This window comes from Clostridium neuense, from assembly GCF_045310695.1.
Lineage (GTDB): Bacteria > Bacillota > Clostridia > Clostridiales > Clostridiaceae > Clostridium_S > Clostridium_S neuense.
Map to the genome: position 1 here is coordinate 115,343 of NZ_JBJIAA010000010.1, position 57,671 is coordinate 173,013.

General features: G+C 32.6%; 67 protein-coding genes, 1 tRNA gene, 1 other RNA gene and 2 pseudogenes (2 of these 71 running past the window's edge). 62 read left to right on the forward strand and 9 right to left on the reverse strand.

What is annotated here, in order from left to right; translation table 11 throughout:
* The 42 genes and pseudogenes from ACJDT4_RS13185 to ACJDT4_RS13390 all read left to right on the forward strand — a co-directional run.
* Nucleotides 1–45, forward strand: partial view of a hypothetical protein gene (locus ACJDT4_RS13185; RefSeq protein WP_231015578.1) — the 3' end only. It extends 99 nt beyond the left edge of the window; the window shows 45 of its 144 coding nt (coding positions 100–144); the start codon falls outside the window, past its left edge; it ends in the stop codon at nt 43–45.
* On the forward strand, nt 42–266 hold the full coding sequence (locus tag ACJDT4_RS13190) for a hypothetical protein (protein WP_231015579.1): 225 nt from the start codon (nt 42–44) through the stop codon (nt 264–266). The genes ACJDT4_RS13185 and ACJDT4_RS13190 overlap by 4 nt, the downstream gene beginning before the upstream one ends.
* Complete coding sequence (locus ACJDT4_RS13195) at nt 247–417, forward strand: hypothetical protein (protein ID WP_231015580.1); 171 nt, start codon at nt 247–249, stop codon at nt 415–417. The genes ACJDT4_RS13190 and ACJDT4_RS13195 overlap by 20 nt, the downstream gene beginning before the upstream one ends.
* A 12-nt stretch (nt 418–429) precedes the next feature.
* Complete coding sequence (locus ACJDT4_RS13200) at nt 430–615, forward strand: hypothetical protein (RefSeq protein WP_406788037.1); 186 nt, start codon at nt 430–432, stop codon at nt 613–615.
* Between the two features lie 3 nt (nt 616–618).
* Nucleotides 619–897, forward strand: a complete 279-nt coding sequence (locus tag ACJDT4_RS13205) for a hypothetical protein (protein WP_406788038.1) — start codon at nt 619–621, stop codon at nt 895–897.
* Between the two features lie 92 nt (nt 898–989).
* Entirely contained in the window at nt 990–1,235 is a 246-nt protein-coding gene (locus tag ACJDT4_RS13210) for a hypothetical protein (RefSeq protein ID WP_406788039.1), read from the forward strand.
* Nucleotides 1,228–1,857, forward strand: coding sequence for an ERF family protein (locus ACJDT4_RS13215; protein ID WP_406788040.1), 630 nt, complete (start codon nt 1,228–1,230; stop codon nt 1,855–1,857). Before ACJDT4_RS13210 ends, ACJDT4_RS13215 begins: the two co-directional genes overlap by 8 nt.
* A gap of 10 nt (nt 1,858–1,867) precedes the next feature.
* The gene (locus tag ACJDT4_RS13220; protein WP_406788041.1) at nt 1,868–2,071 is read left to right on the forward strand and encodes a hypothetical protein; all 204 of its coding nucleotides are present in this window, start codon (nt 1,868–1,870) and stop codon (nt 2,069–2,071) included.
* Entirely contained in the window at nt 2,071–2,970 is a 900-nt protein-coding gene (locus ACJDT4_RS13225) for a DUF1351 domain-containing protein (protein ID WP_406788042.1), read from the forward strand. Before ACJDT4_RS13220 ends, ACJDT4_RS13225 begins: the two co-directional genes overlap by 1 nt.
* Nucleotides 2,970–3,413, forward strand: a complete 444-nt coding sequence (locus tag ACJDT4_RS13230) for an HD domain-containing protein (RefSeq protein ID WP_406788043.1) — start codon at nt 2,970–2,972, stop codon at nt 3,411–3,413. The genes ACJDT4_RS13225 and ACJDT4_RS13230 overlap by 1 nt, the downstream gene beginning before the upstream one ends.
* Before the next feature lie 3 nt (nt 3,414–3,416).
* Entirely contained in the window at nt 3,417–3,581 is a 165-nt protein-coding gene (locus ACJDT4_RS13235; RefSeq protein ID WP_406788044.1) for a hypothetical protein, read from the forward strand.
* A 5-nt stretch (nt 3,582–3,586) separates the two neighbouring features.
* Nucleotides 3,587–4,018: a hypothetical protein gene (locus ACJDT4_RS13240; protein WP_406788045.1), complete on the forward strand. Its 432-nt coding sequence runs from the start codon at nt 3,587–3,589 to the stop codon at nt 4,016–4,018.
* Nucleotides 4,015–4,444 (forward strand): annotated as a pseudogene (locus ACJDT4_RS13245) (single-stranded DNA-binding protein). Before ACJDT4_RS13240 ends, ACJDT4_RS13245 begins: the two are co-directional and overlap by 4 nt.
* A gap of 31 nt (nt 4,445–4,475) precedes the next feature.
* The gene (locus tag ACJDT4_RS13250; protein WP_406788046.1) at nt 4,476–4,688 is read left to right on the forward strand and encodes a hypothetical protein; all 213 of its coding nucleotides are present in this window, start codon (nt 4,476–4,478) and stop codon (nt 4,686–4,688) included.
* 14 nt (nt 4,689–4,702) lie between these two features.
* Nucleotides 4,703–4,858, forward strand: a complete 156-nt coding sequence (locus ACJDT4_RS13255) for a hypothetical protein (RefSeq protein ID WP_406788047.1) — start codon at nt 4,703–4,705, stop codon at nt 4,856–4,858.
* Nucleotides 4,859–4,872: 14 nt separating this feature from the next.
* Nucleotides 4,873–5,457, forward strand: coding sequence for an ERCC4 domain-containing protein (locus ACJDT4_RS13260; RefSeq protein WP_406788048.1), 585 nt, complete (start codon nt 4,873–4,875; stop codon nt 5,455–5,457).
* A gap of 24 nt (nt 5,458–5,481) precedes the next feature.
* Nucleotides 5,482–5,679, forward strand: a complete 198-nt coding sequence (locus tag ACJDT4_RS13265; protein WP_406788049.1) for a hypothetical protein — start codon at nt 5,482–5,484, stop codon at nt 5,677–5,679.
* 39 nt (nt 5,680–5,718) lie between these two features.
* Nucleotides 5,719–8,280 (forward strand): CHC2 zinc finger domain-containing protein, encoded by a 2,562-nt coding sequence (locus tag ACJDT4_RS13270; protein WP_406788050.1) that lies wholly within the window; start codon nt 5,719–5,721, stop codon nt 8,278–8,280.
* A 291-nt stretch (nt 8,281–8,571) separates the two neighbouring features.
* A complete protein-coding gene (locus tag ACJDT4_RS13275; protein ID WP_406788051.1) occupies nt 8,572–8,967 on the forward strand; it encodes a hypothetical protein in 396 nt (131 codons plus the stop codon).
* A gap of 577 nt (nt 8,968–9,544) precedes the next feature.
* The gene (locus tag ACJDT4_RS13280) at nt 9,545–9,985 is read left to right on the forward strand and encodes a hypothetical protein (RefSeq protein ID WP_406788052.1); all 441 of its coding nucleotides are present in this window, start codon (nt 9,545–9,547) and stop codon (nt 9,983–9,985) included.
* Between the two features lie 169 nt (nt 9,986–10,154).
* The gene (locus tag ACJDT4_RS13285; protein WP_406788053.1) at nt 10,155–10,568 is read left to right on the forward strand and encodes a helix-turn-helix domain-containing protein; all 414 of its coding nucleotides are present in this window, start codon (nt 10,155–10,157) and stop codon (nt 10,566–10,568) included.
* 282 nt (nt 10,569–10,850) lie between these two features.
* The gene (locus tag ACJDT4_RS13290) at nt 10,851–12,590 is read left to right on the forward strand and encodes a hypothetical protein (RefSeq protein ID WP_406788054.1); all 1,740 of its coding nucleotides are present in this window, start codon (nt 10,851–10,853) and stop codon (nt 12,588–12,590) included.
* Between the two features lie 12 nt (nt 12,591–12,602).
* Complete coding sequence (locus tag ACJDT4_RS13295; RefSeq protein WP_406788055.1) at nt 12,603–14,036, forward strand: phage portal protein; 1,434 nt, start codon at nt 12,603–12,605, stop codon at nt 14,034–14,036.
* Nucleotides 13,999–14,901 (forward strand): minor capsid protein, encoded by a 903-nt coding sequence (locus ACJDT4_RS13300; protein WP_406788056.1) that lies wholly within the window; start codon nt 13,999–14,001, stop codon nt 14,899–14,901. The genes ACJDT4_RS13295 and ACJDT4_RS13300 overlap by 38 nt, the downstream gene beginning before the upstream one ends.
* Before the next feature lie 227 nt (nt 14,902–15,128).
* Nucleotides 15,129–15,731, forward strand: coding sequence for a DUF4355 domain-containing protein (locus tag ACJDT4_RS13305; RefSeq protein WP_406788057.1), 603 nt, complete (start codon nt 15,129–15,131; stop codon nt 15,729–15,731).
* Nucleotides 15,732–15,753: 22 nt separating this feature from the next.
* Nucleotides 15,754–16,677 carry a hypothetical protein gene (locus tag ACJDT4_RS13310; protein ID WP_406788058.1) on the forward strand — a complete coding sequence of 308 codons (924 nt, stop codon included), beginning with the start codon at nt 15,754–15,756 and terminating at the stop codon, nt 16,675–16,677.
* Complete coding sequence (locus ACJDT4_RS13315; RefSeq protein WP_406788059.1) at nt 16,677–16,916, forward strand: Rho termination factor N-terminal domain-containing protein; 240 nt, start codon at nt 16,677–16,679, stop codon at nt 16,914–16,916. Before ACJDT4_RS13310 ends, ACJDT4_RS13315 begins: the two co-directional genes overlap by 1 nt.
* A gap of 31 nt (nt 16,917–16,947) precedes the next feature.
* The gene (locus ACJDT4_RS13320) at nt 16,948–17,259 is read left to right on the forward strand and encodes a phage head-tail connector protein (protein ID WP_406788060.1); all 312 of its coding nucleotides are present in this window, start codon (nt 16,948–16,950) and stop codon (nt 17,257–17,259) included.
* A 4-nt stretch (nt 17,260–17,263) separates the two neighbouring features.
* A complete protein-coding gene (locus ACJDT4_RS13325) occupies nt 17,264–17,587 on the forward strand; it encodes a hypothetical protein (protein WP_406788061.1) in 324 nt (107 codons plus the stop codon).
* Entirely contained in the window at nt 17,571–17,909 is a 339-nt protein-coding gene (locus ACJDT4_RS13330) for an HK97-gp10 family putative phage morphogenesis protein (protein WP_406788062.1), read from the forward strand. The genes ACJDT4_RS13325 and ACJDT4_RS13330 overlap by 17 nt, the downstream gene beginning before the upstream one ends.
* Nucleotides 17,910–18,006: 97 nt before the next feature.
* Nucleotides 18,007–18,300 (forward strand): hypothetical protein, encoded by a 294-nt coding sequence (locus ACJDT4_RS13335; protein WP_406788063.1) that lies wholly within the window; start codon nt 18,007–18,009, stop codon nt 18,298–18,300.
* Between the two features lie 5 nt (nt 18,301–18,305).
* Nucleotides 18,306–19,184 carry a SwmB domain-containing protein gene (locus ACJDT4_RS13340; protein ID WP_406788064.1) on the forward strand — a complete coding sequence of 293 codons (879 nt, stop codon included), beginning with the start codon at nt 18,306–18,308 and terminating at the stop codon, nt 19,182–19,184.
* A 45-nt stretch (nt 19,185–19,229) separates the two neighbouring features.
* Complete coding sequence (locus ACJDT4_RS13345) at nt 19,230–19,565, forward strand: hypothetical protein (protein WP_406788065.1); 336 nt, start codon at nt 19,230–19,232, stop codon at nt 19,563–19,565.
* An 86-nt stretch (nt 19,566–19,651) separates the two neighbouring features.
* Complete coding sequence (locus ACJDT4_RS13350; RefSeq protein ID WP_406788066.1) at nt 19,652–19,879, forward strand: hypothetical protein; 228 nt, start codon at nt 19,652–19,654, stop codon at nt 19,877–19,879.
* Nucleotides 19,876–22,488: a phage tail protein gene (locus ACJDT4_RS13355; protein ID WP_406788067.1), complete on the forward strand. Its 2,613-nt coding sequence runs from the start codon at nt 19,876–19,878 to the stop codon at nt 22,486–22,488. The genes ACJDT4_RS13350 and ACJDT4_RS13355 overlap by 4 nt, the downstream gene beginning before the upstream one ends.
* A gap of 3 nt (nt 22,489–22,491) precedes the next feature.
* Nucleotides 22,492–23,196, forward strand: coding sequence for a distal tail protein Dit (locus ACJDT4_RS13360; RefSeq protein ID WP_406788068.1), 705 nt, complete (start codon nt 22,492–22,494; stop codon nt 23,194–23,196).
* On the forward strand, nt 23,196–24,818 hold the full coding sequence (locus ACJDT4_RS13365) for a phage tail spike protein (RefSeq protein WP_406788069.1): 1,623 nt from the start codon (nt 23,196–23,198) through the stop codon (nt 24,816–24,818). Before ACJDT4_RS13360 ends, ACJDT4_RS13365 begins: the two co-directional genes overlap by 1 nt.
* A gap of 17 nt (nt 24,819–24,835) precedes the next feature.
* Nucleotides 24,836–26,560 (forward strand): glycosyl hydrolase family 28-related protein, encoded by a 1,725-nt coding sequence (locus ACJDT4_RS13370; protein ID WP_406788070.1) that lies wholly within the window; start codon nt 24,836–24,838, stop codon nt 26,558–26,560.
* A 93-nt stretch (nt 26,561–26,653) separates the two neighbouring features.
* Complete coding sequence (locus ACJDT4_RS13375) at nt 26,654–26,923, forward strand: hypothetical protein (RefSeq protein WP_406788071.1); 270 nt, start codon at nt 26,654–26,656, stop codon at nt 26,921–26,923.
* Between the two features lie 4 nt (nt 26,924–26,927).
* Entirely contained in the window at nt 26,928–27,932 is a 1,005-nt protein-coding gene (locus tag ACJDT4_RS13380) for a GH25 family lysozyme (RefSeq protein ID WP_406788072.1), read from the forward strand.
* 53 nt (nt 27,933–27,985) lie between these two features.
* Nucleotides 27,986–28,567: a hypothetical protein gene (locus ACJDT4_RS13385; RefSeq protein WP_406788073.1), complete on the forward strand. Its 582-nt coding sequence runs from the start codon at nt 27,986–27,988 to the stop codon at nt 28,565–28,567.
* A 163-nt stretch (nt 28,568–28,730) separates the two neighbouring features.
* A complete protein-coding gene (locus tag ACJDT4_RS13390) occupies nt 28,731–29,204 on the forward strand; it encodes a hypothetical protein (protein ID WP_406788074.1) in 474 nt (157 codons plus the stop codon).
* 6 nt (nt 29,205–29,210) lie between these two features.
* Here the strand turns inward: ACJDT4_RS13390 and ACJDT4_RS13395 are convergent, their stop codons facing one another.
* Both ACJDT4_RS13395 and ACJDT4_RS13400 read right to left on the reverse strand, forming a co-directional pair.
* Nucleotides 29,211–29,366: a hypothetical protein gene (locus tag ACJDT4_RS13395; RefSeq protein ID WP_406788075.1), complete on the reverse strand. Its 156-nt coding sequence runs from the start codon at nt 29,364–29,366 to the stop codon at nt 29,211–29,213.
* Nucleotides 29,367–29,437: 71 nt separating this feature from the next.
* The gene (locus ACJDT4_RS13400; RefSeq protein WP_406788076.1) at nt 29,438–29,698 is read right to left on the reverse strand and encodes a helix-turn-helix domain-containing protein; all 261 of its coding nucleotides are present in this window, start codon (nt 29,696–29,698) and stop codon (nt 29,438–29,440) included.
* Nucleotides 29,699–29,962: 264 nt separating this feature from the next.
* Between ACJDT4_RS13400 and ACJDT4_RS13405 the strand changes: the two genes are divergently transcribed.
* The 3 genes from ACJDT4_RS13405 (at nt 29,963) to ACJDT4_RS13415 (ending at nt 31,590) form a co-directional block, all read left to right on the forward strand.
* Entirely contained in the window at nt 29,963–30,199 is a 237-nt protein-coding gene (locus tag ACJDT4_RS13405; protein ID WP_406788077.1) for a helix-turn-helix domain-containing protein, read from the forward strand.
* Nucleotides 30,200–30,454: 255 nt separating this feature from the next.
* Nucleotides 30,455–31,027, forward strand: coding sequence for a chromate transporter (locus ACJDT4_RS13410; RefSeq protein WP_406788078.1), 573 nt, complete (start codon nt 30,455–30,457; stop codon nt 31,025–31,027).
* Entirely contained in the window at nt 31,024–31,590 is a 567-nt protein-coding gene (locus ACJDT4_RS13415; protein ID WP_406788079.1) for a chromate transporter, read from the forward strand. The genes ACJDT4_RS13410 and ACJDT4_RS13415 overlap by 4 nt, the downstream gene beginning before the upstream one ends.
* A 256-nt stretch (nt 31,591–31,846) precedes the next feature.
* On the opposite strand, the gene ACJDT4_RS13420 is transcribed toward ACJDT4_RS13415, so the two are convergent.
* From ACJDT4_RS13420 to ACJDT4_RS13430, 3 genes and pseudogenes are all read right to left on the reverse strand, one after another.
* Entirely contained in the window at nt 31,847–32,215 is a 369-nt protein-coding gene (locus tag ACJDT4_RS13420; RefSeq protein ID WP_406788080.1) for a hypothetical protein, read from the reverse strand.
* A 26-nt stretch (nt 32,216–32,241) separates the two neighbouring features.
* Nucleotides 32,242–32,702 (reverse strand): annotated as a pseudogene (locus ACJDT4_RS13425) (MFS transporter).
* A gap of 264 nt (nt 32,703–32,966) precedes the next feature.
* Nucleotides 32,967–34,334: an MATE family efflux transporter gene (locus ACJDT4_RS13430; RefSeq protein WP_406788081.1), complete on the reverse strand. Its 1,368-nt coding sequence runs from the start codon at nt 34,332–34,334 to the stop codon at nt 32,967–32,969.
* 211 nt (nt 34,335–34,545) lie between these two features.
* Between ACJDT4_RS13430 and ACJDT4_RS13435 the strand changes: the two genes are divergently transcribed.
* Together ACJDT4_RS13435 and ACJDT4_RS13440 are read left to right on the forward strand one after the other, a co-directional pair.
* Nucleotides 34,546–35,166, forward strand: coding sequence for a TetR/AcrR family transcriptional regulator (locus ACJDT4_RS13435; protein ID WP_406788082.1), 621 nt, complete (start codon nt 34,546–34,548; stop codon nt 35,164–35,166).
* Between the two features lie 296 nt (nt 35,167–35,462).
* A complete protein-coding gene (locus ACJDT4_RS13440; protein WP_406788083.1) occupies nt 35,463–35,939 on the forward strand; it encodes a DUF6790 family protein in 477 nt (158 codons plus the stop codon).
* A 319-nt stretch (nt 35,940–36,258) separates the two neighbouring features.
* On the opposite strand, the gene ACJDT4_RS13445 is transcribed toward ACJDT4_RS13440, so the two are convergent.
* The gene (locus ACJDT4_RS13445; RefSeq protein WP_406788084.1) at nt 36,259–37,656 is read right to left on the reverse strand and encodes an MATE family efflux transporter; all 1,398 of its coding nucleotides are present in this window, start codon (nt 37,654–37,656) and stop codon (nt 36,259–36,261) included.
* Nucleotides 37,657–37,894: 238 nt separating this feature from the next.
* A complete protein-coding gene (locus tag ACJDT4_RS13450) occupies nt 37,895–38,236 on the reverse strand; it encodes a MarR family winged helix-turn-helix transcriptional regulator (RefSeq protein WP_406788085.1) in 342 nt (113 codons plus the stop codon).
* Between the two features lie 306 nt (nt 38,237–38,542).
* Here ACJDT4_RS13450 and ACJDT4_RS13455 point away from each other — a divergent pair, with 306 nt between their 5' ends.
* The 3 genes from ACJDT4_RS13455 to ACJDT4_RS13465 all read left to right on the forward strand — a co-directional run bounded on the left by ACJDT4_RS13455 (nt 38,543) and on the right by ACJDT4_RS13465 (nt 40,368).
* On the forward strand, nt 38,543–38,965 hold the full coding sequence (locus ACJDT4_RS13455; protein WP_406788086.1) for a helix-turn-helix domain-containing protein: 423 nt from the start codon (nt 38,543–38,545) through the stop codon (nt 38,963–38,965).
* A gap of 1 nt (nt 38,966) precedes the next feature.
* The gene (locus tag ACJDT4_RS13460) at nt 38,967–39,827 is read left to right on the forward strand and encodes an EamA family transporter (protein ID WP_406788087.1); all 861 of its coding nucleotides are present in this window, start codon (nt 38,967–38,969) and stop codon (nt 39,825–39,827) included.
* 163 nt (nt 39,828–39,990) lie between these two features.
* Nucleotides 39,991–40,368 (forward strand): CBS domain-containing protein, encoded by a 378-nt coding sequence (locus tag ACJDT4_RS13465; RefSeq protein ID WP_406788088.1) that lies wholly within the window; start codon nt 39,991–39,993, stop codon nt 40,366–40,368.
* A 173-nt stretch (nt 40,369–40,541) separates the two neighbouring features.
* Here ACJDT4_RS13465 and ACJDT4_RS13470 read toward each other — a convergent pair whose 3' ends face one another.
* Complete coding sequence (locus tag ACJDT4_RS13470) at nt 40,542–41,228, reverse strand: TIGR00266 family protein (protein ID WP_406788089.1); 687 nt, start codon at nt 41,226–41,228, stop codon at nt 40,542–40,544.
* Nucleotides 41,229–41,740: 512 nt separating this feature from the next.
* On the opposite strand from ACJDT4_RS13470, the gene ACJDT4_RS13475 reads away from it, so the two are divergent.
* The 7 genes from ACJDT4_RS13475 to ACJDT4_RS13505 all read left to right on the forward strand — a co-directional run bounded on the left by ACJDT4_RS13475 (nt 41,741) and on the right by ACJDT4_RS13505 (nt 46,035).
* A tRNA-Ser gene (locus tag ACJDT4_RS13475) sits at nt 41,741–41,830 on the forward strand.
* A gap of 11 nt (nt 41,831–41,841) precedes the next feature.
* Nucleotides 41,842–42,108: signal recognition particle sRNA large type (gene ffs / locus ACJDT4_RS13480), an RNA gene on the forward strand.
* 271 nt (nt 42,109–42,379) lie between these two features.
* On the forward strand, nt 42,380–44,017 hold the full coding sequence (dnaX, locus tag ACJDT4_RS13485) for a DNA polymerase III subunit gamma/tau (protein ID WP_406788090.1): 1,638 nt from the start codon (nt 42,380–42,382) through the stop codon (nt 44,015–44,017).
* Nucleotides 44,018–44,088: 71 nt separating this feature from the next.
* Entirely contained in the window at nt 44,089–44,430 is a 342-nt protein-coding gene (locus ACJDT4_RS13490) for a YbaB/EbfC family nucleoid-associated protein (RefSeq protein WP_406788091.1), read from the forward strand.
* Between the two features lie 86 nt (nt 44,431–44,516).
* Nucleotides 44,517–45,113 carry a recombination mediator RecR gene (gene recR, locus ACJDT4_RS13495; protein ID WP_406788092.1) on the forward strand — a complete coding sequence of 199 codons (597 nt, stop codon included), beginning with the start codon at nt 44,517–44,519 and terminating at the stop codon, nt 45,111–45,113.
* Between the two features lie 72 nt (nt 45,114–45,185).
* Nucleotides 45,186–45,449, forward strand: coding sequence for a DUF2508 family protein (locus ACJDT4_RS13500; protein WP_406788093.1), 264 nt, complete (start codon nt 45,186–45,188; stop codon nt 45,447–45,449).
* Between the two features lie 331 nt (nt 45,450–45,780).
* Complete coding sequence (locus tag ACJDT4_RS13505) at nt 45,781–46,035, forward strand: pro-sigmaK processing inhibitor BofA family protein (RefSeq protein WP_406788094.1); 255 nt, start codon at nt 45,781–45,783, stop codon at nt 46,033–46,035.
* A 115-nt stretch (nt 46,036–46,150) separates the two neighbouring features.
* Here the strand turns inward: ACJDT4_RS13505 and ACJDT4_RS13510 are convergent, their stop codons facing one another.
* On the reverse strand, nt 46,151–47,335 hold the full coding sequence (locus ACJDT4_RS13510; protein ID WP_406788095.1) for a M20 family metallopeptidase: 1,185 nt from the start codon (nt 47,333–47,335) through the stop codon (nt 46,151–46,153).
* Between the two features lie 353 nt (nt 47,336–47,688).
* Here ACJDT4_RS13510 and ACJDT4_RS13515 point away from each other — a divergent pair, with 353 nt between their 5' ends.
* The 5 genes from ACJDT4_RS13515 to ACJDT4_RS13535 all read left to right on the forward strand — a co-directional run.
* Nucleotides 47,689–50,772, forward strand: coding sequence for an ATP-binding protein (locus ACJDT4_RS13515; protein ID WP_406788096.1), 3,084 nt, complete (start codon nt 47,689–47,691; stop codon nt 50,770–50,772).
* A gap of 5 nt (nt 50,773–50,777) precedes the next feature.
* Complete coding sequence (locus tag ACJDT4_RS13520) at nt 50,778–51,878, forward strand: response regulator (RefSeq protein ID WP_406788097.1); 1,101 nt, start codon at nt 50,778–50,780, stop codon at nt 51,876–51,878.
* A gap of 108 nt (nt 51,879–51,986) precedes the next feature.
* Nucleotides 51,987–53,639, forward strand: a complete 1,653-nt coding sequence (locus tag ACJDT4_RS13525; RefSeq protein ID WP_406788098.1) for an NHL domain-containing protein — start codon at nt 51,987–51,989, stop codon at nt 53,637–53,639.
* Complete coding sequence (locus tag ACJDT4_RS13530; RefSeq protein ID WP_406788099.1) at nt 53,611–57,240, forward strand: X2-like carbohydrate binding domain-containing protein; 3,630 nt, start codon at nt 53,611–53,613, stop codon at nt 57,238–57,240. The genes ACJDT4_RS13525 and ACJDT4_RS13530 overlap by 29 nt, the downstream gene beginning before the upstream one ends.
* A 372-nt stretch (nt 57,241–57,612) precedes the next feature.
* Nucleotides 57,613–57,671, forward strand: the 5' portion of a protein-coding gene (locus ACJDT4_RS13535; RefSeq protein ID WP_406788100.1) for a GntR family transcriptional regulator. It continues 349 nt past the right edge of the window; 59 of the gene's 408 nt are visible here — the first part of the coding sequence; it begins with the start codon at nt 57,613–57,615; its stop codon lies beyond the right edge, outside the window.

Here is a 57,671-nt window from a genome sequence, read left to right on the forward strand (position 1 = left end):
GACAGCCTTAATGAAAAGATTTTGGATTTGGAGGCTTGCAGATGATAGCAGTTGTTAGCATAAAAAGAGCTAATGAAATAATCGATAAATGTGAGCCTGTGGGACTGTTTTTAGTAATTGAAGATGATATGTTTGTTGGAATTGATAACTCTACAGGCGAGGCATGGACAGAAGAATTTACAGACTTGAATAAATGTCTTAGATGGCTACATGGTGGAAATTTAGATGAAACGGAGGAGATAAAATTTGAAGAACAAAGCGTTTGAAACAATTATTGATCTTATAAACAATCAACTTTCAGTTCTAGGTCAAAATGGTTATAAAATTTTTGATGCAGAAAACCCAGAATTTTTTATACAAAGGGTTAGATATGACAGCGAGGACGACACAATCAAATTTGATACTGAGGAACAGTAAGGAGGAAAAATCATGATAAGAAAGGAGCTTGAAAGCAAAGGCATCAAAATGACTGATGATGAATTTTCGGAGGTCATGGAGGAAACTACTAGTGATATCAAGGGAAATAGACTTAAGTTAGGTGTAAAAAGCAATAAAGACTACTTGGTTAGAACTGCAATTATTTATTATCAAATTTTAAAAAGAATGGAGATGTAATGTATGTGGTTTAGAAGTCAAGACAAAAAAAGTTTAGTTGAAAGTAAAAGACTTGGTATTGAAGAGGACATAAAGAACAATAAGTTTGCAATTATAAATTATATTTCTTGGAATGGAACTGCAGAGGACGCTGATGTTTTAGGAAAATACGACACAGAAGAAAGAGCTCTAAGAGTATTAGACACAATACAACAAAAGTTAATTGATGGAGCTTCAAAAGATGTAATCGCAAATGGCACAAGATATTCAAAGCAATTTGTGTTTCAAATGCCGCAGAAATAAAAAAGAGCTCTTAGGAAAAGAGCCAAAAATAAAAATTCGATATTTCCATTCTAATACAGAATGGAGCAAAAATCAAATGGAGGTAAAAATAAATGAAAACTTTAGAAATAAAAGCAAACAATTGTTTTTTATACAAAACTGATTACGGTGTATCTATAAATGGAGAAGGGATAGAGAGATTAGTAAAAAAGAATTTGCCGGAAGAACTGAAGGATTATAAGGATTATCCAGTAAAGGTCAATATTCAGATAGAAATCATGGAGGATGAAAAATTAACTGTCAGCACAGGAGGCTATGAGATTAGAAAAGAGGAAAGTGAGGAAAATGCTAATGAGTGAAGCAAAGGAGACTAAGACAATGAACATTCACCAAAAGTTGCAAAGATGCAGGGTAGAGCTCCAAAAGGCAGACTTAAAAAAGACAGGAGAAAATAAGTTTTCTCACTACACCTATTTTGAATTAAGTGACTTCTTACCCAAAATCAATGAACTAATGGACAAGTATGGTCTTGTAGCATTGTTTGCCTTTACATTGGAGGAAGCCAAACTGACCATAATAAATACTGAAAACACAGAGGAAGAAATATATTTTTCAACTCCTATAGCATTAGCAGAGCTTAAGGGTTGCCACCCAATACAGAATATAGGTGCAACTCAAACTTATGCAAGACGTTACTTATATGTGATGGCTTTTGAGATAGCTGAGAGCGACGCACTTGACGGAACAGAACCAGACGAAGAGGCAATGCTTAAGCATAAAAAAATAGATATAGCTAAAGTCGCAACTATAAAGGAAATGATTAAGAAAACAGATTCGGATGAAAAGTTGTTCTTGGATTTTTATAAAATCAAGAAAGTTGAGGATATAACAAACGGTAATTTTACAGCTATTTTAAAAACCTTGAACAATAAGTTAGAAAAAATGGAAAAAGAAAATAATACCCCGGACTTAGGGATTTAGGAGGCTAATTATGCGTGGCGAATTTGGAATTAAGATAAAGAAAATAGCCATTTCAAAACCACATTATAACGATAATGGAGAACCATATTGTGAGTTGCAATTGGTAGATGAAAACAATGAATTTTTATGGATATGTGGAGACAATAACATACCTAAACTTATGAGAGAAGCTTTAAAAGAATACTACAAAAATAAAAAGAAGGGTGATAAATAATGTTAGATTTTGAAATAAAACAGGAGACTTTACCTGTAATTAAAATAAACTTTGATGAAATGAAAGCAGCTCTTTCGGAGAAGATGGAGCAGTACAAAGGAATAATTGTTACCGAGGAAGGTTTGAGCACTTGTAAAGCAGACCAAAAGCAGTTGGCAGGGCTTAGAAATAAGATAGATACCTTCAGGAAAGATAAGAAAAAGGAAATGTCAGAGCCCATAACACAGTTTGAGAGCCAATGCAAAGAATTGATCTCTTTAGTAGAAAAGGCAGAGCAGCCGATTAAAAACGGAATTAAGATCTTTGATGATAAGAAGAGAGAAGAGAAAAGGCAAAAGGCTTTGGAACTTATACAGGAGAGCGTACAAGCTCATGAGCTTAATGAAAAGTATGCGAGTAAGTTAACTGTACTTGATAAATATATGAACCTCTCAGCGAGTGTAAAGAGCATAAAGGAGGATATAGAACAAAGAGTTTACGCTTTGGTTCAAGAACAAGCCAAAGAGGAGGAAATTATCCAAATAGTTAAGACAACAATAGAAAATGTTAATAAGGAAATAAATACACCAATTAAATACGAAGATTTCAAGAATCTTGTTGAAAGAGGTTATTCAGTTCCGGAGGTAATAAACAGAATCAACCAAATGGCTGAAAAAATTAAACTTGCGGAAAATCCACCAAAAGAAGCACCACAACCAACAGCAGTGCCAGAACCAGTTGAAGTTCCAACAGCTCAATATTATACGAAGCCACTCCAGGAACCTATAAAAGTAGATGAACCTTTGTATTTTGTAAGTTTTAAAATTACTGGAAATGTGCATCAAACGGCAGCTATTGGACAATTCTTAAGAGATAACAAAATTAAATATGAAGTTTTGAACAAAGGAGCTGTTAAGTAATGAAGGATATTAAAGAAGTTAAAAAGACAGTTATAGAACTACTTAATAGTACTGGAAGAAAAGGTATTGATAAAGTAATAAAGTACATGGAGGAAAGCGACTTCTTTGTCGCTCCTGCTAGTACAAAATATCACGGTAATTATGACGGTGGGCTAGCAGAACACAGTCTGAATGTATATAGTTTATTTTCAGAGAAAAACAAGAGATTTAATTTAGGTTTATCTGAAGAAACTGTAATTATAGCAGCATTACTACATGACTTCTGTAAAATAAATTTTTACAACAAGCAACAATGTTGGCGAAAGAATGATGCTAATAGGTGGGAGAGCTATGACGGTTATAAAGTTCAAGATGATTTCCCAATAGGACACGGAGAAAAGTCAGTTATTATGCTTCAATATCTTATAGGACTAACTAAGCAAGAAATAATAATGATTAGGTGACACATGGGAAATACGGAACCTAAAGAAATGATGATGAATTTAAGCAATGCATATAATTTATTTCCTGCGGCTGCCGCACTTCATACAGCAGACATGGAGGCAAGCTATTTGCTAGAGGAACATATAGAACCTGGACAAGATCCAAACCAAATGAAGATAACGAGGTGATATAGATGTTTGCAAAAATTGATTACGGAGAATTTAACAAGCAAATGAGGGCTTATATAGCTTTACCAGACAAGGAAAGAAAACAAGCTTATTTGGAATTGTTAAAGGAGAATAGAACGCTTAAAAGTTCACCTATAGCAGTTAAAACAGCTAATAACATAAATAATGATTACAAGATAGAAGCTGATATTTTAAATGTTGTGTTATTTAAAAGAAGAATAATTGAAGGTGGCAAAAGCAAAGGAGAAATTGTTTGGGATGCAATAAGCTATGAGCCTAATGTAAAAGAAGCACTAAAAACATTAGTCAAGAGGGAAATTAATGGTACAGGATTAAAAGATTTTAAGGCTGTAGTTGATAAGGTTGACGAGTTAATGGAGCAGATAAATCATTTTAAAGTTAATTATGAAGTACCTGAAAGCAAGGTGTTAGAATGAATAAAATAATACTAAATGGAAGATTAACAAAGGACCCGGAGTTAAATTATACTCCGGGGAACGGATTGGCAGTAACAAAGTTTACGTTAGCAGTTAATAGACCACGATTTGATAAAAGTAAGCCCCAGGAGGCAGATTTTATAAATTGTGTATGCTTTGGAAAAAAGAGCCGAGGCCATAGCTAATAATGTCCAAAAAGGCAATAGATTTGGAGTTTGTGGAAGGCTTCAAATAAATAAGTATGTTGATAAAGAAGGTAATAACAGATGGAGTACGGATGTTTTGGTCGAGGATATTGACTTTTTACAGGATAAGGGTAGCAACAATTCAGCACCAAGCCAAAACAATCCACCGGATAATCCAGCAGCTTCAAATTACAGTGATATGCCTGTTACTCCTATTGACGACGGAGATATTCCTTTTTAAAAAAAAATAAAAAGTTTAGGAGATTGATATTATGACACGTATGGTTGAATTTACAAGTTATGAAGTTCGAGAAAATGGATGTTTAAAGGGTGACTCTAGAAGCAAAAAAATCACAACATTAATTGGAAAAGATATGATCGTTAGTAATAGACATACTGTTGCATTAAATTTTATACAGAATGCAGAGCTTGAGGATCTACAAAAAATAGATGTTGGTTTATTTATAACTGTTATAAAAGATTAAGGAGGTTGTGCAAAATGAGCCAACTAACTCCAAAGGAGCTAACAGAAAAAACAGTAAAGGATTTAGCACAAAGAAAAGTTGCTAAGGCTAAGAAAGCGGAATCAGATGTTATGTACGTGCTTATAACCAACAAGCAGAAAGCCAGAAGAAAGAAAATAGGGCAACTATAAGGGAAGGTGAGTTAATGCATTATAGATTTACAGAAACAGAAGTAAACAAGTTATTAAAGGAAAACTTAAAAGTATTGTACGACACTAGAGAACAGCAAAATAGTCATATTCTTGATTATTTTGACAGAAATAAAATTCCATATAAAAAGCAAAAAATTGACGAGGGCGATTACACTGCGATTATTACAAAGTGTCCAGAGAAAGGCATATATAGGGATATTTATTTCCCTGTAGCAGTTGAAAGAAAAAATAGTATTGATGAGCTTGCCAATAACCTAGCTGAAAAGACGGATACGCATGATGATATAAGGCTTATAAGAGAACTTCAAAGAGCAAAGACTAAAGGTATAAAAATATATCTCATCATTGAGGATAAAAACGGTATGGAAAATATAAAGAAAGGCAATTATAGAAGTTTATACAAGCCTACAGCTTTTTTAGGAAGGTTAAGCAGCATACAGGATTTATATTTGTATGACACCATATTTACTGAAAATAAAAATACTGGTTTTGAGATATATAGAAAGCTCTACTATAGTGTTAGAAATTTCTTAAAGGAATTGGACGCAGATATAAGTCCACAGGTTGAAAAATGTTAACAACATATAGAAAGGAGAAAAATTATGATTAAATATTCAGAAGTAAAAGAAGGAGAATCTTTACGAATAGTTGGAGAAGGAGCACCGGGATATGCCGCAAATGGAGAAATTGTTAAAGTTAAAAAAGTGAGCTTTAATTCTGTAACCGTTGAAAACAGAGAAGGCGAAACAGCCAATTTTGTATATGACTGTGGAGCTGCAAGACTTGAAAAAATAAACTAACTTACAAATTAAATTTTACTTTAGAAAAGAGGTGAGAAGGTGGAACTTCAAGACATAGATTTAAAAACGCTCATAGAAAGAGAAACAGGGCAACATTTTAATAAACAAGGGTACATTAAGTGCCCTTTTCATAACGAAAAAACACCTTCCCTATCAGTTAAGTTTTTCCCAGATAAAAACAAAGAAAAATTTAAATGTTGGGGGTGTGATAAGCAGGGCGACGCTCTTGACTTCATTATGGAGCTTAAGAAAATTGATTATATAAAGGCAAGAGAATATTTAGGGCTCTCAGTAAAAAAAAGCCCCCAGGAGGAATTAAGAGAAAAAGTCAAAGGTTATATTGAATGGGAGCTAACCAAATTCAGAAAAGGACAGCAGCTCCTAGGAATATTTAATTTTGTGAAAGATAAGGGTGAGATTGCTTATTTTAAAGCAAAATTTAAGAACGCTGATGGTAAAAAAGAGCTCTCTTACTATCACATAGAGGGTGACAAGGTAATTAATAAACGTGGTTGTGACGAACTTCCATACAATCTGTACAAGGTCATAGAAGGTATTAAAGATAAAAAAGTAATAATTATATGCGAAGGTGAAAAAGATGCCAACACGCTCAACTCACAGCTTAAAAATAGCGATTATGTTGCGACAAGCATTAAGGGTTGTAAAAATATTTCTGTCTTAGAAGATGCAAGAATTTACGTATGTAGTGATACTGGGGAAGCGGGGGAGCAATACAAGTGGCATATTTACAAAGAACTTTATAAAAGCTCTCAAGAGTTTAAATTTATAAATCTTCCAGGCATAAAAAGTTTAGGAGACAACAAAGACATTACCGACTGGTTAGATGCCGGACATACTAAGAAAGATTTATTTAATGCATTTAATAGAAGTTTGGATTTAAAAAGTAAATTTGAGTTGCAGCAGGATAACAGAGGGATTTATAAGCAGATTCCAAAAGAAAAGGATGATGAAATAACTTACAAAAAGAAATACCTAACTGATTTTAAATTGATTGAAGCGACTAGAGTTAGGTTTGTGGATGAAGATCAAGAGGGTGTTAAATTAGTTTTTAAATCCACTACAGGTGAGACAATTAGCCGCCAAGGTCCTTCTACAGTATTTGATGATGTTAAGAGTTTTAAAAATTTCCTCGGCACCCTAGATTTAGCCTTTAAAGGTAGGGTGGACGATTTAACAGATTTAAAAACTTGGATAAATAAATTTTTCGCTTTGGAAATAGAAGAAGTTTACAATGGGGTTCAATTTAAAGAAAAGGACAACCAGGTATTTTTTATAACCAATGATGGAGCTGTAGGAAAAGATAAAATTTATCAAAACATTAAAAGTGATGGACGTAATAATGTTGATGTAATGGAAATAGAAAAGTTAACAACTGCGGAGCTAAAAGAAATTAAAAAGCATCTTTTTAGGTTCGCATCCGCAGAAAAAACAATTTCTATTATAGGTACTATTATAAATAATTTAGCAGTGGCACAATGTAGAGCTGCAAAAATCAAATTACATCACTTGCTAATTGTCGGAGAGAGTGGCAGCGGTAAAAGTACCATATTGGAGAACGTAATAGCTCCAATATTAAATTATGCCACCAATGAAATTAAATCATTAGGTTTGGCTACGAATTTCAGTTTGATAAAAGACCTTAGTGATGGTAATTACAGCATGATCTATGAAGAGCATAAACCTTCAAGATGGGACAGATATAAAATATCCAAAGTTTCCGAGGTGTTAAGAAATTTATATGATGGCTCTACTGTTGCAAGAGGAGATAAGTCTTTGAAATCTAAAAACTTTTATTTAGGGCGCCCTGTGATTATCGCCGGAGAAGAAGGTTATTACAATAACGAAAAGGCTCTTATGGACAGAAGCTGCATAATATATACATCCAAGAATGAAAGAACTCCAGAGAGCGGCAAAGAGATAAAATGGCTTATGGAAAATGAAAATTTATTAAATAAATTAGGTAAAAGTTTAATTGAAATAATATTGAATTTATCAACTGATAAGTACATTCAAATAAGAAATAAAGTCTCAGAAAACATTCAAGATTTAAAAGACCGCCCCCTTAATACTGCCATTAATATATGTGTAGGCATGGAAATTCTTAATTTGCTTCTTAAAAAATATAAAATTAAGACAATTACAGGGTACATGGATCATGTGATTAAAAATATAAAATTGGAAGTACTAGAAGGCGGCGAAGAAGCTCATTCTATAGTAGAACAAATGTTAACAATCTACAATGACATGATAGATGATGGAAGATGCGAAGGCATGAGCGTTGTTGTCCATAGGGTTGATGGAGTATTTATAAAAACTTCTGAAATGCTGAATCAGATAAGAGTGTATATGAAAAATACAGGATTGAATATGCATATTTTAGAAAACAGGGATTTTAAAAAGCAAGCAACAAAGTCTGGATATTTGACAGGAACAGCAAACAAGCTCATAAGGGTTGACGGTAAGATTATTAGATTTGATACCTATAATATGGAAAAGCTAAGAAAACTTAAAGTTGATGCAATAGCTCCGCCGGATCTCGTTGATGTTACAAATGAAGATAATGTTATTCCGTTTGGCTAGAATTGAATAAATGTGTACTCTACCCGATCTCTGATTCCTGTGATAAAAGTAGTTATAAAGTTAACGAATAAACAAGCAACCATATTATCAACTCCTTCTAAAAAACAAGCAATGATAAATAATAGTGCATATGATGAAATTGGTATAATCAATTTGTCAAAGACTTTTATCTTATCACAGAAATCGAGTGCACCAGCATTCGCAATCAGGAATCGAGTACAATACACATTAAAGATATTATAACATACCAAAATATTAAAGCAAATTTAAATATAAGGTAAAGTAAAGAAGGTGATTAAAATATCTACTGTAAAAATAGCGGCACGAATTGATGAAAATTTATTTAAATTTGTTTCAGAGCAGGAAGGTAAAAATTTTACTGACAAACTAGAGAAAGTTATTGCTAAAGTGTCGGACAATTTTATTGGCGATGTTGTTAATTTGAATAATATAAAAGTGTTGGACAATATAGAATATGATAAAAACCTTTGGGTTAATATGAATTGGTTATGTAATTATATTTTACAAGAATATATATGGACTAATCTTCAATACGTTCAAGGTTGGACAGGGAGAAAGGATGAGTATAAACGTGGTTACTGTGAAGCAGCAATAGAAATTGAATTTATTGTTAGCCAATCGAGACATAGTAAAAAGTGTGATTATCTTTGTAGGTTTAAGTTGTAATTTAAATACAATATGAATTTGTAACATTTTTTAGAAAGTACGTAAAGTCTTCAAAATAGCGGCTTAAAGGGTGGCGTAAGCGAAAAGTGTAACATAAAAAGGCGATTTGTAACGTAAAAAAGCAGGCAATGTTACAAAAATGTTACACCTCAAAAACCGCCCCACACAAGGCTTTACGGTATATATTATATATTAATATATTATTGTAACATAATATATTAATATATATATTACACATGAGTAAATATAATATCACATATATGTATATATACTATGTATTTTTCAAAAAACGTTACACATAAAAAAATCTATGAAAGCATTGGTATATAAGGCTTGTAGCTGTAACACTGCAATGTTACAAACGTTACAAAAAACGTTACACTAAAAGGAGCAAAATTGCTATGGATATAGATAATATAAGGCTTTACAAGCAATAACTAAATCAAATGGAAAAAGAAGAAAAACAAGCAGTTTTGAATAAAAATTGGACTGAATTACCGAAATTAAGTGTAAAAAAGAAGAATTTTGAGGATAAAATCAAAGAAATTGAACATAAAAATTAAAGCAAGGTGATAAGATGAAAGAAAATATATTTAAAAAAACTGAATATGCTCTATATAATTATAAAAATTTAGAGATTAAGATAAAAAATATTGAGATAGATATAGAAAATTTAAAAAATGATTACACTGGAATAACTGGAATAAGCTATGAAGAAAAATCAAGCCCTACATTCAAATTCAATAGCTCTGTAGAAAATGAAGTTGTAAAAAAAGAAAAATTAATAAAGCAACTTGAAGGAGTTAAAGAATATAATCTTAATTTAAAAAGGAAAATAGATAATGCATTGAAGAGTTTAACAGGTGAGTCTTATAAATTAGTAGAATTAAGATATTTTACTCAACCTAAAAAAACATGGATTGCAATAGGAAAAGAGATAAATATGGACAAGGATTATTGTTGTAAAAAGAGATGTGAAATAATAAATAAATTAGCAGAGTTGATTTACAGTTATTAAACTGTTTAAGAGCTGTTTTAAAACTGTAAGCTAACATTTTCTTAGTGTTAAAGTGTTATATAATAATATCATAGAAAGTTTAAAAGATACCTTAGGAGATTTAATTCCTGGGTGTCTTTTTTATATTAAAAAATGTGTAGTGTGCTAAGCGCTAGAAGGGAGGTAGTGAATGAAGGACGATATATTAACCACTAAAGAAAGTACGTTGGTGTCGCTCCTTATAGAGGGCTTAAATATAACAGATATAGCAAAGCAATTAAAAGTAACACGAAACACTATATATAGTTGGATGAATAAGGATATTGTTAAGGCTGAGCTTGACAAGCGCAAGCAAGAGTTATCACGCCAAGGTAACCGCTTAATAATGAAGGATATGGCTATATATATAGATAATATAAAGGTTCTAGCAAACGACAAGAGCGATAAAAGAGTTTGTTTGGCTGCTAATCAATACTTACTCAATAGAGTTATGGGTGTGCCTACTGCCTCTATAGGCGATAGTACACAAGATGATAATAGTAATGGTACTGATGTATTGGAACTTGAAGCAGAGTTAAAGAAGTTTAAAGTTAAGTATAAGTAAATGTATAAACTATTGCATAAACAATGTATAACTACTTTAAAACTGTATAAATATTAAAAACTTTATGCATAAAACTAATTGATATAAGTTGCATATGAGTAAGAATGGCTTAACAGTGCCATTTATAAGCAATTTTCTTATTTCGATAAAATTTTATTTGACGAAATTAGAATTTTTAAGTTGCATAAAGCCGGGTACATTCTAAATCGCGGAGGTCGCGGATGCCCCGTGAGGGGCTACAGATTTTCCACATAAATTTTAAAAGTCAAGGAGGTGGACTATGTGAGTGAAGAAATACCAGAGTTTAAAACAGAGGATGAACAAAACAATTACTTGCTTTTTACACACTTGCAGAAAGTAGGCTTCAGCGAAGATGCAGCAACCAATATGATTCTAAAACATAGTTCTAATCTTTACGGATACCATGGACTCGCTTGGCAACTAGGAAAAATGTCAGTAGAGTTTTTTTGTATGTATTTTCTTCAGGACACTTTTCTACCAAAAGAAAATAATACGGCAGCACCGCTAGCAAAAGTTCACCATGAAATTTGGGAAGACATTCAGGAAAGTATAATAGGCGATGGATCAAGTCAGATAGGGAGAATACTTCCGAGAGGTACGGGAAAGTCTATCTTTGGAACTTATTCAGCTGCATGTTGGTGTCATGCATATGGGATAAAGAAATACACTTTGATTTGTAGTGATATAGGAAGTACTGCTGAGAAGTTCATCAAGGATATTAAGAACACTTTCTTAGAAAACAAATATATTGAAAAAGCTTTTGGGAAGCTCCTTGATGATAGAGATAAGCGATATGTATGTAACTCAACTCAATTAGAGTTTACCAATAAGACATTTATAGAAGCTATTTCCTCCAGTTCTCCAATGCGTGGACGTAAATATGGGAACTGTAGACCAGACTTAATTCTCTTAGACGATTATCAATCTGAAGATGACGTGCGAACAGAGGACGCACGAGAAAAGAAATGGAAAAGGTTTAGTGATGACGTTAAGTATGCAGTTCAGAAAGCAGTCAAAAGAGCTGGTATAGTAATAAAAAAAGGTACCACACTTATAGCTCTTGGAACTTTACAACATAAAGAATGTTTTTACAGCAGACTTCTTAAACAACCTACATGGAAATTTAAAAAGGAAAAGGGTGTTTTGATTGATGATATAGACACATATTTCAACAGTGGTCTATGGGAACAATTCAAAAACATCCTTTTTGATTTTAAGAATGAAACTCATCTTGAGGATGCCAAAGAATTTTATTATAGTCACGAGAAGGAAATGCAGTTTCCTTTATTGTGGGCTGAATTTTGGGACTGCCTTGACATGGCTCTTAGCTACTATGAAAATCCAAGTAGTTTCAAGCAAGAGGTTCAGGGTGATGTTGATAGTATTGGTAGTAAGTGGTTCAAGACAGTTGCAACGGAAACAAGAGAAGAAATTGAAACACATAGCTTTATAAAAACAATGTTGTGCATGGACCCAGCAAGTACGGATAATGGAAAGTCCGATTATAGCGCTTATTTAATTGGTTCCGAAGGTGAAAATAATTTAAAGTATGCCCGTAAGGCTGAACTTGCAAAAATAAATGCAAGAACTGACTTTGATAAATATATAAGTCATGCCATGGAGCTTTTGAAAGAATATCCGGATATTACTCATATATATATTGAAAAAAACACCTTTAATGGTGCGGATGCAAACCTGCTTGAAAATAAAATCAAAGTAGATCCGGTTTTAAGTATTAGGAACCTTGAAATTATAAATGAAATGCAGAAAAAAAATAAGGATGATAAAATTTCAACTATCATTCCTTACATGAACAAAGGTCAAATAATTTTTGCTGAAGAAGATAAGGAATTTACAGATCAGATTCTTGATTTCAGGGGGCAAAAGTTTAGTGTTCATGATGATGCGCCAGATATAACGGCAGAGTTTGCAAATAGGATTGAAAATATAAAAGTCATTCAAAAAGTTCAATTGTTTGACCGTAGAAGATTAGGATTGTAGGAGGTGAGAATATTGCCAGTAGGATTAGAGTTACTTAAAAAATGTAAACAAGATTTTGATATGCATAAGAATGAGTATTTTACAATGAAAAGATATTATGATGGTCATACGGATGCCCTTGAAAAATATCAGATGATTACTAAACGCGCTAATACGAAAGTACGTTGTAATTTTATTCAGAAATTTATTAATGAAGAAGCTAGTTATTGCTGTGGTAACAAGGTTACTTATTCAAGCCATTCTGATAATACAGATGTAATTGAGAATATAAGGTTTAATTTTAGACATTGGAAGGAAAAACATAACAAGGAGTTGTGTAAGCAGTCTTTAATCTATAATGAGGCTTATGAGCTTTATTATATTGATAGTAATGGTATGTTTAATAGTTTAATTTGTACGCCATTAGACAGCTATGTATTAAGAGATAGTTATGATAACATAATACTCTTTATAAGATTTTGGACAAAGCAATTTGATACTACAGCAACACTTTACGCTGATGTTTATACAACCACTAATATTACACACTATACTGTTATTGGTGATGTATTTACACCGATTATTGATTCTGCTGTCAGTAGTCAAATAGAGGGAAACAACAATGATACTATTCTTTTTGATGACATAACCGGAATAGGATCTATAAGTAATAACGCTGATGCGAATGTATTTGGTCAAGTTCCAGTTTCCGTTGTTCAAATTGGTACTATAGATGAAAGTTTATTCTCTATGCTTAAAGGGCTCCAAGATGGCTACGAAACAAATTTAAGTGATGTTGTAAATGAAATATCGGATTTTAGAAATGCTTACCTTGCCTTTAAAGGTTGTAAACTTGACGATACAACAAAGGATGCAAACGGAGAAACAGACCTTGACAAAATGAGAAAGCTTGGAATTATGAATTTACCTGGTAATGGTGCAGATGTTAAATGGTTGATTAAAGAGATAAACGATAGCTTTGTGCAAAACACTCTTAATACATTAGAGGATAAGATGTACCAGTTAGCTTCACACATTAATAACAATGAAAAGTTAGTAAGTAATACAAGCTCCTTAGCCCTTAGAAATAGGCTTATAGGTCTTGAAGAAAAGTGTACCAATAATATACAAGCTCTTACAGATGCCATTAAGACAAGATTACAGTTTCTTTTCATATACCTTCAGATAAAGCAGAGTAAAAATTATGATTGGAAGGATATAGACATCAAGATTACTCCTAATATACCAACAGATGATTTAATGATGTCCCAGATCATTAGCCAACTTAATGGAAAGCTTTCACTCAAGACTGGACTTTCTCAACTTTCATTTGTGGATAATGTGGATAACGAAATAGCAGAGCTTAAAAAGGAAAACGAACCTAATAAGGTTGGAGCTGATTTATTGAACAATGCAGGAGGTGGAGCAAATGGCGAAGGTCAATCCGGAGTATCGGGCAGCAATTGAACAAATAAAAATTGATGCTGATAATTACGCAGATCAGCAAATGCAAACTACCTACAAAAATCAGAAAGACCATTTGACCGAACTTCACAAATTTATAGGTTTAATGTATATAAAGTACGCTGTGGAGGGACTTCTAAATAAACTGACGCTGCAGCAACGGAAAAGCATAATAGGTGATGTTGATAGTACATTAAAGGCTATGGCTAAGGACATGGGACAAACGCAGGTTGATAATGTGACTAATATTCTTAAGCATAATTATAGTGACACGTATTATAAAAATGCTTATGTAATGGATAGTGGTTTAAAAGTGGACCTTAAATTTGATATTCTGAAAGATGAATACATTAATGCAGCTGTAAACAATCCTATAGATGGAGAAATATTTTCTAAAAGAATTTGGGACAATACCGCTGACGTTGCAGATAAACTTAAACAAAGTATTATTGATGCAATGAATAGCGATACAACTATTGATGCTATAGGAAAAGATATACAAGAAATATTTAATGTTAATGCTTATAATGCACAAAGGTTGGTTAATACTGAAAATGCAAGAGTACAGTCGCAGGCAATAGATGATATAGCAGCTTCTACAGGAGTAAAAAAACAGATATATTCAGCTACATTGGATAATAAAACAAGTGAAGAGTGTGCTGCTCTTGATGGTCACCTATTTGACGTAGATGATCCTGACAAAGTAGTACCACCTGAAAACCATCCTAACTGTAGATGTGTTTTAATAAATGTACCCTTTGATGATTGGCAACCGAGTGTAAGAAAGGATAATGACAGTAAGGAAGTTATAGACTATACTGATTATAATAATTGGTTAAAGGATAAAGGAATTGGTGATGATGAGTGAAAATATTCTTAATTATATCTGTGTTATTAAATATTATTTTTCTGTATTTTTTAATACATGACACTATTTACTATAAAAAAGTTATAAAGGATTTGCAAAGTAAATACAGAAAAGCTCTTGAAAAGCTTAACCAAAAGTCTTAAGAAATTAAGGCTTTTTTATTTTATAAAAATTTAATTGCGTTCTTAGTTCATAAGAGTTAAGAGGGCACAGGAGGTAAAAATATTATGAAAAAAAGTGAATTAACAAAATTAATTGAGACATTAAGTGATGATGCTGACATTGATGAAACAATATCTAAAAGTGATTTAGGTAAGGCACTTGTAAATAGTAGTTTAACTTTAGATGCTTTTAAATCTAAATTAGAAAGTGATCCAACCTTTAAAAGCTTTATGGATTCTGAAAAAGATAAACATTCAACTAAGTCTTTAGAGACTTGGAAAACTAACAATTTGCAAAAAGAAATTGATGCAGAAATTAAAAAGAGATATCCAGAAGCTGATCCAAAGGATACTAAACTTGCAGAAATGGAAAAGAAACTTGAACAAATGCAAAAAGATGCTGCACGAAAAGAACTTACAAATAAGGCTTTGAAAGTAGCACAGGAAAAGAAACTACCGACCGAGCTCATTGATTATTTTGTTGGAGCTGACGAAGATACAACAAAAGCAAATTTGAAAACTTTAGAAACTGTATTTTCCAAACATGATGAAGCTATTAAAACAGAAATCTTAAAAGGTGGTACCTATAAACCAGGCGGACAAGGTGGGCAACCAACCGAAGAAGCTACAAAGTCTCAAATAAATTCAATATTTGGGATTAAACAATAATAAGAAAAGAGGATGATAGAAAATGGCAAACGCAATTAATTATGCAACTTTGTTTATGACAGCATTAGATACGCAGATGATACAACAAAGTACTTCAGGATGGATGGAAGCAAATGCTGGAGAAGTTATTTATAATGGAGGAAAGGAAATAAAGATTCCTAAAATGAATATGGATGGACTTGGAGACTATTCCAGAACTGACGGCTATCCAGGAGGAACAGTTTCACTTGATTATGAAACAATGACTATGTTAATGGATAGAGGTAAACAGTTCGTACTTGACTCTATGGATGTTAATGAAAGCAATTTCGTAGTTAATGCGTCAAGTGTAATGTCACAATTTCAAAAGCTATATGTTATCCCAGAAGTTGATGCTTACAGGTATTCAAGAATAGCGTCTTTGGCCATATCTAAGAGTAAGGCGAGTGGTGGATATACTCCAGCAGTTAATGATATACTTTCTAAGTTAAAGGCAGATATAGCAACTGTACAGGATATAGTAGGAGATATTCCTTTAATTGTAACAATGTCAAGATTAACAAAAAACATTCTTGAAGAGTCGACTGAAATAACTAAGCAGCTTACAGTAACTGATTTTGTTAGTGGCCAATACAATACTAAAGTGTCTATGATAGATGAATGTCCAATAATTCCAGTACCAAGTGCAAGACTTAAGACAGCTTATGTATTTAGAGATGGAAGAACTACAGGACAAACACAAGGTGGTTTTGCTCCAGATGCATCCGCTAAAAATATTAACTGGATAATTTCAGCACAGAATGTTCCTATAGCGGTTTCTAAAACTGACAATATGAAAATATTTACTCCAGACGTAGTACAGGACGCAGACGGATATAAGATGGACTATAGAAAGTATCATGACCTTTGGATTCCAGACAATAAGTATGATGGCTTATTTGTTAACATTAAGGAGGCATTAAGCTAATGGATATGGTTAGAATGAAAAAGTTAAATGTTGTGAAAATAGTTCCAGATGACCAAAAGGATAGCTTTAAAAGCCAAGGTTTTGAAGAGATTGGAGAAGTTGGAGAAGTTGAAACAGACTATAGCGATATGACAGTTGATGCACTTAAAGCTTTAGCAAAGGAAAAGAATATTGAAAAATATTCTACTATGAATAAAGATGATCTTATTGCAGCTCTTAAAGAGAATGATAAAAAGTAGTCATTCTCTTTTTTTACTTGGAGGCGATTTTATGGTCATAGATGATGTGAAAGAATTAAAAGGATGGCAAGATAATTCTCATGATGGCAAAATCAACATTTATATTAGACGTGCTGTAACCCTTATAGGAAACTATTTAAATTTAGGCAGTAATAACGGTATAGATATAGAAAACACATATCAAGACGCTTGTATAGCGTATGTAATGGAGCAATTTGATCGTAAGGGAAATGAAGCAACAAAACAATATTCCCAAGGTAGCAGAAGCGGAACTTATGAAAACAGCTTGAGTGATAATGTTAAAAATCTTCTTCCGGTACCATATGCCCGTATGATGGGGTGATAGTGTGAAGCAAGATTTTATTGTAAGTATTTACGTAAAAGGTGAAGGACATAACACCAGTCGAGGTTGGGTACCTGGGGAAGATGAGCCTATAAAAGATATTGAATGTGATATGCAGCCTTATAGTAGAGAGCTACTTCTTAAGAATTATGGTTATGATATCGAAGTTAATAAGCGGTTTTTTATCGATAATTTTGAGCCATCGATAAAAATAGGTACTCTTCTTAAATATGTTAATAAGCAAGGGACAACCGAAACTTATGAGGTAAAGTCGATACCTTGGGATGATGGATATATGGAGGTATTTGCACTTGGAATTCAAGAGTAATATTCCGGAAGTTTTAAATGCACTAGAAAAAGCTAAGGGTGATATTTGCAATACTATAGGAAATTTTATTACTGCTGAAGCACAGACAAGAGCTACAGTGTTAACAGGTAATATGAGAAGGTCTATAACTTTCGAGGTTCATGAGGACAACAACGGTGTTGATATAGGTGTTACACCAGATGCGCCATATGCTATTTATGTTGAAAAAGGTACGAGTCACAACAAAGCTCAACCGTTCTTGGAACCAGCGGCAATGGAGAATATAAGTAAGCTTGAAGAAATAGCAGGACAGAAAATAAGTGTAAACATGGGAGGTAAATAGATGTTAAATTTGTATGATGTGATATTTGAAATTATAAATCCTGTAGTTAACTCTTATGCAGAGCATTACCCTATAGGTGAAGAAAAAGTATATCCTTATGCAGAATTTAACTTTCCCTAATGTGACCCAAAACAATGAGTATAGCGACCTTAATCAGCTTGTTATTGATGTATGGAATGATAAAAGTGGACAGGTTGAAGAAATAGAAACTATTACAGATAACCTTATAACGGCAATTTTACAAGGCAAGAATACCAGGATAATTAAAACAGAAAATATGTTAGTACAAATTTATAAAGATAATCCATTTAGATTAAAGCTCCCTGATCCGGATGTAAATATCCAGAGAAGAGAGCTTAGATTTTTAATAAAACTTTATGAGAAAGGATGATACGAATGTCTGATATAAATACAGATGGATTGCAGACGACAGGATTTAATGAAAAAACTATGGAACATTTGTTGCTGGATGCTGGTTCATTATATAAAAATTTAGGATTACCAACACAGGCTTTAATTGGAGCCACATCAGGCGGAAATGAATTTCAAGTTAAACAAAAAATAAGCGCTATTAAGATTGATGGTATAAAAGCAGCGAATGTTAAGGGCATGGAACGTGTGGATAGCGTGGAAACTACTTTAAAATGTAATTTTATAGAGGCTACACCGGAAATAATTGCGGATGCGCTTGTCGCAACAATAGATAGTACGAGTGATAGTAATTACCACATAATTAAGGGTAAAAGCAAAATAGATGAAAGTGACTATATAGATAATATTGCTTGGGTGGGGACTATTAGCGGTAGTGGAAAACCTGTAATAATATTTCTATATAATGCCCTTAGCCTTGATGGATTGCAGCTAAAAACAGAAGATTCTAAGGATATTACACTTCCAGTTACTTTTACAGCTCACGCAGATCCAACGAAACCACAAGATTTACCTTATGCTATTTATTATCCTAAAGAGCCATTCAATTTGGTTAATGCAGCGGTTTCTAGCGGAAAAATAATTCTTACAATGACCGACACTGTAGCTGCTACGGTTCCAAAAGACGGTTTTACGCTTATGGTAGCTGGCTCAGCTAATGTTGTTACAGCGGCTGCAAGAGGAACGGACACAAAGACAATAGAACTTACACCAACTACAGCGCCAACTACAGGACAGGCGGTTACAATAGCTTATACAAAGCCTACAGATGCAAGCAAACAAGTACAGTCGGCGGTTGGTACTGCGTTAGATACATTTACAGCAATTAATGTAACAAATAATTAATTTAAGCACTCGAAAGGGTGCTTTTTGTTTTTAGGAGGAATTTGAATGAGAAATTTAAATCTTGAGGATACTTTTACAATTACTAAAATGTTAAAAAAAATGAATATCAGAAAAGAAATAAAAGAATGCATTAAAGATGCTAAAAAAACACCAGGAGAAAATAATGCCGAGAGCCTAGGAATAGATATTGCTTTACTTGTAGTTGAGAATATATCTAGTGCTGAAAAAGAAATTTACACTCTTTTTAGCAGCTTGACTGAGAAAAAAGTTGAAGAAGTAAAAAAGATGGGAATTACAGAAGTTGTAGACACAGTTAAAGAGCTTTTCACAAATGAGGATATGAAGAAAGTTTTTTCTACAGCGCTCAGCTTGAAGAAATAGGAGAGGTTGGGTGCTATGACCTTTTACTTAGTCAATACAACAATATTGATTTTATAATGCATTTAGGTTTTGAGGATGGTTTTGAAATGCTTAAAAAGGCAAACGAAAAACAAAATGATTCTATTCTATGGGATATGTGGCTTGCAAAATATCCATGGATGGATAAAGACAGTTTTATTAGTTTTAATGACTTTAAGAATAGCATTTTGAAGAAAGTTGAAGAACCTAAAAAGTCAACTAAAACTAAAGAAGAAATAATCACACAATCTGAAAAGATTATTGAAGCTTGGAAGAAGGGAGGTAATAATAAATGACCTTATTTAGTTTGGTCGGAGAAATCCTCCTAAAAGACAATAACACAAAGCAAAAGCTTGAAGAAATCGAAGGAGCTGGAAGCAAGACAGGTTTAACTTTAGATGGTGCATTTAGTAAAGTAGGAAGTGCACTTTTAAAACTAGGAGCTGTAGTCGGTGTGACTATGGGATTTAAAAGCTTGTTTGATAAGGCAAGTGCTGGGCAACAAACTATGGCGCAGATGGAAGCAGTGCTTAAAAGCACTGGTGATGCTTCTGGAATGACCAAAAATCAGCTTGTAGCCCTTGCTGATGCGCAAAGCAAAGTGACCACATTCTCCAAGGGAACTAACATGGCCACAGAAAATCTTTTGCTAACTTTTACTAACATAGGGCAAAAGGTTTTTCCTGATGCTCTTAAGTCCGTTAACGATATGTCGCAAGCTCTCGGACAAGATACGAAGAGCTCAGCTATCCAACTCGGTAAAGCTCTCAATGATCCTATAAAAGGAGTTACCGCGCTTAGCAGAGTTGGAGTAACGTTTAATGCCCAGCAAAAAGAACAAATAAAAAGCATGGTTGAAGCTGGGAATGTAGCTGGAGCACAAAAAATAATTCTCCAGGAACTCCAGAAAGAATTTGGAGGAAGTGCAGAGGCAGCAGGAAAAACATTCGCAGGACAGCTTACTATTTTAAGAAACCAACTTACAGGCGTTGGCGTTGGTATAGTATCTAAGTTACTACCACCATTAACTACTTTGGTAACCACGATAAATAACCATATGCCACAGATACAGGCTGTTATTGGAAATGTAACAAACTTTATAGGGAATGCAATAAATGCTTTAATGCCAACATTTGAAAGCATTATTCAGGACGTTATAAAAATAGCCGAGAATGTATTCCCTAAACTTAGTGGATCATCCGGAAACTTAGGAAAGCAATTAACAGATTTGGCTAAGAATGGACTTAATATTATAAAGGGAGTTTTTGATTGGTTGGCCCAACATGGAGAAGTTGTTAGAGCTGCTATTGCTGGAGTTGCTGGAGCATTTGCAGTTATGAAAATAGCTGGTATTGCAAGTGATATGATGAAAATGGTCGGAGCTGCTAAGGATTTAGTTAATGGATTTAAGACGTTAAGAGAAGCGGGTGCAGGAGCTAACACGATAATGAAGGTTCTTTTCGGACTTAATCCTATGGCTCTTGCTATTGGAATTGGTATAACTCTTTTGGCGGCAATAGCATATGAAGTAATAACACATTGGACACAAGTAAAAACATTCTTTATTGGCTTATGGAATAGCATAAAAACAACATTTAATGGCATCAAAACATCTATAGAAGGTGCGTGGAATAGTGTTAAAACCACAACTAGTAATGTATGGAATGCAATAGTAAGTTCAATAACAGGCTTTATTAATGGAATTAAAAATACTATAACAACTATATTTACAGCTATAGCAAGCTTTTTTACAAGCACATGGAATACTATACAAAATACATTTAATACAGTTGTAAATGCAATAGTAACTTTTGTAAATACGACATTTGGCGGCATGATATCAGATGTAAAAATCATTTTTGGTGATTTTCAAGCTATGTTTAAGGCTGTATGGGATGCAATTAAAAATATATTTCTTGGAACTATACTTTTAATTTTAGATTTAGTTACTGGAAACTTTAATAAACTAAAATCAGATGCACAAGCAATATGGAACAACATTAAAGATGATTTTCAAACTGTATGGTTAGCCATTAAAGTAATATTTATTACTACATTAGATTTAATCAGAGATACTATTACAACTATATGGAATAGTATTAAATCCATAACAGAGAGCTTGTGGAATGGGCTTAAAGAATTCTTATCTAGTCTATGGGAAGGAATTAAGTCAGTTGCGTCGTCCGCATGGAATGGCTTAAAAGATGCAGTTATTTCTATTGTAACAAGCGTAGTAGATACAGCAAAATCAATATGGAATGGATTATTGTCATGGTTTGAAAGCTTGCCAGGACGTTTGTATAATGCTGGTTCTAGCATGTTTAATAGTCTTAAGAGCGGTATTTCTAGCGTACTAGGTACAATTACAAGCGTTGTACAAAATGGCTTTAATGGGGCTATAAACTTTATAACAAGTTTACCGAACAAAGCGGTTACTTGGGGTAAAGATTTTATAAATGGTCTTATAAATGGAATTAAAAATAAGATTGGAGATGTGGGAAGTGCTGTAAGTGGTGTGGCTGATAAAATAAGATCAATACTTCATTTCAGTGTGCCAGATGAAGGGCCGCTAACTGACTATGAAACTTGGATGCCGGACTTTATGACAGGGTTAGCAAATGGAATTGATAGTAATAAATTCAAAGTTACTGACAAAATCAAAGAGCTCGCAGGTAATATGAAAATTGATGCTGCAGCAAATATATCAGCAAGTGCTAGTAATACCAACGAATCTAGTGATAAAAATGTTAATAATTCTAAAGATAGTACATCAAAGCAACCAATTATATTACAGTTAGTTTTACAAAACGCTAAGATTATAGCTGAGTGGTTAATTGATGATATAAACCAGTTACAAGGTACTATGCAGTTAAGTAATAGCAGATTGAATTTAGGGAGGAGATAAAAAGTGAATGGAATAACTTTTAATGGAAAGCATTCTTATAATGATTTCGGTTTAGTATTAGAAGAGAAAAAAATAAATCCTCCCGCAAAAACTAAGATACTTGATACAGTGCCTTATATGAATTCGCAATATGATTTTTCTACCGTTGGCACTAATGGTGAGCAAGTTTACGGAACTAGAATAATAACTGTAAAGTTGGCTCTTTTGTGTTATAGCATGGAACAACTTTATATTGTTTATAGCCAAGTACTAGAGTGGCTTGTAGATGTCGGACAAAGTCAATTGATTTTTGATTTTATGCCCGACTTTTATTTTCTTGCTGAGGTTCAAGAGGCTCCTTCATGGGACGAGTTTGTGGACAACGGAGAATTAAGTATAAACTTTGTGTGTGAGCCATTCAAGTACAGTACTTCTTATATGGGTGACGACTTATGGGATGATATTAACTTTCTTACTGACTACATGCAGGATACAAACGAGTTCAATATAAGCGGTTCCACAACAATAACTATGTACAACAATGGGAGACTTAAAGCACCAGTTATAAACTGCTCTAGTGCCATGACAGTCACGTTTAATAATCAAACTTATAATTTAGTGCAAGGTGACAATAAACTCTGGGGCTTGAAGCTCCGGAACGGTAAAAATGACTTAGTTTTTAGTGGTAATGGTACAGTAAAAATATTATTCAGATGGGAGATGTTGTAGTGGCGTATAAAATAAGCATATTTAACAATGATGTAGAAACAATAATACATTATCCAACAGCAGAAAAAGAAGCTCCGCATTTGGATAAGATGGATTTAGTAGAGAAGGATAACGACGTTGATTCCTTCTCTTTTTCTATACCCATAAATAATCCAGGCTATAACTTGCTGCAGGATTATAAAACCAAGATAAAGATAATTGATGTGTCCGACAATTCTATTAGGTTTGTAGGTAGAATATTGAACCCAACAGAAAGCATGGGCACTGGTGGATTTTATAAAAGTGTTCCATGTGAAAGTGCATTAGCTTATTTACTCGATAGCAATTCACGAACTACTGCAATACTAGGAGATAATTTGCGAGGAGCTTTGACAAAGTTACTTGCTATGCACAACAATGCTGTTGAAACAGATAAGCAGATACAGTTAGGAAATGTGGATGTAACTCTAAATAATATAGCCTATGGATGCAATTTTGAGCCAGTCCTTAATGCTATACTAAATATTTTAAAAAATGTTAAAGAGTATCATCTTAGGATTAGGGAAACTAACGGAGTCTTATATTTAGATTGTTTGCAGAGTTTAAGCTCTAATACCGCGGATGTAAGACTTGGCGAAAATATGAAAGAATTAATTAAGTCCAAAGATATAAGCCAGTTAGCAACAAGGATAATTCCTTTAGGGGCTAATAACTTGGACATCTCTGGTGTAAATGGTGGGGTTGATTATATAGAGGACTTAACCGCTAAAGGTCTATATGGTGTCATAGAGAAAACTATAAGTTATTCAGATATAACAGATGCAACTACATTAAAAAGTACAGCTACAGCGGATATAAGCAACTACACACAACCACTAATTACTTTGCAGATAGATGCTCTTGACCTTAGTAAACTAACTGGAATTAAAGCTAATGAGTTTATGAAGGGCATGAGCTTGCATATTATTAACTCCGTAATGGCTATAGATACGGTTGTAAAAATAGTTGTGTGTGATGTAGATTTAACCAAAGAATATAACCCTAAACTTACACTTTCGAATATTCCACAAACTATGCAAGACATTGTTTCTGGTATTCAAAATAGTAGTCTAAGCAATGATTCAACACATAGAGGTGTACAAGTAGGGGATTCCTTTGGCATAAGAGTTGCAGGAGATAAAAATATAACCTTATTAAGCGGCGATACATTTGAAATGTCGAGAAAATCTGACAATGTAAAAGTTCTTTATTTTGATGAAGAGGGAAATGTTAATGGGAACGACTGTACATTTAATGATATGAAAGTAAAAGATTCATTCGCAGTTTACCATGGAGATAAAAAGGTTATGGAAATTGGATATTATACGGGAGTGGTAGGAGATGTAAAACAAATTAAGTTTGAAAAGGCAGCAATTATAGAGGGAATGGATACATCTAATATAGAAATAACAGCAGCTAATCTTTACTTTGGAGAAGATGGAAACAGGGTTGTGGCTGATACATCCTATGTTAACAACAGGGTAAATGATAGCAATAACTGGTGGTATGATAATTATTTTCAAAACGCAAAAGATGGTACTTTTACAAGTCAAGACGGAAAAACAATAACAGTTACGAAAGGAATAGTAACAGATATTCAATAAGAAGGGAAGTGTTTGATATGGCAATAGATGTAAGTCAGTACACAGCGCCAATAAAGACAGCAGCTAAGGCAAGAGACGTACGGGACAATATTGCAAATGGTATAGATGCAATAGCAACAGAGGTAAATCAGTATGAGGCAGATTTAAGCGCAGATAATGACCAATTTAAAGAAGATATAACCGCAGAAGAGAAAGCACATTCTGATGCTGAAACAGCTAGAGTTACAGCGGAACAGGCAAGACAGACAGCTGAAACTACTAGGCAGCAAAATGAAACTGCAAGGCAGACAGCAGAAAATAACAGGATTACAGCAGAGGCAGCAAGGGAGACAGCATTTTCTCAAATGCAGCATATAGATGCAAATGCAGAGTTAGCAGCAGCAAGACAAGGCAAAGACAGTTTGCTTGCAAATCTACAAGATAAGGATAGCCAAATTGCTAATGTTAATTCGCAATTGGCAGATATTGTGACTTTAAATGTTAAGAATTTACCATCACCGTTAGTTTCATTAAAAGGTGATGGGATAACTGATGATACACAAGCACTTCAAGCTGCTATAAATTATTTAGCATCTAATGGCGGAGGCAAATTATTTTTCCCAAAAGGAATATATTTACTAAATGGTTCTTTACAGGATGCTGACAATTATAATTCTATTATTAAATTACCATTAGTAGACGCAATAAATGATAATCCAATAACAATAGAATTAATAGGAGTAAACATACCCGCAACGGCATATCCAGAACCAGAAGGTAATGGAACGCCACCAACACATAGCGGAGCAATTTTATATTCAACTGTACAAGGAAGTGGAGGATTACCAAGCATTATTGCGGGACATAAGACGTTATGGAGTGATATTACATTCGTTGCAAAAAATTTAGTTATAAGACAAATTAATAACTCTACTTTAAATGCACTTGAATTACAACACATAGCAAATGTTATAATTCAAAATGTAGTTTTTGATTTAGATGTAAAAACTACACAAATAGTAAGAGGAAATGGAATAGCATTAGATTTACCAACACTTCAAAATTATGCATTAGTGCGAGTAAGAAATGTATATATATTAGGTTATACGGTTGCTATACAACATAGTGAACATGCTGATTTAGATAATGTTTTCGCACAATATTGTAGTATTGGGTTACAAATTACTGCGGGTTATCACGCTATACATTATGGTAAATTACTTTTTCAAAGTACGGATACTGCTATAAATGCAATAGGAAAAGCTTATATTTATGGTGGAGTTATAGATATAGAAAATGGAACTACTATAATAAACGATCCTAATAATTACTTATGGGGGAGCATTTTTATACATCATGTTACAGGAAATGTGGGGGTTACAAATCAAAACTTAGCAATAGTTGAAGCAAATAATTTAATTGTAAGAACTTCTGATGAAAATTTATGGTTTATCCCGACATTAAAAAACAATGCTACTGTTTATAGTGGTTTTGATATTGCCTATGCAAGAATAGAAAAGACAATCCATTTGCGAGGACTTGTTACTAATATAACTAATTCTACAATTATATTTACATTACCAAATGGCTTTCATACATCATTTACGCATTATCTTCCTGCTATTTGTGCCAATGCTGATGGTAGTACTTCTGTTTGTACTGTAAAAATATACGATAATGGTGACGTAGAAGTTGTTAAACCTACCGCAGCGGGGGTAACATGGACACCTTCATGGGTTTCAATAGAATGTAGTTTTCTATAAAATTAAATTTACAATAGAAATAAAATACGAACTAAAAGAGTTTTTAGGACAAACCTAAAAACTCTTTTTTATATTTAAAATTGGAGGTGCAAGATGGACAATGTGACAATAGGTGTTATATGCTCTTTACTCGGTGTAGTAGTAAGCTTTTTTACTATTACTACTTATTATAAGACAAATGGACAACACGACGGTAATATAAGCACTAAAATTGATTATATTCAGAGAGGAGTTGACGATATCCGCATAGATATTAAAGCACAGGATAATAAAATAGAAGGTCTAATTGAGAAAGTGGCAAAGGTTGAGGAGTCGGCTAAAAGTGCTCACCACAGAATTGACACTTTAGAAGAAGGGAAGTAATAGAATGTTAAAAAATAAAATAATAGCTTTGCTAACAGCAGTAGTTTTATCTACTGCCTTTTTTATTCCTGCAAATAGGGCACAGGCCACAACTTATCGAGGTATTGATATTTATTCTGGAAATGATATTTCAGACTACAGCACGATAAAAAGCCAAGGAATAGATATTGTAGTAGCAAAAGCCACGCAAGGCATAGATTACACAGACAGCTCATTTAATTATAGATGTAATCATGTAAGAGATGCAGGTCTTAAATTTGGAGCTTATCATTTTGCAGGTGGGCTTTATGGACATACTCCGGAGGCAGAAGCTCAACATTTTTTAGACACAATAAAAGGTCAAACTTTTGATATTTGTTTATGGCTAGACTTAGAGGATTATAGTCTTAAAACATGGGGCAAACAAGAGGCTATAGATTTTGCTAATAGATTTATAAGCTATGTTCAAACCAGAGGTTACAAAATAGGAATATATTGTTGTCAATCATTTTATTATGAAAACTTAGCGGGGAATATACTAAATGTTCCTGTATGGCTAGCTAATTATAGTAAACAACCCACCCAATTTTCTAATATTGTCTCATGGCAGTACAGTGAAACTGGAAGGCTGAACAGTGCCAGCGGTAACCTTGATATGGATTATTTTAACGACAGCGTTTTTACTGGTCAAGCGCCTCAGCAAGTGAATAATAATACAAGTAATGCAGTTACACAGTCAAGTACAGATGCATCTATTTCAACATTGCAAAGCGAATTGAATAGACAAGGGTTTGGTAATCTTAAAGTTGATAATATCCCAGGTAAAAGAACTTTAGCGGCTTGCCCTACACTCCATTATGGGAGCCAAGGGAACATTACAAAATGGGTTCAGCAGCAACTAGGGATTAATGCAGATGGAACGTTTGGAAAACAAACAAGACAAGCGATATTTAATTTTCAGCGTTCACATGGACTATATGCCGATGGAATTGTCGGACACAATACTTGGAAAGCACTATTAGGACTGTAGATTTTTCTATAGCCCTTTTATTATAAAAATAAATTTATTGGAGGAATGAAAAAATGTCAAATAATACTTTATTTATGGTTATAGGAATTTCAGGAGCTATGGTGGTTGCAATTTTTGTAATTGCTTATTTAAGTCATAAGGGGATAAACATTTTAAATATACTCGAAGAAATAAAATCAGCAGTTACCACAGCAAAAACTTACACGGAAGCAGCGGAAACTCTTACTACTGGAAAAACACGAGAAATATTGCAGTCAGCAGATGCATTTGAAAAACTAGCATTGCAAGGTGTTAGATATGCAGAACAAATGTTATTATCTCAGCAGATAAAAGATGATCCAGATGGTTCTAAAAGAAAAGCAGCAGCATTAGATTATATTTATGCGCAGTTACAGCTTCATGGTGTAAAGGTTGATGACAATGTAAAATTGATTGCTAATGGAATTGTTGAAAATACAGTTTTGTCGGACAAGACAATTGATGAGATAAATAAAAAGATAGATGATCTTATTAATACAAAAGTCGCAGCTCTTCAAAGTCAAGTTGATAGTCTTACAAATACTAACAATAAGCTTGCAGCAGAAAACCAATCTGTTAACGAAAAACTTGCAAATATAATTGCACAAACAAAATAGTTTTAGAGCCTAGGGTATAATGCCCTAGGCTTTATTTTTTTACCTAATTTTGCTACAATTAAACCAAAATATACATATAAGGGGATGAATTGATGTGAAGCTGATATTTAAAAATGAAAAATATATTCAGATTCAATGTGAAAAGTGCGGGAAGATCATAAAAATGGATAATGATACTGCTAAGAATCTAATTTTAAGAGAAGAAGATAATTGCTATATAATGAATGATAAAGTAAATGTTATGGGCAAAGAATGTAATATTAAACCTAAGTGTCCAAAATGTAAAACTGAATATGATAAGATAACTGGAATAAATGAATGCGTTGTTGTGGAAGATGATCCTAAACCTAAAAAAAGTTTTTGGGGAAGTGTAAAGAAGGCTTTTGCTGAATCAGCTGAGTTTGAAAAGCAGAAGCAAGAAGAAAAAGAAAGAAAAGCTCAGGAACCAATTAGGTGCCCTAAATGTGGTTCAACTCAAATAACAGCAGACAAAAAAGGAGTAAGTGTTGGAAAGGCTATTGCTGGAGATTTAATTGCTGGACCTGTTGGGGCTTTGGCTGGAGGCATTGGAAAAGATAAGGTAATAATTACCTGCCTTAGTTGTGGACATAGTTGGAAAGCAGGTAAGAGGAAATAAGGAGCGTTAACGCTGCTCCTTTTTCTTTTGTTCATTATACCATTTTGCTAAAAGTTCATTTAATAATGCAGATAAACTTTTTTTATCAAATTCTTTTATAAGTAACACCTGAACATCTTCTTTTAATTTTGGTTCTATATATACTGTAGTCTTTTCATTCATAATTAGCACCTCATAGACATTCTACAAAATGCCATCCTAACATCATACCGTCATGACGCCATGACGTCATGCTATTTAAAAAAATTTTTGTCACAGGTATTAAAACAATTATAGTCACATCCTAAGTCATATCTTATCAGCATATGTGGGCAAATATCTAACGCTCTAGCAATTCTAAATGCTACCCTTAACGTAGGGCTTTTTACCTTTGGGCGACCACACTCCAGTTCACTTATATAGGCTTGTCTTAACTGTGCTTTTCGTGCTAATTCCTTTTGTGTCATGCCTCTAAGTATTCTATATTCCTTTATTAATAATATGTATACCTCCAATTTTAATCCCTCCTCATTTGTATATTTAAAATGATATATTAAATTGCGACAATTTTCTACACACAAAACATGGAATTTTGTCGTAAATATAACTGTCAGTTATATTTAGATGTAGTATTATTTAAATATAGGAAGTTGCAACTTTTACTACGGTCTATCAATGCAATAATATGGATTGACAAAATTATGGTATGGTACTACAATTAAAAACAGAACATGTGTTCGACTTTGCTACTGGAAAACTATCACACGGGGGATGTAAATATGACAAATGTATTAATAAAAAATAATAAAAAAGCAAATTCCAAAACAATAAAAAATAATATAAAAAATAAAATGCACATAGAAAATATTAGCTTAGAAGAACTATCAAAAAAAACAAATATTAGTATATTGAAATTGATATTTTTATTAGATTTTAATTTTTCAAAAGTAAAATTATCATATGCTATTAAAATATGTAAAGCTTTAAAAATGAAGGTGTCAGACATATTTATTTGACACCCACTTTGACATACATATTGATATTCACTACTGAATATGTTACTATATGGTAATGATATTACATACTATCATAATTGATTGTTTTTAAAAATATAGGTATAATCCAATTGCTAAAAAATAACTGTTACCAATACGTTGAGAAGGTGGGTTCAAATCCCACCTTCTCCGCCATCAATTGGATCAAAGTCATTATGTAGTATTAATGGCTTTGTTTTTTTGTAATACTTACATAATAAGTACTAAGGAGAGAGTATGAAAAAGGATTTAAAGTTTTATAAAACACTATTTATGTCTACATTTTCAGTTAGTGCCTTCACCTTTGGAGGCGGATATGTGATTGTGCCGCTTATGAAGCAAAAGTTTGTAGATACACTTCATTGGATTGATGAAGATGAAATGCTTGATATAGTTGCTATTTCACAATCTTTGCCTGGACCAATGGTTGTTGATGCTTCAGCTTTAGTTGGTTATCGCTTGACTGGTATTACTGGCGCATGTGTGGCACTGCTTTCAACGATTTTACCACCACTTGTTATTTTATCTGTTATTTCACTCTTTTATCAAGCGTTCAAAACTAATCCAGTGGTAAATGCTGTTTTAAAGGGGATGCAGGCAGGAATTGCAGCAATTATTGCTGACGTAGTTATTTCTGGTGCAATTAAGATTTGCAAGTCAAAAAACACCCTTTCAATTTTTATAATGCTTGCTTCTTTCTGTGCAATTTATTTTCTAAATGTAAATGTAATTTGGGTAATACTAATTTGCGGTGCATTTGGCGGTATTTTAACAATTATTCAAAACCGAAGGAAGGTGCCTAAAGCATGATTTACTTAAAATTGCTCTGGAGTTTTTTACAGGTTGGACTTTTTAGTTTTGGTGGTGGTTACGGTATACTTCCGGTAATTCAGCAGCAGGTTGTTACTCAAAATCATTGGTTAACCTTGAAGGAGTTTACTGATGTAGTGACGATTTCTCAAATGACCCCAGGTCCAATTGCTTTAAATGCTTCTACCTTTGTTGGAATGAAGATGGCAGGAATAATGGGTGCTGTTGTGGCAACCTTTGGTTGTGCATTTCCGACGGCAGTACTGGCACTCATTGTCGGCCATTATTATTATAAATATCGGGACATGACACTTGTAAAGGGGATTTTTGAAGGGCTGCGTCCAGCCATTGTTTCATTGATTGCTTCAGCGGGAATGTCCATACTATTTTTATCACTTTTTAATGTACAAGTATTTACTATGAGTGTGCTCTCTAATATAGATTGGAAAGCTGTAGTCATGTTTATAATTTCATTGTTTATTTTACGTAAATGGAAAGCCAACCCCATTTACATTATGATTGGCTCCGGAGCTGTTGGAGCAGTAGTTTATCTTTTGATGTAAATTGTTTAAATGATATGTATTATAAAGATTCATACCAAAATTCCATAGGTACGGAGGAATTTTTTCCTTGCACTACCGTGGGAGCTAAGCAACATTGATGAAGGGACAGTTTAAATAAAGCTTTATAAATCTTAGGTGATAAATTGTAAAAGTCTTAGAACTTTCAATTTGTTTGAGCCAGAGGCGAGTTATTGAAAGTTCTTAGGGTTTTAGGATTTATCATCTTAGATTTATTAGCTTTATTTAATGTCCCAAATCAATGTTGCTTAGCTATTTTTTTATCGGTAAATAATCCAACAAAAGAAGAGGCAATAAGTATGATTGTAGATAATAAGAATACTTTATCAAATGCTTCTGCAAATTTATCGTTCTTCTTAGAATTAATCTTACTAATTGTGTTTTCAATTTCATTTTTTTGTGCTGCTAATCCTATACCAAGCTTAATTTTACCAGCACCATTTTGCATTTTTAAGTCCGCATCTACTAATTTGTTAGAACCTGATAGAAGCTTATTAGTTCCATCTTTTGCTGAAGAAATACCAGTTTGTAAGTCTTGCGAACCATTTGAAAGTCTGCTCGAACCATTTTTTAGTTTAGATAGTCCATTTGTAATTCCAGCAATCATATAGCATAGACAAGAAGAGGTGAAGGTTATTTCTTTAAATAGAGTCCAATTTCTATTAGTGGTGATTTTATCTTTGTTTCAGCAGCAATAAAAAGTATAAATGAAATAGCAGAGCCTATAGCGGCTGCAACTAGATGCAATTTTTCCTTTCCAAAGATTTCAATTCCCATTGGGACAACAACAGGAGTAATAATTGCACCTCCAATTCCTTGAATAAAACGCATTGAAATTAAGAAAATTAAAGAATGTGAAAATCCACATAAAGCTGAGCTTGCACCAAATAACGTAAGGCCAAGAAGCATTGTTTTTTTCTGCCAAATTGATCTGCAAGTTTTGATGCAGTAATCATGAATACAGAAAGACTTAACATATAAATTGTACTTATCCAGCTTGTGTCACTTAAAGTTTTATGAAAATAAGTTGTAATATCAGGAAGTGCAATATTGACGATTGTACTATCAACTATTCCTATCATTTGGTTTAACATTACTAATAAGCATTATAGGTACTTTTCTAAAACCTCTTATTACAACAAGCATAAGCTTTTTATCTGGTATGTATGGCAAACTTATTTGTACAAAACTGAATTTTTTGGTTTTCCCAGCTTTATTTGTTATTATAGTTGAAAACTTTCCTTGATATTTTTTTGCAGGTTCATAAATTTGTGGATAAGCTGTTGCCTTTGAATTTTTGTTACACAGGTGTTAATTAATCTTTTTTTAAAAATGGGGAAACTCTAACATATTTCTAATTATTGTTTTATAATCTCTATATTTTTAGTTTCTTTATAACGTTTATCATCTTTAATTTTAAGTATAAATACAAGAATTACTGATAATAAATCTGCTAATGGTTGAGATATTATTATGCCATCTAATTTAAGGAAATGTGGCAAAATGAGTATTAGTGGTATAAAGAAGATTGATTGTCTTGCGAAAGTTACAATTCCTCCTGCTGTAGTGTTGCCAGTTGCTAAAAATTTGCATGCATAGACAAACATGAATCCATAAAATATAATCATGACAGAATTCATTATAAGTGCTTTAGATGCTACATTTATAAGAACTTTATCTTTACCAAACAAACTAGCAATCTGAGATGAAAAAATAATAAATATTGCAGACATAATAATACAGAAGCCAGTTGTTATTTTTAAACATATATTTGTGGATTTTTTTACTCTGTCCATTCTTCCAGCACCATAATTATATCCTACAAAAGGCTGATATCCTTTTGTAAATCCAGAAATGGCCATAACAACTATAGTTGTTACCCTAGTTACAGCACTAATACCTGATAGTGATGAATCTCCATAAGGAGATGATAGAGAATTTGTAAGTATAACTGCAATGTTTTGGAAAATTTCAAATATAAGCATTGGCATCCCAATTTTACATATGCTGTTATATAGCAATTTAGATGGCTTAAAATTGTTAAATGAATATCTTAAAACACCTTTTTGGTTTAGTATATAAAAAATATATAATGCGGATACAAATAAATTTGCTATTATAGTTGCTATAGCTGATCCTTTAACTCCTAGACCTAGTACATAAATAAATATAGGCTCTAAAATAATATTTATTACAGCACCTAAAAGCATAGCAAGCATAGCATACATATTAGCACCTTCTCCAGCCATAACAGTATCAAAAGCTATATTAAAACCATTTATAGCTAAGCTAATTATAAATAATATGCCGTATTGTTGTGCGTAGAGCATTGATGTCTTAGAAATACCTAGTGCTTTCACAATGGGTGTAAAAAATATAATCATTAGTACTGATAAAATAATTGATACAATAAAACTTGTATAGACTGATGTAGATGCATATTCATTTGCTTTTTTATAGTTCTTTTCTCCAAGAAACTTTGCTACACAAGTACTTCCTCCAGCACCAAAAAGAAGCCCAACACCCATAATAATTAAACTTAATGGAAATACTATTGATACAGCTGCAACTTGTGAAGGGCCAAGTCCACCAACAAAATGCATATCCACTACACTATATAATGCTGATACTATAAGTCCTACCATCGTTGGTAGTCCTAATTTAACAAGAGCCATTTTAATGTTTTCATCAGAAAATAGAGATAATTGTTTATTGCTTTTTTCCATAATAATCCTCCTAAAAATTTTTATGTAATAGTCGCTTGCGGAATATCGCAAGCGTTGATTTGCGTAAACAAGAACTTTTATTCTTATTCATGTTAATCATTTTACTCTACCGTTTTTTACCTGTCAATACAAGAACAAAAATAATTATTCGTATTTATTGACTTTTAATTTATTTTTTTTTACAATAGTTATAGAGAAAGGGTGCATTTTTATGGGAAATGATAAATCAGTGCGTATTCCGCAGCAAAAGCGTAGTATTGAAAAAAAAGAAAAAATTACTTCAGCTGCATATAAACTTTTTTGTGAGAAAGGATATTACAATACAAGTACTCCAGAAATTGCTTCTGAGGCGGGTGTATCTGTGGGATGTTTGTATTCCTATTTTAAGGATAAACGTACTATTTTTATAGAACTTATTCAAAACTTTTACGGGGATAATTTTGAAATTTTATCAAAAAATTTACCGAAGTCGAATTTAAATCTTGAAGATGGTATTAGAGAAATTATTAATATTGTTATAAAAAATCATGAAAAATATAAGGGTTTCTTTAGAGAACTGACAGTTTTATGCTATTATGATACTGAAATTGCTAAACTATCGGATAAGTTAGATGAAAAATTGAATATGATTTCATTGGAATATGTAAAGCATTATAAAGATTTAATTAAAGTAAAGGACTATGAAGCTGCAGTTATAGTGGTAACAGGTATTATTGATTCTATAACACATAGGATTTCCTTTCATGAAACTTCAGTTGATAAAGAAAGAATTTTAAACGAAGGAATAAATGCCATATTGAAGTATTTATTTGCAGAAAATCTTAATGATTAAAATTACTTATAAGCGAGAAGTACTGAATAAAATATTGACATTAATCTATTTTGTGAAGCCAATGGTGCATTTTTAGGACAATTAGAAGAGTGGCTAGAGGGTACTGAAATTAAAATAAATTATATTACATATGATAGTTTGACATCAAGAGAAACGGAATGTTGAGATGATTCTTGATAAGTATCCTAAAGAAACACGCAAAGTAGTGGTAAGTATTTTGACTGATTTTGAAGGTTATTTAAAATAAATTTTTTTATCCCTTGTGATTAGTAACTAAACATAAAGGGATGTTTTTGATGAAAAGAAAAATTGGAGTATTTGAAGTGTCTATTGTATCATTTTTTTATTTTTTACCTTTAATTAGTATTATTGTAGATATGTTTGTTTTCAAGGAGACAAGGCTTTCTCAAGTAATATTGAAGTGGTGTGTTTTTTATGGTGTTGGATTAAGACTTTTTACTGCTGGAATGAAGCAAGTATTAAATCCAGCATTTACAGCAAAAAGTATATTTACTGTAACAGATGAAAAAGCATTTCCTATAGTACGTGAACTTGGATTTGCAAATATTTGTTCTGGATTTATGGGTATAGTTTCTTTATTTGTTCCAACCTTTAGATATGCAGCAGCAATACTTGGTGGAGTGTATTTTCTGTTGGCACTTTTGCAGCATTTAGCTAGAAAAAATAAAAATTCTAAGGAGGCATTTGTTACTATTACAAATTTATCAATTGTTTTGGAGATTGGTATCCCGCTAGTAATTGCTTTAATATAAAACTTGGGCATCGCGGTAAATATGCTTGTTAATAATTTATAAGGAATGTGAACTAAATCAGTTCACATTCCTTATATTTAATCCATGAGACATAATAGTCCCTTTATCAATTGCCAAAAATAAAATTGCATAAACTAGCATAACAAGATATTCAAAATTTATATGCTGTAAAATTTTACATAGGTAATTATTTTGCTTTTGATGTTCATGCAGAGTAGCTTGTTAAAATAGCTTGAATTAGTAAATCTAAGCTTCGCTATACTTTTAAAAAAGCCTTCGGATATACTATATAGGAGTATATTCAGAATAAAAGAATAGCTCACACAGAATAATTGTTGCTCGAAACAGATTCCTCAATCAGTTCTTGCTTTTTAGCAGCATTATCTATTTGTTTTTGAAGTTTTAATACTAGAAGAATTGTAAAAATTGTAGTTATTACATCTGCTATAGGTTGTACAAAAATAATTCCATTTAGTCCAAATGCTTTTGGTAAAGTAAGCATAAGTGGTATGAAGAAGATACCTTGTCTAGAAATATTGGCAAGTAATCCCCTTGATGCTTTTCCTAAAGATAAAAATAATGTTGCATATATATATTGAATTCCAAGAGTTATATAGGTTAAGCTGTTTGCGCGTATAGCATCTACTCCTATTGAAATAACAGAGGCATCTTTGCTGAATAAGCCTACAATTTGTTTTGTAAGTATAAGGAAGATAGCTTCAAGTATTATACAGAAAATAGTTGACCATTTTAGAGATGCTGAAATTGCAGACTTTAATCTTTTATAATTTTTAGAGCCGTAACTAAAACCTGCAATAGGTTGAAAGCCTTTTGCGTATCCGAAGATGACGTATGCTCCAAGTGCCATAACTCTTGTCATAACTCCCATTGCAGCAACAGCAGAATCCCCATAATGGCTTGCAGCACTATTTGTTAAAGCCATTGAAGCGGTTGATAATAATTGAAATAATAAGGTTGGTATGCCAATTTTGAATATTTGACTATAAATTACTTTATTAGGGCAAAAATTTTTTATGGAAATATGCAAGTTGCTTCTTTCAGAAGATATGTACCACACATAAAGAAGTGTAGTGATACCTTGGGCAATTATAGTTGCAATAGCAGCACCTTGAATTCCTAGATTCAATGAATATATAAATATTGGTTCTAAAATAGTATTGATTATTGCACCCATAAGCATTGAGGTCATACTAATTTTTGTAGCACCTTCAGAGGCTGAAATATTGTTCATAGTAACGTTGATAATATTAAGTATGGCACCAGGAATATAAATCATAGCAAATTGATGTGCATAAGGTAAGATTGTTGGAGTTGCGCCAAGCAGAGAGAGAATTTTATCTAGAAAACACATAATTACAGCTATAATTATGATTCCAACGACTATACTAGAAACTAATGCTGTTGAAGCTGTCTCGTCTGCTTCTTTGTTCTTTTTTTGACCTAAAAGTCTTGATATATAAGATGCAGAACCACTTCCAAAGGTAAGACCTAATCCTATGATTAGCTGTAAAATTGGGTATGAGATTGATACAGCTCCCATTTGACGGGTACCTAGTCCACCAACAAAAATTGCATCTACAACGTTATAAAGTGAAGTGATAAACATACCAAGAATAACAGGAATGCCCAGTGAAAATAATGATTTAGTAATATTCCCTTCACTGATTAATTTGATTTTTTTCTCCTTTGAATCCATTGTTTTATAACCTCCTATAGTTTAAATACATAATGAGTTTAGATGCTATACTCTTTGCGTAAAAAATTATATTAAAGATAAAACACCTTGAACCTTGAAATTTATTTGTACTAAAATGCCGTTTTATGGGCATTATGGTGCACATAAATTTCAATAGTTGAAGAGGTTTATCTATAAAAGCATTATTTGAAATTATATAAAGCATGAGTTTAGCATATATACACTTGCAATAAAAAAATTATTTATCAAAATCTGATTCGAAATTTTCTAGCTGAGCTTCAAAAGAATTTAGAAAATCCTTTAAAAATTTTATATTTTCTTCAGAAGCATCTTTTAAAATATTTTTAATTAGTACATCAAATTTGTTGTGAAATTCTTCATGATTAAGCTGTGCAATTTCACCCTTTGGAGTTAAACTAAGCGTTAATTTAGATTGATTATGTAAATCAGTCTCTTTTTTTATTAAGCCCTTTTTATTAAGCTTATTTACTATTTGGGATACAGCTCCTTTCGTTACGCCTAATTTATCAGCTATTCCCGTTACGTGGATACCCTCATTTTCTTTTATTATTGTTAGCATATGAATTTCAGCACTAAATAAAGGTGTATCTGTTCCATAGTAACGAGACTTTTTGTCAATCTCATCAAATTTGCTAATTACCCTTAACAGAGTATAACTTATTTTCTTTTTGCGTTCTTTATTAATATTCATCATAAGAAAAGTATATAGGTACTAAACACTATTGTCAATACTTTAACTTGTAATAAGCATATGTAATGTAAGAAGTATGCTATATACCGCTAAATTATAACTTAATACATTTAAAGTTGTATTAAATAATGTTTTGAAGTATAATATTCTTAAAATTGGAAGGGGTATTATTTTATGAATGATGATATTTTAAATCTTGAACAGGCAATTGAATTTTTAGGAGTAAGTGAGAAAACCCTTATTAAATTGCTTAGGGAAGAACATGTTCCGGCTAGAAAAATTGGACGTGAATGGAGATTTAGTAAGGAGGCTCTAATTAAATGGATTGCAGCTGGAGATTCAACTAATTACATAAATCAAAATGAATTATATATGGTTTCTAAAGATATTGTTGGAGAGTCTTCAGTTTTATTTAACAAAATTGAAGAGGCTATAGCTGCTATAAAGAAGCATGATAATAATATTAAGATTGTACTAAATGATATTGAGAAAGACATTACTATTCCACAAAATGCATCGCTTCGTATTAGCTACAAGCAGCAGCGAGAAGTTGAAAAATTGGAGTTTAAGATTTTTTGGGGTTTAAGGGAGAGATAAAATGTGGATTTTATATGCTTTAGGTTCAGCGTTATTTGCAGGCATGACAGCTATCTTAGCTAAGATTGGAATAAAAGATACGGATTCTAACTTAGCTACAGCACTTCGTACAATTATTGTGATTATATTTTCATGGTTAATGGTTTTTATTGTGGGTTCAGAGAACAAAATTAATTCTATTTCAATGTATACACTTATATTCTTAATTTTATCTGGGTGTGCTACTGGTGCATCTTGGCTATGTTATTTCAAAGCTTTACAACTTGGCGATGTGAATAAAATTACTCCTATTGATAAAAGCAGTGCAGTTTTAACTATTATTTTGGCTTTTTTGTTTTTAGGGGAAACTCCTACTTTATTTATGGCTCTGGGTGTTATTGTTTTTGCTATAGGGACTTATCTTATGATACAAAAAAAGATGTCGGAATCACATGATGTTAAAAGTAAGCTATGGCTTTTTTATGCAATTCTTTCTGCTGTATTTGCTGCACTAACTTCCATACTTGGCAAGATAGGAATACAAGGTGTAGAATCAAACTTAGGCACAGCAATTCGTACTATTGTAGTGCTTATCATGGCATGGATAATTGTTTTTATTCAGAAAAAACATGTCATGATAAAGCATATCGATAGGAAAAGCATGGTATTTATAGCGCTTTCCGGTCTTGCAACTGGTCTCTCCTGGCTTTGTTATTATCATGCACTTCAAATTGGTAAGGCTAGTATAGTAGTGCCTATTGATAAACTAAGTATTGTCGTTTCAATTATATTTTCACGTATTTTCCTTAAAGAAAGGCTTTCTAAGAAGGCATTTTGTGGACTATTGATGATTATATTGGGAACTGTGCTGTTATTATTTTAATTATGTGATATATACAAATAAAAAGGATAAGTATGATGTATATAGTTGAAAGGTTATCTTGTAATCGCAAATTTTGTATAAAGATGCTTTTATATAGACATATTTTTATGGTAAAATATTAATAATCAAGCTATGAAATAATTTTATATACGGGGGCGATATTGTGAACATAGGAAGTATTATGGAAAAAGAGAGGCATGTCATAAAAGAAAACGATACCATAAACTATGCATTAGAATTAATGAATAGATTTCATATCAATGGAATGCCAGTAATAGATGAAACAGATAATCTAGTGGGAATGGTTGTTAAGGCAGATATATATAGGTTTATGGTAACACCGGGGCATTATGATAGTTGTCCTGTTGAATGGGTTATGGCAAAGTCAGTAATAAGTGCACAAGCAGACGAAGAAATTTTAACTGTAGCTAAAAGATTAAGAGAAAATGACATAGTTTCTATGCCTGTGCTGGAAAACAATAAAGTTATAGGCATAATTAATGTTGAAAACTTGTTAGATTATTGTATTAGTCAGAAATAATATAAAAAATGCTGAAGAAGTATTAAATTTAATATGTCTTTTGCATTGTTAATATTATTTTATGCTAGTAGCCTATAACTTATAATAAATTTTCAGTGGGAGAACTAAAAAATTAGGTTAAAAGGTTTTTAGCAGCAAAACAAATAAAACTAAGCTTAATTTGTCACTAACTTTTATTTATTATCTCTAAAATTATAAAATTGTCCGATTTTAGCAGCGAGATTTTCGATAGGCATTGTTTGAAGATATACTTTTCCAGGGCCTCTTAAAGATGATAAAAATAATCCTTCTCCACCAAAAAGCATATTCTTGATACCTTTAACCATGGAAATATCAAAGGTTACTGAAGAATCAAACATTGCAACGTGGCCAGTATCAACTTTGAGAGTCTCATTGTTTAAAAGGGAGTATTCTTCTACATGACCATCGAATTCTAGAAATACTATTCCGGGGCCAGTTATCTTTTCAAGTATAAATCCTTCTCCTCCAAATAGCCCTGTAGATAATTTTTTCTTTAAAAATATGCTTAATTTGACTGAAGCCTCGGCAGCAAGAAAACTTTTTTTCTGACATATTATACTTTCACCTGACATTAAGTTTCTTTCGATTATTTTGCCAGGAAATGATGAAGGGAAAGCCACCATACCCATATCTTTTTGGCAGGTAAATGTATTAAGAAATATTGATTCACCGGAAATTGTTCTTGAGAAGCCTCCTAAAAAGCCACCTTTCATATTCGTATCCATTTTTATATTATCGCTCATCCATCCCATAGCACCAGATTCAGATATAAGAGTTTCACCAGGATTAAGTTTACATATTACAACAGGTAAACTGTCTCCTTTAATTTCATATTTCATTAAAATCCCTCCTCATTTATATTATATACATAATAGATGAAAAATAAATTTATTTTTATCTAATAATATTTAATTATAGTTTAAACTATATTAAACAAGATACTTGAAAATATTATAAAAAGATGATACTATATAATAAAGGGCATAGTTGAAATTAGATAATTCATTTAAAATTGAGAATTTATGGTGTTTAAAGTTTATGAGAGAAATTAAAACTATTAAAAATTATGAGAATTTATGGGTTATTATGAGAGTTTATAAAGATATTACATTTGTGGTTAAAAGCGTAAAATGAATTCTATTAAACTATACCTTAACTGTTTTTGCTAATGGGCTCTGAGCGTAGGAGCCTATTTTTATTTTAGGAATAAATAAATTTTACATGTTTCCTTTTCATAGATATGGTATACCTTCCATATAAAAAGTTGTTATTGTAGTTGAAATTATATTCTTTTAATAGTATAATATCATTGTTCTGCAAAAATATAATATGTAGAAATTAAATCATATATGGAGAGATGTCCGAGTGGTTTAAGGAGCACGCCTGGAACGCGTGTGTAGGGGAAACTCTACCGAGGGTTCGAATCCCTCTTTCTCCGCCATTTAATCTTTGCTGTGCTAAACGGGGAGTTAGCGGTGCCTTGTACCTGCAATCCGCTATAGCAGGGTCTAATTCCTTGAATAAGGCTTTGATTTGTGGGGTCTGCCCTTTAAATGTTGGTGTTGATAATCGGGTCCCACGCAACGGAAAATCATGAACCCCGTCAGATCCGGAAGGAAGCAGCGGTAAGTGAAACTTTCCGTGTGCCGTGGATTAACCTGATTTGAGCCAACTTTAAAGGTAACGCTCATAAGTCAATGTCGAGTTCGAGGTGCACAGCATTTAATAATTGAATTTTATTGTATATAACATAAGATGCTTTACTAGGCATCTTTTTTTGTAGTATTATAAACTTAAGAAATGTATAGTGAAACTAGCTCCGCTACAAACTACTTATGCACTATAATCCCTTGAAAATTGGTATTTTGGAACATAAATAGTTTAAGTTTCGCAGTATTTTCACTATAGATAAACAACTTGAAAAATTTTGATAAGTGCATTTTAAAACTTTATGCAGTTAAATTATATAATACAGATAGAGGGTGGAAATGTGGCATATACTGCTTTATACAGGGAATGGAGACCAAAAAGTTTTAAGGAAGTTGTAGGTCAGGAACATGTTACTGTTACATTAAGAAATCAGGTTAAGAATGGTAGAATAGCACATGCGTATTTACTTTGTGGAACTAGAGGAACGGGAAAGACTACTACAGCAAAAATTTTATCAAAAGCAGTAAATTGTCTTAATCCTAAAGATGGGGAACCATGTAATGAGTGCGAGATGTGTAAAAAAATAAATGATGGTATAGCTATAGATGTTACAGAACTCGATGCGGCATCAAATAACAGTGTAGATGATATAAGAAATATAATAGATGATGTTCAATATCCACCCCACGAAGCTAAATATAAAGTTTATATAATAGATGAAGTTCACATGCTTTCACAGGGTGCAGTTAATGCTTTTTTAAAAACTCTTGAAGAGCCACCTAAAAATGTTGTATTCATACTTGCAACTACAGACCCACATAAGCTTCCTATAACTATTCTATCGAGATGTCAAAGATTTGATTTTAAAAGAATAAGAAAAGAAGCAATGGTTAGTAGACTTAGAGAAATAGTTACAGCTCAAGGAGTATTTTCAGATGATAAGAGTCTTAATCTTATAGCGAGGATGTCTGACGGAGCAGCTCGTGACGCAGTAAGCATTCTTGACCAAGCAATTTCAGTAGGAAATGGAAAGGTTGAGTATGAAAAAGTACTGGATATGCTTGGACTTGTTACTAATGAATATATATTTAAGCTTATGGATTGTGTTATAGATAAGAATGTTGAGGCGTGTATACGAACTATAGATGAAATTGTTTTTTCGGGCAAAGAAATAGGAATTTTTATAAAGGATTTAATAGCTCATGTAAGAAACTTAATGATGATTAAGGTAAGCAAAAATCCAGAAGAGGTTTTAGATATGTCTTCTGAAAACTTAGAAATAGTTAAGGCGCAGTCTAAGAAAATAAGAATAGAGGAAACTATGCGATACATAGGTATACTTCAGGAAGCAGACGAGCAGGCAAGAAAAAGCAGCAACAGCAGGATATATCTTGAACTTGCTATAATAAAAATGTGTAAAATTGAATATGATACATCTAATGAAATCATATTGGCAAGATTAAATAAACTTGAAAGAATAATAAAGAGTGGAAATATTGTAATAAATAGTAACAACACAAGTCATGAAAAGCAACCAGTAGCCAAAGCTCAAAATAAAATTAGTAGTGAGATACAGGCCCCTATTGAAGCTAATGATGGTGATGAAGATCTTCCAGTAAACACAGATGTTACCTTAGATGATGTTAAAAAAATCTGGAGAGATGCAATAGAAATGTTTAGGGCAAATAGAAATATGGTTATGGGTGCGCATTTAAGTAATGGCAATCCGGCTTCATGTAACAATGGTATCATAGAAGTGATGTTTGATAAGCAGTATAATTTTAGCAAGCAGCATCTTGAAAAGGTTCAAAATAATAAAAAGGTAGAAGAGGTTTTTTCTAGTTTACTGCACGGAAAGGTTAAAGTTGTATATTCCGTTCAAAGCGATGGAAACAATAAAAGTTTGAGTTCTGAAGATGCAGAAGACATAATAAAGAAAACTTTTGGTGAAGATAATGTTGATATTATTGATGAATGAACTTGTAAATGTTAAAATATAAAATATTGATACAAAAATAATTGAGGTTAATATAGGAGGTTTTTTTAATTATGGCAAAAGGTGGATTCCCAGGAATGGGCGGAGGAAACATGAATAATCTTATAAAGCAGGCACAAAAGTTTCAAAAGCAAATGGAAGATATGCAAAAAGATCTTGAAAATAAAGAATTTACAGCTACAGTTGGAGGCGGCGCTGTAAGTGCAACTGTTAACGGAAAGAAAGTTATTACAGATATAAAAATAAAACCAGAGGTTGTTGATCCTGATGATGTAGAAATGCTTCAAGATTTAATATTAAGTGCATGCAACGAAGCTCTTAATAAAGCAGAAGAAGAAACTTCAGGAGAAATGAAAAAATTAACAGGTGGAATGAATTTACCAGGAATGTTTTAAGCAGTTGTCAGAGGGTAATTGATAGTTAGGGTGGATTTATCCTCCTTGCGTCGGATAAATCTTTAATTTGAAAGGGAAGTGGCATTATGGAACTTTATCCTGTAGCGATCGAAAAATTAATAGAAGAATTTGCAAAGCTTCCCGGAATAGGATATAAGACTGCTCAGAGGCTTACTCTCTATGTTTTGAACTTGCCTAGAGACGAAGTAGATGAATTTGCCAATGCTCTTGTAAAAGCAAGAGGAACCATTAAGTACTGTTCTGTGTGTGGCAATTATACGGATACGGATCCCTGTGCCATTTGCTCGAATCCTAATAGGGATAAGAGTACAGTGTGCGTTGTAGAAGAGCCTAGGGATGTAATTGCAATGGAAAAGGTAAGGGAGTACAACGGAGTTTACCATGTTCTTCATGGTGCTATATCTCCAATGTCTGGAAAGGGTCCTGATTCTATAAGGTTAAGAGAGCTTATAAGCAGAATGAATGGAAGCATAAAAGAAGTGATAGTAGCAACAAATCCTAATGTAGATGGTGAGGCTACTGCCATGTACATATCAAAAATTTTGAAGCCACTTGGAGTTAAAGTTACTAGAATTGCTCACGGCATACCAGTTGGCGGTGATTTAGAGTATGCTGATGAAATAACTTTATCTAAGGCTCTTGAAGGAAGAAGAGAAATTTAGATAAACTATAGGAATACTATTCCCAATTTATGTCTATAATTTTAATAGGATATAAATTGGGAGGTTTTTTATATGAATAAAAAAGTACCTGGTAAGAAAAGCAGTTTAAGTATAGAGCAGAAAAAATTACTTTTAGCTATAGAAGAGGCCAGGCATGAATGGAAACAATGCTCAGAATATTTTGATGTGGTAAGTGATCCAAAGCTTATAGACTATGCTATATATAAAGAAGCTGCGGCTAAATCTAGATATATGTATTTACTTATGCAAGCAAAAAAAATGGATATTAAGATGAGTGGCTACGATGAATGTTTAAAAGAAGCAAACTCTAATTAAACGCTTACGAAGTAGATAGAAAACATGGAAGAATTGCTAATATCAAATTCATTCTGGCAAACTGGAAGTTAACTCAATGCACAATTAAGGATGATTTACCTTTCGCTTTCCTTAGACAAATCTTACAACTTAATAGTATCAGCTATGCTGAATGCTATATTTTATAACATGTGCAGCTGTTAAGTTTTAGGTTTTTAACAGGGATAGCGGAGAAAATCATCCTTAATTGGGAACTGTGAGTTGTTTTAATTTCCAGTTTAGCATGAGGAATGTGATATTAACAATTTTAATTTTCGAGCTTGTTCATCTAAAATGATTGGGGGGATGAGGAGTGGAATATATAGGTTATTTTGTTATTGCAATTATAGTTATTTTAATTGTGGTTAAGCTTTTAGCCTGGCCACTTAAAATGTTGATAAAATTAATTATCAACGGTATTTTAGGTGCCATTTTGTTGTTTATTGTAAATATATTTGGAAGCTATTTTGGCTTGCAAATTGGTATAAATATAGTTACTGCACTTATAGCTGGGGTGCTTGGCGTCCCTGGAGTGATATTTTTAATTATTTTTAAACTATTCTTTTAAAAGTAATACAAATTTTAGTCGTTAATGAAAAGTGGCAAATGAAGGTTTATTTTATATTGCCACTTTTTTTAGTTAAGTAGTATATTTTTATATTAATGAGATTATTTTTTGCAAGTTATATTCTGGATACGGCTAATTCTTTTTTTGCTTCTTCTAGAATTTTAGGATTTTCATAAAGTTCTATCGCAGAGCAGCACAAAGCTTGCACAACCATAATTGCCTTTTCTTTAGCTTCAGCGCTGTTTACGTAATCGAGAAAATTTTCTTCATGAGGGCTTGTTTTGCCATCTCCAACACCTATGTTTCCGTACATAGTTGGACACACATGACTTACATTTCCGAGGTCAGTAGAGCCAGAAGAATTTTTTATTTCTGCAAAATCTTTAATTCCACATATCTCAAGGTTTTTCTTGGATATTTCCATAAGAGCTTTATTTACCCTTAAATCATCAAAAGAGTTCTCAAAGTTGCTAATTTCTAATTTTGCACCTGTCATAAGAGCTGCACCTTTAGCACAATTTTTTACTCTCTCAGAGACTTTGTTAAGATAACTTCTTTTTTCTGATCTTACTTCAAATCTACAGGCACATTCATCTGGTATTATATTTGGAGCATATCCACCTTGTGTTATTATTCCGTGTATTCTCACGTCTGATTTTAACTGTTGGCGTAGGGCACTTATTCCTGCAAAGGTTAAATTAACAGCATCAAGTGCATTTATACCTTCATCAGGTGCGGCAGCTGCATGACTTGCTTTGCCCTTAAACTTGAATTCAAAGGCATCCATTGCGAGGGAACATGAATTTAATGAAGAGGCTGAACTAAGATGCATTTGGAAAACAGCATCAATATCTTGAAAGGCTCCTCTATTTACCATATCAGCTTTTCTCCCAACAGTTTCCTCTGCGGGTGTTCCTATAACTACAATTTTACCCTTAAAGTTGTCTTTTAATCTTGATAAAACTAAGGCAGCTCCAACTGTAATTGCTGCAATCCAGTTGTGACCACATGCGTGAGCATTCTCTTTATTGGTACCGTACCCTGGAAGAGCGTCATATTCGGGAAGAAAAGCTATTTTTGGTCCATCATTATCTCCAAATTCAGCTCTAAAGGCAGTTTCAATTTCTAAGTAAGGATATTGTATTCTAAATCCATTTGCTTCAAGCAAATTTACTAAGTACTTTGAAGATAAAAATTCCTTGTCTCCCAATTCTGGATTGCTAAATATATAGTCACTTATATTGATTATTTCATTTTTTAATTGTAGTGATATTTTACTTATTTTTTCTTCTAAATTCATATTCGTTGCCACTCCTTTTGATATTATTTTATAGCATGTACTAATTTTATATAAGTTTTCACATAAGTGCAATATTAAAATGACATTAAAATAATACATATATTTAAACTTATTTAAAAAATAAACGATATTATAATTAAATATAAATAAATTTCTTGAGTTTAAAGAAAAATTATAAAATGGCAAATGACTTATGATTTAGTATAGGTTATTTTATACACAAAAATTGAATAATGTAATCAAGCACATTGGTATTATCCCGTGGCAATTCCTATAAAAACTTATTTACTTTTTTATTTAAGGTATGTTAATGTTTAATTATAGTCGAATAAACATAGGAGAAAGAGTAATATATGCTTAAAAAGTATATTCATATTTTACAATTAATAATATTATTATGTATTTTAATAGCAGTAACAATAGTTATTTCAAACCTTGGAAATGGCTATAGCTTTCTAAATATGGACAAGAATGGAGCGATGGATCTTAGTAGCTGGAATTTTAATAAAGCTAGCACTGTTAATCTTAATGGTAAGTGGGAGTTTTATTGGAAAAAGCTTTATACTTATGAGGATTTAAAAAATGGAAGTATGAAACCTGATATATATGCAGAGGTTCCGAGTGTATGGAATAACTACAAGGTTAATGGACACAATCTTTCTGGATACGGATATGCTACATATAGGCTTAAGGTAAAGGTTCCTGATGATAAGAAAATCATGGCGGTAAGAATAAGAAATATGTCGGCTGCTTATAAGTTATATATAGATAATAAGCTTATTGCTTCAAATGGAAAAGTTGGAACAAATGCTAGAGATTTTATTCCGCAGTATAGGACGGTTACAGCTAACTTTACACCGCAAAAGCATGAATTTAATGTAATTGTACAGGTATCGAATTATTCCTATGCAAGAGGAGGAATGTGGTATCCTGTCAAGTTAGGTACTTCATATGGGATAAGTTCACAAAATGAGGCACTTATGATGAAAGATATGTTTTTAATTGGAGCTCTCATTGCTCTTGCTATTTATTATATTAACTTTTTTCTCTTAAGGACTAAGGAACGAATAAATTTACTATTTGTACTAATATGCATTATAGCAGCAGCAAGGTTATTTAATTATGGAGAATTTAATATACTTAGCTATGAAAAAACTGTTTTTTTGGAGTATTTTTTTGATTGCTTACTGCCATTATTATTTCTTGTAATAGTAAATGAAATGCTTCCAAATAACATATCAAGAAAAAAGGTTGAAGGTCTTAAGCTTATTACTATGGCTGAGATTGGTATATTCATAGTATTTCCTGTACATATATATACCAGTTTTGTATATGTATTTGAGGCTGCATATACAATGTGCATATTGGTGTCTTTAGTGATAGCAATAAAAGCATTTAAAATGAAAAAAAACAATTCATTAATTATAACAGCAGCATGTGTATTAATAGTAATAAGCTTTGTTAATGATATGTTATTTCAAAATAACGTTATTTTGCATATAAATGATGATATGTCTCCAATTGCTATTTTTATATCCATTATGCTTGAATCATTTGTTCTTTCAAGAAAGTTTGCAGATGCTTTTACACAATCTGAAAAATTGTCAAGCAAACTAGCTTCTTCGTTAAAAAAGGAAAAGGAAATGCAAGAACGACTTTTGAAATTTGACAAGTTAAAGGACGAATTCTTGGCAAACACCTCTCATGAATTAAGAACTCCGTTAAGTGGAATAATAAGTATTACAGAATCAATGATTAGAGGTGTGAATGGATCAATTAATGAAATGCAGGAAAAGGATTTGTCTATTATAGTGTCAAGTGGAAGGAGGTTATTAAATTTAGTAAATGATATATTGGATATATCAAAGCTTAAAAATAGAGATATAAAGCTTTATGAAAAGAGCCTTGATATAAATAACATTATTAGCCCTATAGTAAATGTATTTAATTATTTAAATAGAAATAAGGCTGTGAAAATACTTATTGAAATTCCGGAAAATATCCCCTGCGTATTGGCGGATGAAGATAGATTTAAGCAGATTATATATAATCTTATGGGGAATGCTGTAAAGTTTACAGAGGAAGGATACATTAGAATATGTGCGTCTAGAGAAAATGATTATGTGAAAATAGTAATAGAAGATACTGGAGCAGGTATATCAAAGGATAAAATATCAAAAATATGGGAGGCCTTTGAACAAATCGATACTTCTATAACTCGCAAACATGGTGGAACGGGACTTGGACTTTATATTACAAAACAATTAATTGAACTTCATGGAGGGAAAATTACAGTAGAATCAGAATTAGGTGTAGGCTCAAAATTTATCTTCACTTTGCCAGTAAGTAATAATTTGCCTGATAGTTATCCAAAAACAGAGAATATAAACTTACAATTTAAATATACTGATAAATTGTCTTTGCCAGAGAAGATAGTACAAAATGGGCATAGAATACTTGTAGTAGATGATGATATTTTAAATTTATATTCTATAATAAATGCTTTAAAGCTTGAGGGGTACAATATTACACCTGTAAATAGTGGTATTAAAGCACTAGAAGAGCTTAAAGTAAATAACGATTACTCTTTAGTAATATTAGATGTTATGATGCCCGAGATATCTGGCTATGAAGTATGTAGAAAAATAAGGGAACAGAAAACCATGTATGACTTGCCAGTGCTTATGTTAACCGCAAGTAATCAACAAAGCAGCATAGTTTTATCCTTTGAAGCAGGTGCAAATGATTTTCTTACGAAGCCTTTTGAACATAATGAATTATTAGCTAGGGTTAAAACTTTAGTAGAATTAAGGCAGGCGGTTTCAAAGGCATTAAATATGGAAATGGCTTTCTTACAGGCACAGATAAAACCTCATTTTTTATTTAATGTTTTGAACACAATTGCAGAGCTTTGCTATATAAAACCCAAATATGCAAGTGAAGTAATAGTTGATTTTGCAAGCTATTTAAGGACGAGCTTTAGCTTTGCGAATCTAGAAGAATTAATTCCATTAGAAAAAGAAATGGAGTATGTTGATACATATTTAAAGTTAGAAAAAGCTCGTTTTGGAGATAAACTTAAAATTGAGCATGATTTAAAGATTAGTCGTGGAATTATGATACCACCTTTAATAATACAGCCTTTAGTAGAGAATTCTGTAATACATGGAATTAGAGGAAAATATGAAACAGGATTGATAAAAATATCTGTAGTAAAAAAAGAAAAAGAAATAGTGATTAGTGTATGGGATAATGGTAAGGGCATTTCTAAAGATAAGATAGAGCAATTATTAGATGTAAAAAGGGCCAGCAAAAGTGTGGGGTTAAAAAATATTAATATGAGATTAAAAAGCTTGTATGGTAGAGGGATAGAAATATGGAGCAAAGAAGGAAGAGAGACAACGGTGAAAATAGTAATACCAGCTAAGGGGGAATAAAATAGATGAGGGCAATTGCTGTAGATGATGAAGAATTAGGACTTTTAAGAATCATGAGATTATTAAAGGAAAGTGAATACTTAAGCTATATAAAAGGATATACAAAATCAAAGGAAGCCATAGAAAATATTAATGTAGACAATGCGGATGTTGCTTTTTTAGATATTGAAATGCCTGAAATAAATGGACTTATGCTGGCTGAAATATTAATGGAGAAAAATCCGAGAATAGAAGTGATTTTTATTACAGCCTATGATAAATATGCACTGCAGGCTTTTGAGGTTCATGCTCTTGGTTATTTATTAAAGCCTGTTCAACTAGAGGGTATAAAGCAAAAGCTTGAAAGAATTTTATTAAGACAAAGTAATGTCAAAATAGTAGAGAAACCAAGAAAGTTATATGTTAAGATTTTTAAATATTTTTTAGTTAGTGAGAATAAGGATATGAAAACCACTATTGAATTTAGAACAGAAAAAGCTAAGGAACTGTTAGGGCTTTTATTAAGTTATCAAGGTAAACCAATATCAAAGGATAAAATTATTTATATGCTTTGGCCAGATATGGAAATGGAAAGGGCTGCAAAGAATTTTCATACGACCTGTTATTATGTTAGAAAAGCTACAAAAGCACTTGGTATAAGTAATTTTATTTTGCGTAAAGAAAATGGATATAGCATAAATGTTGATTATGCTGAAAGTGATTTGAATAATTTTTGCAATGCCATAAAGGAAATTGGAAAGAAGAATGCTGAAATTGAACCTATAAAAGCTGCCTTTTTTGAGTATAGTGGAGGTTGTTTTGAAAATGAGGATTATTCATGGGCCTATGAGGAAAAAGATTATTATAGCGATTGTTTTGAAAATATGGGGATATTTTTAGCACAATATTATGAGAATATACAGCAAAGAGATGAAGTTGAAAAGATTTTGAAATATCTACTTAGAATTAATCCTCTATCAGAAAAAGCTTGTTCAAGATTAATCAAAATAAATATGGACAAGGGAGATATGATAAATGCTAAAAAGATATATAAAAACTTTGAAAAAAATTTTGACGATGAAATAAACGAAGAAATTTTAAAAGGCTTGAGGAAAATAATAGGATAATATTAAATAAAAGACGACAAAACCATATAAGTTATGGTTTTGTTTATTTTTTGTTGAGTGTTGGTATATATAATATAAAATATACTATAATACAATGGAGGTAAATTAATGAATAAAAGTAGAGTTAGTTTAAAAGTAACAGCATTAATGACGAATTTATTTTTTGTAGCTTCGTCACTGATTCTGCCTTTTAATAAGAATGTACATGCAGCTACAACTCCTGTTAATGTGCCAATTACAAGAGTAGCGGGAATAGTAGGAAAACAGGTTCAATCTGGATACTCAGGAGATAATGGTTTAGCTACTAATGCACAGCTATCTTTCCTTTTAAATGGAGTGGCGATGGACAGAGATGGAAATGCATATATAGCGGATAATGGTAGTTACAGAATAAGAAAGGTAGACGCTTTAACGGGAAACATAACTACTATTGCAGGGAATGGTACTAGTGGAGATACTGGAGATGGCGGCCTGGCCATTAACGCTCAAATAACAGGGGTATCAGGAATAGCATTAGACAGCAAAAATAATATTTATTTTACTGAAGGCTTGTCAAGCAACAAGGTAAGAAAAATAGATGCAATTACAGGAAATATTAGTACTATAGCTGGAAAAGTCCAATCTGGATATGCAGGAGACGGAACTTCAGCAATTAATGCTCAATTTAGTGATCCTATAGGAATAGCAATAGATAAGGCTGATAATATATATATTGCTGATAATTTTAATAATAGAGTAAGAAAAATAGATGCACAGACAGGAAATATTAGCACTGTAGCAGGAAATGGTACTAATGCAAGAGCTGGTGATAATGGTCCGGCAACTAGTGCATCCTTCAAAAATGTTATGGATGTAGCTGTGGACAAAGATTTCAATATATACATAGCTGACTCAAATGGACATTCAATAAGAAAAGTAGCAGCAGCTACAGGGAATATTTATACTATTGCTGGAACTGGAACGGCTGGAGATACTGGAAATGATGGTCCAGCTACTAGCGCAACTTTACAAAATCCAAACTCAGTAAAGATAGATGATAGTGGAAATATTTATATTTCGGATTGTGTTAATAACAAGATAAAAAAAGTGGATGCAACAACTCAAAAAATAACAACTATTGGTGGAACTGGCTTAAATGCATATGGAGGCGATGATGGACTTGCCATTAATGCAGATATAGGTAGACCGTCTATACTAGCTCTTGATCATAGTGGCAATGTGTATGTTCCTAGTAATTGTTTAATAAGAAAAATAGATGTGAGTACTGGAATTATAAGTAGGTTTGCTGGTTCAGTAGTAGATGCTCCGTATGGTGGCTATAGAGGAGATAATGGTGCATCAATAAATGCTGCCTTGAACTATCCACAAGGAGTAGCAACTGATAAGCAAAACAATATATATATAGCGGATACTAATAATAACAGGGTAAGAAAAATAGATGCTGCAACAGGAAATATAAGTACTATTGCAGGAAATGGCACACAAGCTTATGGCGGAGATGGCGGTTCAGCTGTTAACGCAAAGCTAAATTATCCAAGCGGAGTTGCTGTAGACAATGAGGGTAATTTATATATAGCAGATTTTTATAATAACGCTATAAGAAAAGTGGATGCTGTAACAGGAAATATAAGTACTATTGCAGGAAATGGGTATGTTACAGGAGGGTATAGTGGAGATGGTGGCCTAGCTGTTAATGCGAAGCTATATCAGCCTAGTGCTGTAGCTGTAGACAATGATAATAATATATATAGTAGATACTAGCAATAACAGGATAAGAAAAATAGATGCTGTAACAGGAAATATTAGTACTATAGCCGGAACAACGCAAGCTGGATATGCAGGAGACGGAGAGGCAGCAATTAATGCAATGCTAAATAGCCCAAGAGGAATATGCCTAGATAAAGATGGAAACATATATATAGCGGATTATGGTAATGGTAGAATAAGAAAGATAGACGGAGCAGGAATTATAACTACTATTGCAGGGAATGGAAGTCGTGGTTTAAGCGGAGATGGAAATCTAGCAACTAATGCAGTATTATCACCAACAGGACTAGCAATTGACAATGAAGGAAATATGTATGTGGCAGATTATTCTAATAATAGAATAAGAAAGATAGATGGGGCAGGAATTATAACTACTATTGCAGGAACAGGAGTTAGTGGTTTTAGTTTCGACAATAGTTCAGCTGTTAATGCCACATTAAGCTATCCAAGATCAGTAGCAGTAGACAGCATTGGAAATGTATTTATAGCTGATACTTTTAACAGTGAAATAAGAAAATTATCAATGCCACAAGCAGCAAGTGGACTAACAGTGACAACAGAAGCAGAGGTACCAGCAAAACAAGATAAAGTAATGCTAAGTGTATCATCAGGAATAGTTGAAGGTTCTGATAAAATATACTACAAAGTAGACGATACAGTGCCTCAACAATTGTATGTAGGAGATACCATAGATTTAAATGACTGGACAGAGTTTATAGGTGGAAATTCACAGGAAATAACAGCGCCAAATGGTAAGTATATAGAAGCAGTAGAAGTAACAGCAGCTGATAATAAAGTTGTTAAGTGGGGAAAATCTAATGTTGTAAATGACGGTTATGTTGTTTCAGCAAGCTTAAGTAGAAATGCAGCAAGCTTTGATAAGAACACATCAAATCAAGCAGATGTGAACGTAGATATGACACTGAATGGAAATACATTAACAAGTATTGTAAATGGAGTGATTCCGTTAATAAATGGGATAGACTACACTGCAAATGAAAATACAGTAACAATAAACAAAAGTTATTTGGCATCATTAGATGCAGGAGCAACTGCAAATTTAGTATTTAACTTTAGTGCAGGGGATTCACAAAGCTTAAATGTAGCAGTAACAGATACAACACCATCAGCAGCCTGCGGACTAACAGTAACAGCAGAAGCAGAAACACCAGCAGTATCAGGAAAAGTAACCTTGACAGTAACACCAGCAGTTGATGATAGTCATCATGTGATATGCTACAAAATAGTGGATTCAGAGCCGACAGCATTAAATGTAGGAGAAGAAATTGAACCAGGTGATGGCTGGATAGAGCTTGCAAATACCAATGTACAGGAAATAGCAGTGGCAAATGGTAAGTATATAGAAGCAGTAGAGGTAACAACAGGGAATTATAAGGTTACTAAGTGGGGTAAATCTAGCGCTGTAAATGATGGTTGTATTGTTCAAGTAGGGTCAAGTATAAGCCCAATAACAGCAAGCTTTGATAAGAATACAGCAAATCAAGCAGATGTAAATGTTTCTATGGGCCTAAGTAAATATAAGTTAGAGAGTATTTCAATGAGAAACGGCGCAAACTATTTATCTCATGAATTTAGAGGAAATACAGTAACAATAAAAAAGAGTGACCTAGCAAATTTAAGCTCACAATCAGCGGAACTAGCATTTTATGATGATAAAGGAAACATAAAAAATTTAGATGTGGCAATGCTGGTAGGTGATATGGGTGTAGATTTGACTATGTCATTAAATGGGAAGTCACTAACAAGCATTACAAATGAGGGAAACACACTAGTTAATGGAACAGATTATGTAGTAAATGGAAGTACAGTAACTATAAAAAGAGGTTTCTTAACAAAAGTAGGTACAGGAACAGTAAACTTGGTATTTAACTTTGGCACAGAAAGTTTAGCAATGACAGTATCATTAAGTGGTACAGATTTAAGTGCAACTATGATATTAGATGGAAATACATTAACAGGTATAAATAATAGTGATTATGATTTAATAAATGGAGTAGACTATACTGTAAATGGTGATGTAGTAACAATAAGCAAGGGTTACTTAGCTAAGTTAGCTACAGGAACACAAGACCTTATGTTTAATTTTAGCAAAGGAAATGCACAAAAGTTAAGCATAACAATATCAGATACAACTACAAGAAGTTATACAGTAACCTTCAAAGATTACGACGGAAAGACAATAGGGGAACCACAGACAGTAAATTATGGAGAAAGTGCGGCAGCACCAGCAGCACCAACGAGAACAGGCTATGTTTTTGCAGGATGGGACAAGAGCTACAATGATGTAACAGGAGATTTAGTAGTAACAGCAAAATACACAAGTGGAAATACATATCCTTTCCAACCTACTACATCTAATGGTGACGATGAGACAAAAATATCTACCGATTATTTAAAGAGTAGAGATAATACATTAGTAATAAATAGTGCAGCAGCAAGCTTAGCAATACCATCAAGTGCAATTGATTTAGTTAATGGAGCAGATCATATTAAGGTTACAGAAAAAGTTGTAACTCCAGAGACAAATACTGTACAAGGCTTATTTGGTAATTTACCTAATGGTGTTGCAAAAATGGTAGGTAATCCAATAAGGTTAAATGTTGGGTTGTTCGATGCAAGTGATGCTTTAATACAAGATATTCATCAATTTTCTAATAACCAAAGGGTTAAAGTAACAATAAAACTTACATCAGCACAGATAGCAGGTTTAGATACAAGCAAGCTTTCGATGTATTATTATGATGAAACAAGTAGAACATGGGTGGAATTAGGAGGAAGCTTTAATACTAATACAATGGAATTTACCTTCTATACACCACATTTTACGAATTTCGCTATTATGAATAAGGCTTCAACACCAACTCCAAGCACGGGTAATACAACACCAGTAGTTACAAGCTACACAGTAACTTTTAAGAATTATGATGGTACTGTAATAGGAACACCACAAGCAGTAAATTATGGTGGAAGTGCAACAGCGCCAGCAGCACCAACAAGAACAGGTTATGTTTTTGCAGGCTGGGATAAAGCTTTTGATAAGGTAACGGGAGATTTAGTAGTAACAGCAAAATATACAAGCGGAAACACGTATAATTTCAAGCCTACAGCAACTAGTAATGGGGCTGAAACTAAAATTTCTTCTGATTACTTAACAAGCAGAGATAACACATTAGTGATAAATAGCGATGGAGCGGAAATATCAATACCAGCAGGAGCAATTGATTCAACTGACGGAACAAGCTATATTAAAGTTATAGAACAAAGTGACACAGCAGCAAATATATCAAATAAATTTGGTAATTTGCCTAAGGGTTTGAAGCAGGTGGGAAATCCATTATTGCTAAGCATTGAATTATTTGATGCAAACAACAACTATATAAAAAATATCCATAAGCTTGCTAATAATGAGAAGATTAAAGTGACAATGAAGTTTACAGCCGATGAATTAAAAGGAATAGATGTAAATGGTCCTTCAATGTACTACTACGACGAAACAGCTAAAGCATGGGCTAAATTAGAAGGAAAATTTAATCCTAGTACAAGGGAAATGACTTTCTATATGACAGAACTGTAAAATAACAATGCTTCGTCACATTAAAAAAAATCCATAAATCTAAGGTGAAAAAATCGTAAAATCCTAAGATATTTCAATAACTCGCTGGGAGAAGGCTCAGACAATTGAAATATCTAAGGATCTTACGATTTTTTCACCAAGATTTATTGGATTTTTTTTAAATCGTTCCTTCAGCATTGTTATTTTGCGCCCACGGTAGTGCAAGGAAAAAATTCCTCCGTGCCTACGGAATTTTAGGTGTGAATATTTGCAACCAATTAAATTTTCGTATTGTTTTTTTATTAGAAGGAATTGACAATTTAATAAGCTAGTATTATATTATAAGTGTACTAGTTGAATTAATACACTTAATACACTAAAGGAGGGAAATCCTTGATTAATATAGATAATAAAAGCAGCACTCCTATATATCAGCAAATTGTGGATCAAGT

Coding starts and splice junctions, on each gene's coding strand:
- ACJDT4_RS13320 (WP_406788060.1), top strand. CDS start 16,948: ATGGTCATAGATGATGTGAAAGAATTAAAAGGATGGCAAGATAATTCT.
- ACJDT4_RS13380 (WP_406788072.1), top strand. CDS start 26,928: ATGTTAAAAAATAAAATAATAGCTTTGCTAACAGCAGTAGTTTTATCT.
- ACJDT4_RS13440 (WP_406788083.1), top strand. CDS start 35,463: ATGAAAAGAAAAATTGGAGTATTTGAAGTGTCTATTGTATCATTTTTT.
- ACJDT4_RS13260 (WP_406788048.1), top strand. CDS start 4,873: ATGCATTATAGATTTACAGAAACAGAAGTAAACAAGTTATTAAAGGAA.
- ACJDT4_RS13310 (WP_406788058.1), top strand. CDS start 15,754: ATGGCAAACGCAATTAATTATGCAACTTTGTTTATGACAGCATTAGAT.
- ACJDT4_RS13420 (WP_406788080.1), bottom strand. CDS start 32,215: ATGATTGCTGGAATTACAAATGGACTATCTAAACTAAAAAATGGTTCG.
- ACJDT4_RS13265 (WP_406788049.1), top strand. CDS start 5,482: ATGATTAAATATTCAGAAGTAAAAGAAGGAGAATCTTTACGAATAGTT.
- ACJDT4_RS13390 (WP_406788074.1), top strand. CDS start 28,731: ATGGATAATGATACTGCTAAGAATCTAATTTTAAGAGAAGAAGATAAT.
- ACJDT4_RS13530 (WP_406788099.1), top strand. CDS start 53,611: ATGATAATAATATATATAGTAGATACTAGCAATAACAGGATAAGAAAA.
- ACJDT4_RS13200 (WP_406788037.1), top strand. CDS start 430: ATGATAAGAAAGGAGCTTGAAAGCAAAGGCATCAAAATGACTGATGAT.
- recR (WP_406788092.1), top strand. CDS start 44,517: ATGGAACTTTATCCTGTAGCGATCGAAAAATTAATAGAAGAATTTGCA.
- ACJDT4_RS13500 (WP_406788093.1), top strand. CDS start 45,186: ATGAATAAAAAAGTACCTGGTAAGAAAAGCAGTTTAAGTATAGAGCAG.
- ACJDT4_RS13385 (WP_406788073.1), top strand. CDS start 27,986: ATGTCAAATAATACTTTATTTATGGTTATAGGAATTTCAGGAGCTATG.
- ACJDT4_RS13435 (WP_406788082.1), top strand. CDS start 34,546: ATGGGAAATGATAAATCAGTGCGTATTCCGCAGCAAAAGCGTAGTATT.
- ACJDT4_RS13520 (WP_406788097.1), top strand. CDS start 50,778: ATGAGGGCAATTGCTGTAGATGATGAAGAATTAGGACTTTTAAGAATC.
- ACJDT4_RS13355 (WP_406788067.1), top strand. CDS start 19,876: ATGACCTTATTTAGTTTGGTCGGAGAAATCCTCCTAAAAGACAATAAC.
- ACJDT4_RS13225 (WP_406788042.1), top strand. CDS start 2,071: ATGTTAGATTTTGAAATAAAACAGGAGACTTTACCTGTAATTAAAATA.
- ACJDT4_RS13235 (WP_406788044.1), top strand. CDS start 3,417: ATGGGAAATACGGAACCTAAAGAAATGATGATGAATTTAAGCAATGCA.
- ACJDT4_RS13255 (WP_406788047.1), top strand. CDS start 4,703: ATGAGCCAACTAACTCCAAAGGAGCTAACAGAAAAAACAGTAAAGGAT.
- ACJDT4_RS13190 (WP_231015579.1), top strand. CDS start 42: ATGATAGCAGTTGTTAGCATAAAAAGAGCTAATGAAATAATCGATAAA.
- ACJDT4_RS13350 (WP_406788066.1), top strand. CDS start 19,652: ATGCTTAAAAAGGCAAACGAAAAACAAAATGATTCTATTCTATGGGAT.
- ACJDT4_RS13415 (WP_406788079.1), top strand. CDS start 31,024: ATGATTTACTTAAAATTGCTCTGGAGTTTTTTACAGGTTGGACTTTTT.
- ACJDT4_RS13395 (WP_406788075.1), bottom strand. CDS start 29,366: ATGAATGAAAAGACTACAGTATATATAGAACCAAAATTAAAAGAAGAT.
- ACJDT4_RS13450 (WP_406788085.1), bottom strand. CDS start 38,236: ATGCTAACAATAATAAAAGAAAATGAGGGTATCCACGTAACGGGAATA.
- ACJDT4_RS13370 (WP_406788070.1), top strand. CDS start 24,836: ATGGCAATAGATGTAAGTCAGTACACAGCGCCAATAAAGACAGCAGCT.
- ACJDT4_RS13445 (WP_406788084.1), bottom strand. CDS start 37,656: ATGGATTCAAAGGAGAAAAAAATCAAATTAATCAGTGAAGGGAATATT.
- ACJDT4_RS13410 (WP_406788078.1), top strand. CDS start 30,455: ATGAAAAAGGATTTAAAGTTTTATAAAACACTATTTATGTCTACATTT.
- ACJDT4_RS13220 (WP_406788041.1), top strand. CDS start 1,868: ATGCGTGGCGAATTTGGAATTAAGATAAAGAAAATAGCCATTTCAAAA.
- ACJDT4_RS13315 (WP_406788059.1), top strand. CDS start 16,677: ATGGATATGGTTAGAATGAAAAAGTTAAATGTTGTGAAAATAGTTCCA.
- ACJDT4_RS13470 (WP_406788089.1), bottom strand. CDS start 41,228: ATGAAATATGAAATTAAAGGAGACAGTTTACCTGTTGTAATATGTAAA.
- ACJDT4_RS13510 (WP_406788095.1), bottom strand. CDS start 47,335: ATGAATTTAGAAGAAAAAATAAGTAAAATATCACTACAATTAAAAAAT.
- ACJDT4_RS13215 (WP_406788040.1), top strand. CDS start 1,228: ATGAGTGAAGCAAAGGAGACTAAGACAATGAACATTCACCAAAAGTTG.
- ACJDT4_RS13460 (WP_406788087.1), top strand. CDS start 38,967: ATGTGGATTTTATATGCTTTAGGTTCAGCGTTATTTGCAGGCATGACA.
- ACJDT4_RS13430 (WP_406788081.1), bottom strand. CDS start 34,334: ATGGAAAAAAGCAATAAACAATTATCTCTATTTTCTGATGAAAACATT.
- ACJDT4_RS13375 (WP_406788071.1), top strand. CDS start 26,654: ATGGACAATGTGACAATAGGTGTTATATGCTCTTTACTCGGTGTAGTA.
- ACJDT4_RS13280 (WP_406788052.1), top strand. CDS start 9,545: ATGAAAGAAAATATATTTAAAAAAACTGAATATGCTCTATATAATTAT.
- ACJDT4_RS13300 (WP_406788056.1), top strand. CDS start 13,999: ATGGCGAAGGTCAATCCGGAGTATCGGGCAGCAATTGAACAAATAAAA.
- ACJDT4_RS13405 (WP_406788077.1), top strand. CDS start 29,963: ATGACAAATGTATTAATAAAAAATAATAAAAAAGCAAATTCCAAAACA.
- ACJDT4_RS13455 (WP_406788086.1), top strand. CDS start 38,543: ATGAATGATGATATTTTAAATCTTGAACAGGCAATTGAATTTTTAGGA.
- ACJDT4_RS13305 (WP_406788057.1), top strand. CDS start 15,129: ATGAAAAAAAGTGAATTAACAAAATTAATTGAGACATTAAGTGATGAT.
- ACJDT4_RS13240 (WP_406788045.1), top strand. CDS start 3,587: ATGTTTGCAAAAATTGATTACGGAGAATTTAACAAGCAAATGAGGGCT.
- ACJDT4_RS13210 (WP_406788039.1), top strand. CDS start 990: ATGAAAACTTTAGAAATAAAAGCAAACAATTGTTTTTTATACAAAACT.
- ACJDT4_RS13335 (WP_406788063.1), top strand. CDS start 18,007: ATGCAGAATTTAACTTTCCCTAATGTGACCCAAAACAATGAGTATAGC.
- ACJDT4_RS13285 (WP_406788053.1), top strand. CDS start 10,155: ATGAAGGACGATATATTAACCACTAAAGAAAGTACGTTGGTGTCGCTC.
- ACJDT4_RS13490 (WP_406788091.1), top strand. CDS start 44,089: ATGGCAAAAGGTGGATTCCCAGGAATGGGCGGAGGAAACATGAATAAT.
- ACJDT4_RS13230 (WP_406788043.1), top strand. CDS start 2,970: ATGAAGGATATTAAAGAAGTTAAAAAGACAGTTATAGAACTACTTAAT.
- ACJDT4_RS13515 (WP_406788096.1), top strand. CDS start 47,689: ATGCTTAAAAAGTATATTCATATTTTACAATTAATAATATTATTATGT.
- ACJDT4_RS13205 (WP_406788038.1), top strand. CDS start 619: ATGTGGTTTAGAAGTCAAGACAAAAAAAGTTTAGTTGAAAGTAAAAGA.
- ACJDT4_RS13340 (WP_406788064.1), top strand. CDS start 18,306: ATGTCTGATATAAATACAGATGGATTGCAGACGACAGGATTTAATGAA.
- ACJDT4_RS13250 (WP_406788046.1), top strand. CDS start 4,476: ATGACACGTATGGTTGAATTTACAAGTTATGAAGTTCGAGAAAATGGA.
- ACJDT4_RS13525 (WP_406788098.1), top strand. CDS start 51,987: ATGAATAAAAGTAGAGTTAGTTTAAAAGTAACAGCATTAATGACGAAT.
- ACJDT4_RS13345 (WP_406788065.1), top strand. CDS start 19,230: ATGAGAAATTTAAATCTTGAGGATACTTTTACAATTACTAAAATGTTA.